Source organism: Saccharopolyspora sp. NPDC045839 (assembly GCF_056431645.1).
In genome coordinates this window covers 1-57,671 of record NZ_JBWKKH010000003.1, presented here as the reverse complement: position 1 = coordinate 57,671, position 57,671 = coordinate 1, and the positions used below count along the sequence as shown (strand labels likewise).

The 57,671-nt window shown below is 68.6% G+C and carries 40 protein-coding genes and 4 pseudogenes; 24 read left to right on the top strand and 20 right to left on the bottom strand.

Features of this window, described 5'->3' with window-relative positions:
- Positions 1–172 precede the first annotated feature (172 nt).
- Entirely contained in the window at positions 173–1,003 is an 831-nt protein-coding gene (locus AC07EQ_RS05905; RefSeq protein WP_478386793.1) for an IclR family transcriptional regulator, read from the bottom strand.
- A 197-nt stretch (positions 1,004–1,200) separates the two neighbouring features.
- Here AC07EQ_RS05905 and AC07EQ_RS05900 point away from each other — a divergent pair, with 197 nt between their 5' ends.
- A complete protein-coding gene (locus AC07EQ_RS05900; protein WP_478386792.1) occupies positions 1,201–2,130 on the top strand; it encodes a LysR family transcriptional regulator in 930 nt (309 codons plus the stop codon).
- On the opposite strand, the gene AC07EQ_RS05895 is transcribed toward AC07EQ_RS05900, so the two are convergent.
- From AC07EQ_RS05895 to AC07EQ_RS05880, 4 genes are all read right to left on the bottom strand, one after another.
- A complete protein-coding gene (locus AC07EQ_RS05895) occupies positions 2,119–3,231 on the bottom strand; it encodes an Mrp/NBP35 family ATP-binding protein (RefSeq protein ID WP_478386791.1) in 1,113 nt (370 codons plus the stop codon). The two genes, AC07EQ_RS05900 and AC07EQ_RS05895, sit on opposite strands and share 12 nt — an antisense overlap.
- A gap of 23 nt (positions 3,232–3,254) precedes the next feature.
- Positions 3,255–6,092, bottom strand: a complete 2,838-nt coding sequence (locus tag AC07EQ_RS05890) for a molybdopterin-dependent oxidoreductase (RefSeq protein WP_478386790.1) — start codon at positions 6,090–6,092, stop codon at positions 3,255–3,257.
- A 19-nt stretch (positions 6,093–6,111) separates the two neighbouring features.
- The gene (locus AC07EQ_RS05885; protein ID WP_478386789.1) at positions 6,112–7,656 is read right to left on the bottom strand and encodes a 4Fe-4S dicluster domain-containing protein; all 1,545 of its coding nucleotides are present in this window, start codon (positions 7,654–7,656) and stop codon (positions 6,112–6,114) included.
- Between the two features lie 158 nt (positions 7,657–7,814).
- Positions 7,815–9,170 (bottom strand): MFS transporter, encoded by a 1,356-nt coding sequence (locus AC07EQ_RS05880; RefSeq protein WP_478386788.1) that lies wholly within the window; start codon positions 9,168–9,170, stop codon positions 7,815–7,817.
- Positions 9,171–9,541: 371 nt separating this feature from the next.
- Here AC07EQ_RS05880 and sauS point away from each other — a divergent pair, with 371 nt between their 5' ends.
- Genes sauS through sucD form a run of 3 tightly spaced genes read left to right on the top strand, consistent with a single transcriptional unit; the run spans position 9,542 to position 13,011 of the window.
- Positions 9,542–10,951, top strand: a complete 1,410-nt coding sequence (gene sauS, locus AC07EQ_RS05875) for an acylating sulfoacetaldehyde dehydrogenase (protein ID WP_478386787.1) — start codon at positions 9,542–9,544, stop codon at positions 10,949–10,951.
- Positions 10,952–10,954: 3 nt separating this feature from the next.
- Complete coding sequence (locus AC07EQ_RS05870) at positions 10,955–12,106, top strand: ATP-grasp domain-containing protein (protein WP_478386786.1); 1,152 nt, start codon at positions 10,955–10,957, stop codon at positions 12,104–12,106.
- Positions 12,106–13,011 carry a succinate--CoA ligase subunit alpha gene (gene sucD / locus AC07EQ_RS05865; RefSeq protein ID WP_478386785.1) on the top strand — a complete coding sequence of 302 codons (906 nt, stop codon included), beginning with the start codon at positions 12,106–12,108 and terminating at the stop codon, positions 13,009–13,011. The genes AC07EQ_RS05870 and sucD overlap by 1 nt, the downstream gene beginning before the upstream one ends.
- Before the next feature lie 87 nt (positions 13,012–13,098).
- On the opposite strand, the gene AC07EQ_RS05860 is transcribed toward sucD, so the two are convergent.
- Complete coding sequence (locus AC07EQ_RS05860; RefSeq protein WP_478386784.1) at positions 13,099–14,718, bottom strand: amidohydrolase; 1,620 nt, start codon at positions 14,716–14,718, stop codon at positions 13,099–13,101.
- Positions 14,715–16,001: an MFS transporter gene (locus AC07EQ_RS05855; protein WP_478386783.1), complete on the bottom strand. Its 1,287-nt coding sequence runs from the start codon at positions 15,999–16,001 to the stop codon at positions 14,715–14,717. Before AC07EQ_RS05855 ends, AC07EQ_RS05860 begins: the two co-directional genes overlap by 4 nt.
- 413 nt (positions 16,002–16,414) lie before the next feature.
- On the opposite strand from AC07EQ_RS05855, the gene AC07EQ_RS05850 reads away from it, so the two are divergent.
- From AC07EQ_RS05850 to AC07EQ_RS05840, 3 genes are all read left to right on the top strand, one after another.
- Entirely contained in the window at positions 16,415–16,726 is a 312-nt protein-coding gene (locus AC07EQ_RS05850; protein WP_478386782.1) for a hypothetical protein, read from the top strand.
- A gap of 16 nt (positions 16,727–16,742) precedes the next feature.
- Positions 16,743–16,916 carry a DUF6406 domain-containing protein gene (locus AC07EQ_RS05845; RefSeq protein WP_478387071.1) on the top strand — a complete coding sequence of 58 codons (174 nt, stop codon included), beginning with the start codon at positions 16,743–16,745 and terminating at the stop codon, positions 16,914–16,916.
- Between the two features lie 122 nt (positions 16,917–17,038).
- Complete coding sequence (locus tag AC07EQ_RS05840; RefSeq protein WP_478386781.1) at positions 17,039–19,234, top strand: SUKH-4 family immunity protein; 2,196 nt, start codon at positions 17,039–17,041, stop codon at positions 19,232–19,234.
- 103 nt (positions 19,235–19,337) lie between these two features.
- Here AC07EQ_RS05840 and AC07EQ_RS05835 read toward each other — a convergent pair whose 3' ends face one another.
- Positions 19,338–21,194: a sulfatase-like hydrolase/transferase gene (locus tag AC07EQ_RS05835; protein ID WP_478386780.1), complete on the bottom strand. Its 1,857-nt coding sequence runs from the start codon at positions 21,192–21,194 to the stop codon at positions 19,338–19,340.
- A gap of 60 nt (positions 21,195–21,254) precedes the next feature.
- Complete coding sequence (locus AC07EQ_RS05830; protein WP_478386779.1) at positions 21,255–21,866, bottom strand: TetR/AcrR family transcriptional regulator; 612 nt, start codon at positions 21,864–21,866, stop codon at positions 21,255–21,257.
- Here AC07EQ_RS05830 and AC07EQ_RS05825 point away from each other — a divergent pair.
- The 4 genes and pseudogenes from AC07EQ_RS05825 to AC07EQ_RS05810 form a co-directional block, all read left to right on the top strand.
- Positions 21,840–23,288: an MFS transporter gene (locus AC07EQ_RS05825; RefSeq protein WP_478386778.1), complete on the top strand. Its 1,449-nt coding sequence runs from the start codon at positions 21,840–21,842 to the stop codon at positions 23,286–23,288. The two genes, AC07EQ_RS05830 and AC07EQ_RS05825, sit on opposite strands and share 27 nt — an antisense overlap.
- A gap of 100 nt (positions 23,289–23,388) precedes the next feature.
- The gene (locus AC07EQ_RS05820; RefSeq protein WP_478386777.1) at positions 23,389–25,692 is read left to right on the top strand and encodes a glycoside hydrolase family 3 C-terminal domain-containing protein; all 2,304 of its coding nucleotides are present in this window, start codon (positions 23,389–23,391) and stop codon (positions 25,690–25,692) included.
- A gap of 199 nt (positions 25,693–25,891) precedes the next feature.
- Positions 25,892–26,782, top strand: coding sequence for a formylglycine-generating enzyme family protein (locus tag AC07EQ_RS05815; RefSeq protein WP_478386776.1), 891 nt, complete (start codon positions 25,892–25,894; stop codon positions 26,780–26,782).
- A gap of 185 nt (positions 26,783–26,967) precedes the next feature.
- Positions 26,968–27,123: pseudogene (locus AC07EQ_RS05810) on the top strand (IS3 family transposase); the annotation flags it as partial.
- Positions 27,124–27,371: 248 nt separating this feature from the next.
- On the opposite strand, the gene AC07EQ_RS05805 reads toward AC07EQ_RS05810, so the two are convergent.
- On the bottom strand, positions 27,372–29,174 hold the full coding sequence (locus AC07EQ_RS05805) for an AMP-dependent synthetase/ligase (RefSeq protein WP_478386775.1): 1,803 nt from the start codon (positions 29,172–29,174) through the stop codon (positions 27,372–27,374).
- Between the two features lie 413 nt (positions 29,175–29,587).
- Here AC07EQ_RS05805 and AC07EQ_RS05800 point away from each other — a divergent pair, with 413 nt between their 5' ends.
- Positions 29,588–30,790, top strand: coding sequence for an IS110 family transposase (locus tag AC07EQ_RS05800; RefSeq protein ID WP_478387070.1), 1,203 nt, complete (start codon positions 29,588–29,590; stop codon positions 30,788–30,790).
- Between the two features lie 36 nt (positions 30,791–30,826).
- Here AC07EQ_RS05800 and AC07EQ_RS05795 read toward each other — a convergent pair whose 3' ends face one another.
- The 9 genes from AC07EQ_RS05795 to AC07EQ_RS05755 all read right to left on the bottom strand — a co-directional run bounded on the left by AC07EQ_RS05795 (position 30,827) and on the right by AC07EQ_RS05755 (position 39,953).
- A complete protein-coding gene (locus tag AC07EQ_RS05795) occupies positions 30,827–31,636 on the bottom strand; it encodes an enoyl-CoA hydratase/isomerase family protein (RefSeq protein ID WP_478386774.1) in 810 nt (269 codons plus the stop codon).
- A gap of 24 nt (positions 31,637–31,660) precedes the next feature.
- On the bottom strand, positions 31,661–32,962 hold the full coding sequence (locus AC07EQ_RS05790; protein WP_478386773.1) for an MFS transporter: 1,302 nt from the start codon (positions 32,960–32,962) through the stop codon (positions 31,661–31,663).
- A gap of 362 nt (positions 32,963–33,324) precedes the next feature.
- Entirely contained in the window at positions 33,325–34,560 is a 1,236-nt protein-coding gene (locus tag AC07EQ_RS05785; protein WP_478386772.1) for a TetR/AcrR family transcriptional regulator, read from the bottom strand.
- Positions 34,561–34,596: 36 nt separating this feature from the next.
- Positions 34,597–35,376, bottom strand: a complete 780-nt coding sequence (locus AC07EQ_RS05780; protein ID WP_478386771.1) for an SDR family NAD(P)-dependent oxidoreductase — start codon at positions 35,374–35,376, stop codon at positions 34,597–34,599.
- A gap of 28 nt (positions 35,377–35,404) precedes the next feature.
- On the bottom strand, positions 35,405–36,553 hold the full coding sequence (locus AC07EQ_RS05775) for a CaiB/BaiF CoA transferase family protein (protein WP_478387068.1): 1,149 nt from the start codon (positions 36,551–36,553) through the stop codon (positions 35,405–35,407).
- The gene (locus tag AC07EQ_RS05770; protein ID WP_478386770.1) at positions 36,541–37,347 is read right to left on the bottom strand and encodes an enoyl-CoA hydratase/isomerase family protein; all 807 of its coding nucleotides are present in this window, start codon (positions 37,345–37,347) and stop codon (positions 36,541–36,543) included. Before AC07EQ_RS05770 ends, AC07EQ_RS05775 begins: the two co-directional genes overlap by 13 nt.
- Positions 37,344–38,525 (bottom strand): NAD(P)/FAD-dependent oxidoreductase, encoded by a 1,182-nt coding sequence (locus AC07EQ_RS05765; protein ID WP_478386769.1) that lies wholly within the window; start codon positions 38,523–38,525, stop codon positions 37,344–37,346. Before AC07EQ_RS05765 ends, AC07EQ_RS05770 begins: the two co-directional genes overlap by 4 nt.
- Positions 38,522–38,719: a ferredoxin gene (locus tag AC07EQ_RS05760; protein WP_478386768.1), complete on the bottom strand. Its 198-nt coding sequence runs from the start codon at positions 38,717–38,719 to the stop codon at positions 38,522–38,524. The genes AC07EQ_RS05765 and AC07EQ_RS05760 overlap by 4 nt, the downstream gene beginning before the upstream one ends.
- A 16-nt stretch (positions 38,720–38,735) precedes the next feature.
- Positions 38,736–39,953 (bottom strand): cytochrome P450, encoded by a 1,218-nt coding sequence (locus AC07EQ_RS05755; RefSeq protein WP_478386767.1) that lies wholly within the window; start codon positions 39,951–39,953, stop codon positions 38,736–38,738.
- A gap of 183 nt (positions 39,954–40,136) precedes the next feature.
- On the opposite strand from AC07EQ_RS05755, the gene AC07EQ_RS05750 reads away from it, so the two are divergent.
- The 8 genes and pseudogenes from AC07EQ_RS05750 (at position 40,137) to AC07EQ_RS05715 (ending at position 46,731) form a co-directional block, all read left to right on the top strand.
- Positions 40,137–41,291: an acyl-CoA dehydrogenase family protein gene (locus AC07EQ_RS05750; protein ID WP_478386766.1), complete on the top strand. Its 1,155-nt coding sequence runs from the start codon at positions 40,137–40,139 to the stop codon at positions 41,289–41,291.
- A gap of 24 nt (positions 41,292–41,315) precedes the next feature.
- Positions 41,316–42,471 (top strand): annotated as a pseudogene (locus AC07EQ_RS05745) (thiolase family protein).
- A gap of 59 nt (positions 42,472–42,530) precedes the next feature.
- Positions 42,531–43,718 carry a lipid-transfer protein gene (locus tag AC07EQ_RS05740; protein WP_478386765.1) on the top strand — a complete coding sequence of 396 codons (1,188 nt, stop codon included), beginning with the start codon at positions 42,531–42,533 and terminating at the stop codon, positions 43,716–43,718.
- A 21-nt stretch (positions 43,719–43,739) separates the two neighbouring features.
- Positions 43,740–44,135 carry a MaoC family dehydratase N-terminal domain-containing protein gene (locus tag AC07EQ_RS05735; protein WP_478387067.1) on the top strand — a complete coding sequence of 132 codons (396 nt, stop codon included), beginning with the start codon at positions 43,740–43,742 and terminating at the stop codon, positions 44,133–44,135.
- Between the two features lie 37 nt (positions 44,136–44,172).
- Complete coding sequence (locus AC07EQ_RS05730) at positions 44,173–44,562, top strand: MaoC/PaaZ C-terminal domain-containing protein (protein ID WP_478386764.1); 390 nt, start codon at positions 44,173–44,175, stop codon at positions 44,560–44,562.
- A 26-nt stretch (positions 44,563–44,588) separates the two neighbouring features.
- A pseudogene (locus tag AC07EQ_RS05725) lies at positions 44,589–45,391 on the top strand (SDR family NAD(P)-dependent oxidoreductase).
- Positions 45,392–45,427: 36 nt separating this feature from the next.
- A complete protein-coding gene (locus AC07EQ_RS05720; RefSeq protein WP_478386763.1) occupies positions 45,428–46,585 on the top strand; it encodes an acyl-CoA dehydrogenase family protein in 1,158 nt (385 codons plus the stop codon).
- 14 nt (positions 46,586–46,599) lie between these two features.
- Positions 46,600–46,731 (top strand): SDR family NAD(P)-dependent oxidoreductase, encoded by a 132-nt coding sequence (locus tag AC07EQ_RS05715; protein ID WP_478386762.1) that lies wholly within the window; start codon positions 46,600–46,602, stop codon positions 46,729–46,731.
- Between the two features lie 915 nt (positions 46,732–47,646).
- On the opposite strand, the pseudogene AC07EQ_RS05710 reads toward AC07EQ_RS05715, so the two are convergent.
- Positions 47,647–48,049 (bottom strand): annotated as a pseudogene (locus AC07EQ_RS05710) (helix-turn-helix domain-containing protein); the annotation flags it as partial.
- Between the two features lie 126 nt (positions 48,050–48,175).
- Here AC07EQ_RS05710 and AC07EQ_RS05705 point away from each other — a divergent pair.
- The 4 genes from AC07EQ_RS05705 to AC07EQ_RS05690 all read left to right on the top strand — a co-directional run.
- On the top strand, positions 48,176–48,502 hold the full coding sequence (locus AC07EQ_RS05705) for a hypothetical protein (RefSeq protein WP_478387078.1): 327 nt from the start codon (positions 48,176–48,178) through the stop codon (positions 48,500–48,502).
- Between the two features lies 1 nt (position 48,503).
- Positions 48,504–49,709: a cytochrome P450 gene (locus tag AC07EQ_RS05700; RefSeq protein ID WP_478386761.1), complete on the top strand. Its 1,206-nt coding sequence runs from the start codon at positions 48,504–48,506 to the stop codon at positions 49,707–49,709.
- A gap of 57 nt (positions 49,710–49,766) precedes the next feature.
- Entirely contained in the window at positions 49,767–54,449 is a 4,683-nt protein-coding gene (locus AC07EQ_RS05695; RefSeq protein WP_478386760.1) for an amino acid adenylation domain-containing protein, read from the top strand.
- On the top strand, positions 54,428–57,671 hold a 3,244-nt coding region (locus AC07EQ_RS05690; protein ID WP_478386759.1), incomplete at its 3' end, for a non-ribosomal peptide synthetase. The genes AC07EQ_RS05695 and AC07EQ_RS05690, both read left to right, overlap by 22 nt.

Sequence of the window (57,671 nt, the reverse complement as noted above, 5' to 3'; positions counted from 1 at the left end):
TGGTGCGCGCCACAACCCCCGCGAAGGCAGCGTGGACCCACTCGGGAAACAACCGGAGCGGAGTGGAATCAGCGCGTCAGAAGGTAAGCGCCGCAACAGAAATCAGCAGTCGGTCACGAAGGGACGCTTGGTGCCGGCGATACCTTCTGCGGTGCAGGAGGTGATTGATCGATCAGGGAGCGGATGGGCGGCTCAATGAGTGGTGCACCGGAATGAGCCGACTGATCTTGCGCGTCGGCTCGGCGAGGTATCGGCCCAGTTCGTGCATGCGCGCACGAGGCATCCGGACTGTGGGAGCCTGCACCACCAGGGCTGCGTGCGCGTTGCCGGCGTCATCGAGCACAGGCGCGCCGACGCAGCGCACCCCGAGCACGTTCTCCTCGTCGTCGAGGCTGTAACCGCGTTGGCGGATCGACTTGAGATCTTTGATGAGCTTGTCGCGGTCCCGCAACGTCTTCGCCGTCACGGCCGGGAGTTCGGCAGGCAGCGAAGCCACGAAGTGGTCGGCGTCCTCGGCGTGCGCCAGCATGGCTTTGCCGGATGCCGTGGAATACAGCGGAAAACGGGCCCCGACGTGCTGCTCGAACCGCAGCGGCAAGGAGCACTGCACTCGCATGAACACCACGGATTCCCCAGCTTCCCGAACCGCGAGGTTGACCGATTCCTCGGTGGCGGCGTTGATCGCTTCGAGCACCGGCAGCGCCTTGTCGAGGCCGAGGGTCTGCTGCGCTGCCTGCCCGAGCAGCACCGCCCGGGAGCCGAGGTAGTAGCTGTCCGTCGTGGGGTTCTGGGCGACGTAGCCCTCGGCCGCCAGGGCGCGGAGGATGCGGTGGGCGGTACCGGTCGAGAGGTTCAGGTGCTCCGCCACCTGGTGCAACCGCACCTCGCCGTTCATGTCGATGAACAGCCGCAACACCGCCATCGCGCGCCCGATGGCTTGAGTCCCCATCGGCGCAGCACCGGCGCGCGCATCGACCTCGGAGCGCGTGGCGCGTGACGACATCCGAACCTCCTCGGCATCCACCCGGGGTGAGCCTACGACGTGGGCCACGGCACCAGCCCGAGCCGGGCCGGAGCTCGCTGGAAGCACGGTGGTGCATCGGCGCACCCGCAACGCCGCAACCAGCCGGCAGGGCACGATCGGTCGACTAACCCGATCAAGGGTCCCCAATACGACGTGCCGCTCGTAGGATTCGCGATGTGACACCGTTGTCGCCCCGGATGCCGGAGATCGGCGCGCTCGAAGTGCTGCTCAGCGTTGCGCGACTGGGGAGCTTGAACCGCGCGGCCAAGGAACACGGCATCTCGCAGCCCGCGGTGAGCTCCCGGATCCGCTACATGGAGCGGCTGGTCGGTGTGCCGCTTCTGGAGCGTTCCACCTCCGGTTCGCGGCTGACCCCGGCCGGCGCGCTCGTCGCGGACTGGGCCCGCGGCGTCGTGGAGTCAGCGGCGGTGCTGGACGCGGGTATCAGCGCGTTGCGGGAGACGCGCGCGCACGAACTGGGTGTCGCGGCGAGCATGACGGCGGCCGAGTACCTGGTGCCGGGCTGGCTGGTCGTACTGCACGAACGGGCACCGAGGCTGAAGGCGTCGTTGCGGCTGGCCAATTCGGCCGAGGTCGCCAGGTTGGTCCTCGGCGGCGAGGTGGAGCTCGGCTTCGTCGAGGGCCCGTCGGTGCCGGAGGGACTGGACTGCGAGGACGTGGCCGCCGACCGGCTGGAAGTGGTGGTGGCGCCGAGCCACCCGTGGAGTGGCAGACGCACCCCCGTGCCGGCGACGGAGCTGGTGGCGACCCCGCTGATCCAGCGGGAGCCGGGCTCCGGCACGCGGTACACGCTGGAACGGGTGCTCGCCTCCTTCGGGCCGCTTGCCCCGCCACTGCTGGAGGCGTCTTCGACGACCGCCGTCCGCTCGGCCGCCGCGGCGGGGGTGGCGCCTGCGGTGATCAGCTCGCTCGCGGTGGCCGGGGACCTCGTGGAGCGTCGGCTGGTCGCGGTCCCGGTCGAGGGGATCGACATGCGGCGGGTGATCCGCGCGGTGTGGCGGTCCGGCCACCCGCTGCTGGGACCGGTGCGGGACCTGATCGGGGTGGCGAGGCGATCTCGGCACGCCGAGCGCTCACACCACTGACAGCGGCAATGGCACCCCAGCGAGGCCGCGTCGCACCAACGGCAGTTCCGCGGCGAGCTTCGCCATCGCCGTCGCGGACGGTGCATCCGGATCGCGCGCCACCACGGGAATCCCGGCGTCGCCCGCCTCGCGCATCGCGATGTCCAGCGGCACCTGCGCGAGCAACGGCACGTCGAGCTGCTCCGCGAGTCGCTGACCGCCGCCGGAGCCGAACAGGGACGTGGCGGCACCGCACGTACCGCACACGAGCTCGGACATGTTCTCCACGACACCGGCGATCTGCATCCGCTGGTCGCGCGCCATCCGGCCGATGCGGGCGGCGACGGTTTGCGCGGCGGGTTGCGGTGTGGTGACCGCCAGCAGCGCGGCCTGCGGCACCAGCTCCAGCAGCGACAGCGCCACGTCACCGGTGCCCGGCGGCAGGTCGAGCAGCAGCACGTCGAGATCGTTCCAGTGCACGTCCACCAGGAACTGCTCCAAGGCCTTGTGCAGCATGGGGCCGCGCCACACCACCGGTTCGGCGTCGTCGACGAAGAATCCGACCGACATCAACCGCACGCCGTGCGCCTCCACCGGCAGCATCATCCCGTGCAACGCGATCGGATTGCGCCGCGCACCGAACAGATGCGGGATCGAATAACCCCACACATCCGCGTCGAGCACGCCGACGCGCTGTCCCGACCGAGCCAGCGCGACCGCGAGGTTCGCCGTCACGCTGGACTTGCCGACGCCGCCCTTGCCGCTGGCCACGGCGTAGACCCGGGTCTGCTCGGGGAGTCCGCGCGGCCGCCGGCCGCGGATGTCGCGGGCCAGGGCCATGCGTTCTCGCTCCGACATGGTGCTGAAATCGACCTCGACCGCGGTGGCACCGACCTCGACCGCGGCGGCGGTGATGGCTTCGCGGAGCGACTCGCGCAGCGGGCATGCCGAGGTCGTCAGGGCGATGCCGATGCGTGCCCGGCCCCGGCGGTCCACCTCGACGTCGCGGAGCATGCCCAGCTCGGCGAGTCCGCGGTGCAGTTCCGGGTCCTGCACGGCGCCGACCGCGGTCCGCACCGACCGGCTATCGATGTGGTGTTTCGTCTTGCGGTTCAACAACATCGGCGTACCTCCGTGAAGCGGGGTCAGACGCGGTAGGCGCGGCGAACCGGTGGTACCGGCCGCATCAGGAACTCCGGGCGGCGCTGGCCGTCGGGGCCGAGCGCGGCACGGGTCTTGGCCAGCCATTCCCGGTAGACCGCACGGGAGCGCCGGGTGTCGACGTAGACGTCGCCGTAGCGGTCTTCCGGATGGGCCGGGGTCAGGCTGATCTTCTGCAGCCAGCAGTGCATGCCCGACCACGGGTCCGGGTGCACCGCGAACGCGAGGTTCTGGTGCACGCCGGGGTCCTGCCAGTCGATGCGCGAGGAGTCCGGGTCATCGGAGTCGAACGGTGCGATTCCCGTCCTGTGCCGCAGCATGAAGGTGTGCTCACCGCCCGGATGGGACAGTTCGACCATGCCGGCGACCCACCGGCTGCCTTCGCCCGGGTGCAGTCGCCACCGTCCCATGTGGTGCGACAGCGCGCACACGCCCGGCCGGATCCCCTCGGTCACCCAGACCCGGCAGACGAAGTAGCCGATCTCCGTGCTGATGCGCACCAGATCGCCGGTGCCGACCCCGTGGCGCCCGGCGTCGGCCGAGTTCAACCACAGCGGGTGGGTGTTGCTGATCTCGTTGAGGTACTTGGCGTTGCCGGATCGGGTGTGGATCAGCGTCGGCAGCCGGAAGGTCGGCACCAGCACGAGCTCGCCGGCGGCGGTGTCGATCTCGCCGTGGGAGACGTGCGACCGGATGTATCCCGGGGTGGCGTGTTCGGGCCAGCCCCAGTCGCGCATCGTCGTCGAGTACACCTCGAGCTTGCGCGACGGGGTGAGCCAACCGGCGGTGACCGAACCGTCGTCGTGCCGCACGCCGACAGCCCCGGCCTCACCGACCACCGGAGGCGCGGACTCCAGCCCCACCGGCCGCCGGAAAACCCCGTCCGCGTCGGCTTCCGCGCCGTCCAGCTCGGCGTCGGTGAGTTCCCGCTCGTCCTGGCGGTAGACGTCGTGGTCGATCTCCACGACGCCGTAGCGCCGCATGTACTCCAGCGGCGTCATGCCCTGCTCGGCGGCCTTCTCCGGCAGGCCCGGCACCTGGTTCTCGAAGACCCAGCGGTAGTACTCGTCGACGGTGATCTTCTCGCCCGGGCGGTACGGCGACTCGAAGTGCTTGCGGATGCCCAGCGCATTGTCCGGATCGATGCGCCAGGACAGCTCGAACCAGAACTCGTTCTCCTCCCACACCTCGCCCGGGTTGGTGTCGCGGGTGTCGGTGTAGTCGAGGCCGAGCCGATCCATCGCGACCCGGCGCACCGGCTGGCGGAAGCCGAGCCAGCGGCCGGCGTGGGTCTCGTAGGAGTGCGTGTCGTGGCGTTCCGCCCCGTGGCCCATGGGCAGCACGTAGTCGGCGAACTCCGCGGTCTCCGACCAGGTCGGGGTCAGCGCGACGTGCAGGCCGACCTTGTCGGGGTCGGTGAGTTGCCGCATCCAGGTGAAGCCGTCGGGGTTGGTCCAGATCGGGTTGTAGACGCGGGAGAAGTAGACCTCCAGGCGGCCACGGCCCTCGGCGAGGAAGTGCGGCAGCAGGATGGACATCTCGTTGGTGGACAACGGATATTCGCGGGGCCAGGTCAGCTCGTTCCAGTGGTCGTGCGGCGCGGGCATCGCCGGCCCGTGCGGGATGAGCTTGTTCCAGCCGTTGGGGCTCGTTCCGCCCTTCGCTCCGATGCTGCCGGTCAGCGCGAGGACGAACCACAGCGCGCGGGCGACCTGCCAGCCGCCGAGGTTGCCGGCGCACGCCGAACGCCAGACGTGCGAAGCCAGCCGGCCGCCGCACGCGGCCACGGTCTCGGCCACCTCTGCGATCTTGGCGGCGGGCACGCGCGCCTCCTGGGCGGCGAAATCGAAGGTGTACCCGGCGTAGTCGGACTCCAGGCGGTCGAGGAACGTTCCGAAGTCCGACGGCGCGTCGGGGTGCAGTTCGCGCAGGTAGGTCTTCCAGTTGAACCAGCGTCGCAGGAAGGCCTCGTCGATCTGGCGGGTGCGCAGCAGGTGCGAGGCGATCGCCAGCAGGATGGCGGCTTCGCTGCCCGGCCACGGCGCCAGCCAGGTGTCGGCGTGCGAGGCGGTGTTGGACATCCGCGGATCGAGCACGATCAGCTTCGCGCCGCCCTGCTTGCCCTCCATGATCCGCTGGGCGTGCGGATTGAAGTAGTGCCCGGTTTCCAGGTGCGAGGACAGCAGCAGGATCACGTTGGCGTTGGCGTAATCCGGCGACGGGCGGTCGTATCCGGCCCACAACGTCATGCCGAACCGCGCGCCGGACGAGCAGATGTTGGTGTGGCTGTTGTGTCCGTCGACGCCCCAGGCGTTCAGGAACCGCTCGGCGAATCCGTCCTCGCCGGGGCGCCCGACGTGGTACATCACCTCTTCGTGGCGGTTCTCGACGATGGCCTGCCGGATCCGGGCGGCGATGTCGTCGAGCGCCTCGTCCCAACTGACCCGCTGCCACTGCCCGCCGCCGCGGTCGCCGGTGCGCCTGAGCGGGTGCAGGATCCGCTCCGGGTCGTTGAGCTGGTTGATCGTCGCCGGGCCCTTGGCGCAGTTGCGACCACGTGAGCCGGGATGCGCCGGATTGCCCTCCAGCTTCCTGATGGACAGATCGTCCTTGTCGACGTAGGCGAGCAGGCCGCAGGCGCTTTCGCAGTTGAAGCAGGTGGTGGGCACGAGCGCGTACGAGTGGGGCACCTTTCGCGGATGTGCCTTGGCGTCGTATTCGACGTGGTCATCCCATGTGGACACCGGAGGGAAGTTGCGCAGGTGCTCGTGGTTCCGCGCGCCTGGCAGCACCGGTTCGGGGAACGGTTGCTCGTTGTGCATGGGCGTTTCCTCTCCCGAGTCAGGACAGCGGAACGTCTTGGGCGGCGCGCACGAACACGCTCTCGTAGGCCAGCAATGCGCCCTGGACCACGACACCTGCCAGCACCGGAAGTACCACGAACGTGCCCTGCCATCCGGTTCCGGCTGCCACCGCGGCGACGGCGGCCGGTGCGACGCCACCACCCCAGAACAGGCGGGCGTAACGACCACGGGTGATCATGTGCGCGGCGATCTGGGAGTTGCGGGTCGGGTGCCGGCCCAGGTACTCCAGCAGCAGCATCACCACGTGCAGCAGGGTGCTGATCGCCAGGCTGCGGGCGACGAGCGCGACCGCGTCGCCGGACGGACCGGCGAATGCGGAGAGCAGCAGCAACGCACCGGCGCCGACCATCACGGCCTGCACGATGAGGTGCCAGAACAGCAGCGGGGACTGCCACAGGTCTCGGCCTTCGGCCTGCCCGAACAGGAATCCGGTGTAGCCGGCGGTCATCGCTGCCGCTGGTACCACAGCCCAGGCCAGCGGGGTCAGCACTGCGTCGGCGGTGTGCGCGCTGACCACCCCGGCGGCGGCCAGCACCCCGGTGCACAGCCACGCGGCGGCGATCGCGGCGAAGACGCCGAGCACCAGCGCACCCCACACCAGCCACGAGGTCGGATTCGGTTTCAGCAGCAGGTACAGGAACCGCTTGGGCTGCTTCAGGTCCCAGACCAGCAGCACCCCGGTGGCCGCCACGCCGACGACGCCGAGCGCAGGCGCGACGACCGCGCCCAGCAGGCCGAGGTCGACTCCGAGGAACCGCGCCAGCGCGGCGACCAGCAGCGCACCGGCACCGAACGCCTTGGTCCACAGATAGGTCGTCACCCGCCACCCCCACGGGCGCGGGTGCGCGGTGTTCAGCGTGGTGCGGGCGCGGCTGACCGGGTCGACGGGCAGGTCCTTCGACGCTTCGCGGCGGTGCTCATCGGGTTGCGCCCAGATGTAGGACTCGCCGGTCGGCGCCGCCAGCGGATCCAGGACGGCCCGGTCGGCGCCGAGGTAGAAGACGTTCGGTCCGGTGTTCTGCTCGGGTGCCCGCACCTGGACGGGATTCTCGTTGACCAGCTTGGCGATCCCGCTGCTGGGATCGTCGAGGTCACCCACCCAGATCGAGTGCGTCGGGCACACCACGACGCATGCCGGCTCCAGGCCCTCGTCGACCCGGTGGGCGCAGAAGTTGCACTTGGCGGCGGTGTGGGTGTCCTCGTCGATGTAGATGGCGTCGTACGGGCACGCCTGCATGCAGCCCTTGCAGCCGATGCACCGCTCCCGGTCGAAGTCGACGATGCCGTCGTCGCGTTTGAACAACGCCTTCGTCGGGCAGATCTGCACGCAGGGCGCATCGGTGCAGTGATTGCACCGCATCACGCCGAAATCTCTCGTGGTGGACGGGAAATCACCCGATTCGACGTACTTGACCCAGGTTCGGAACTGGCCGACCGGCACTTCGTGCTCGGTCTTGCACGCGACGGTGCAGGCGTGGCAGCCGATGCAGGTCCGCTGGTCGATGGCGAAGCCGTAACGCACGCCGGTCCTCCTCGCCAATAGCAGGGGTGGAAAGCAATCGCGGTCGGTCGAACGAGGACTGTCCGGCGCCCCAACACCTCCGGGCGTCGAGGACCTGTCCGAATCAGACCGTAGATCGGTTCGCGCACATCGGCATCAAAGGCCGTTGTTGAGGGGTATCAAGTGATCTTTGGGTCTCCGGTGCGCTGGTGGGGAACGGCGCCGGCTTCGCCCACCGTCGCGTTCACGTCGATCCGAAGCGTGGCCAGGCAGCCGATGGCCAGCAGGCCGGCGGACACGGCGAACGGCACCACCCAGCTGCCGGTCTGGTCGACCAGGAAGCCGAAGATCACCGGGGAGAGCACGCCGGCGAAGCCGAAACCGGTGTTCATCAGGCCGCCGGCGGTCCCCGCGTGGTGCGGTGCGATGTCCATCGGGATCGACCACAGGACCGGGTTGGTCAGCTCCAGGAAGAAGAACGCCAGGGCCAGGAAGCCGGTGACCAGGACGAGGTCGTTGACCAGCAGCGTCGGAACGATGCAGATGAACGAGCCGAGCAGGCCCACGAACAGGACTAACTTCCGCGCGATCCGCAGTTCACCGGTGCGCTTGAGCAGGGCGTCGGACAGCAACCCGCCGACGGTGTCGCCGACGACGCCTGCGATCAGCACCAGGGTGGTGAACAGGGCGAACTCCTTCAGCTCCAAGCCGAAGCTCCCGGAGAAGAACGACGGGATCCAGGTCAGGTAGACCCACAGCATCCAGCCGTAGCAGAAGTCCACGAAGGTCACCGGCAGGATCGCCCTGAGCAGTGCACGCCACGGCACCGGTGGCCGATCGTCCCGCCGTTGCTCGGGTGGGAGTTCGGTGAGCTCGGCCTCGGTGATCTTCGGGTGGTCGCCGGGTCGGTTCCGGTACATCAGCCACCAGACGACGACCCAGGCTCCGCTGACCGCACCGAGGATCCAGAACGACGCCCGCCAGTGCAGCACCGCGATGATCAGGGCGACGACGGTGGGCGCGATCGCGTTGCCGATGCGGGAGAACGCGTGCGTGATGCCCTGCCCGTACGCGCGGCGGTGGGGCGGCAACCATTTCGTCATCGCGTGCGTCGCGGAGGGGAACGAGGCTCCCTCGCCGAAACCCAGCGCCAGGCGCGCGGCGAACAGGCTGACCAGTCCGGTGGCGAAACCGGTGAGCACGGTGGACACCGCCCACACCAGACCGGCGACGCCGAGCACGGCGCGCGGTCCGAACCGGTCCGCCAGGTAGCCGCCGAAGGCCTGGAAGAACGCGTACGGCACAGCGAAGGCCGACAGCACGAACCCGAGCTGGGTGTGCGAAATGCCGAGGTCGTGCTGGATGAACGGGGCGGCCGTGGCGATGTTGACGCGGTCGATGTAGGTGAGGAAGTACATCGCGCACAGCAGCAGGAGGATTCGCCCGCGGACGCGGGTGCGGATCATGCCCACCGGACCGGGGTCGGTGGGCGTCGCGGGCACGGACTGCGGACGGGAGCGGGCTTTGGAGTCCATTGATCACACCGCCTCGGCTGGCGTGGGTACGACGGAACGGCCGACGTGGGGTCGGCAGGTCCGGCTCGGAAAACGCGCTGCGGCTCCGGCTGCACCGGATTTCAGGGGCCTGGAGCCGCGTGGGTGGATCGACGGGGCTCGAAAGCGCCGTCCTGTATTCCAATAATTGGAATCGAATCCCACATGAAGCTACCGACGAGCCAATGCTGTGTCAACGGTCACATCGCTGGGACGGTGGTGGCCCCGTTGACTCGGTTCCGTCCAGCTCGTACGTTCATTTGGCATCGGCTCTCATATTGTGAAATTCCGGCGCTGTCGTCGACCCGGCATGGCTGCGTTCGCTGACGCACGCAGCCGGAGAGGACACCGACATGTCCGAGAACTCGTCGTCCGTCCACGACACCGTCGCGGAACTGGTCGCGCGAGCCCGATCCGCGCAACGCACCTTCGAAACCTACGACCAGCGGCGGGTCGACGACGTCGTCGCCGCCGTGGCTTGGGCGATCTACCAGCCTGAACGGGCCAGGAAGTTGGCCGAACTCGCCGTCGCCGACACCGGGCTGGGGCGAGTCGAGGACAAGATTGCCAAGAACCAGCGCAAAACCATCGGAACGTTGCGGGACCTCACCGGCGCACCATCGGTCGGGGTGATCTCCGCCGACCCTGACCTTGGCATCACCGAATACGCCAAGCCGGTCGGCGTCGTCGCCGCGATCTGCCCGTCCACCAACCCGGCGGCCACCCCGGCGAACAAGACGATGATGGCGGTGAAGGGCCGCAACGCGGTCATCCTCTCCCCGTCGCCGAAAGGCGCGAGCACCTGCCGATTGCTGGTGGACTACATCCACGCCGAGTTCGACCGGATCGGTGCGCCGCGCGATCTGGTGCAGTTCATCGAAGTCCCGGACAAGGACAAGACCTACGAACTGATGCGCCAGGCGGATCTGGTGGTCGTCACCGGTTCGCAGCGGAACGTGCGGCAGGCGTACAGCAGCGGTACCCCGGCGATCGGGGTGGGCGCGGGCAACGCGCCGGTCCTGGTGCACTCCGATGCCGATGTCGCCGACGCGGCGCAGAAGATCAAGCGCAGCAAGACCTTCGACTACGCAACGAGTTGCTCGTCCGAGAACTCCGTGCACGTCCACGCCGCCGTCTACGACGAAGCGATCGCCGCACTGCGCGAACAGGGTGGCTACCTGCTGACGGAGGAGGAGAAGGCCGGGTTGCAGGCCGTGATGTGGCCCGGCGGCAAGCTCAGCCCCGCGATCATGGCACAGGCCCCGGAGAAGATCGCCGCGTTGGCCGGGCTGGACGCTCCAGAGGCACGGAATGCGGAGTTCTTCATGGTCGAAGAGGACGGTGTCGGGCCGGAATTCCCGTTCAGCGGCGAGAAGTTGTCCGTCGTCCTCACCGTGTACCGCTACGCGGACCTGCCGGCCGCGGTCGAGCGGATCCAGGGCCTGCTGGACCACCAGGGAGCCGGGCACTCCTGCGGCATCCACACCGCTGACGAGCAGAACGCGCGATACGTGGCCGAGCGGCTCCGGGTGGCGCGCGTGCTGGTCAACCAGGCCCATTGCTTCGGCACCGGCGGCGGGTTCGACAACGGTCTCGGGTTCACCCTCACGATGGGCGCCGGGACGTGGGCCGGTAACAGCATCTCCGAGAACCTCTCGTACCGGCACTTCCTCAACATCACCCGGCTGGCCACCACCATCCCGCCGCGCGACCCGGATGAAGACCAGCTGTGGGGCGAATACTTCCGAACTTACGGGCGGTGAACGATGGATCTGCTGGAACACGAAGGAAAGCAGCTGATCGGCGACGCGGGGGTAGTGGTGCCGCGGGCCACGGTGGTGTCCGATCCGGCCGCAGCGCAACGCGCCGCAGCGGCGATCGGGGGCAAGGTGGTGCTGAAAAGCCAAGTACCGTCCGGCAAGCGCGGCAAGCTCGGCGGAATCGAATTCGCCGCAGACGCAGCCGAAGCGGGAGAGGTCGCGCAGCGCCTGCTCGGCGCCGACATCGGCGGGCACGTCGTGCACGAGCTGCTCGTCGAGGAATGCGTCGGCATCCGGTCCGAACTGTACGCGGCCATCCTCAACGACCCGAACAGCAAGGGGCCGCTCGTGCTGTTCTCGGACCAGGGCGGGATGGACGTCGAGGAGGTCGAACTCGCCGCGATCCGGTCACTACCGGTGGACATCCGCAGCGGCCTGGACGCGGACGCCGTCCGCGGGCTCGTCGCAGCCCCCGGTCTGTCCGGCGAGGTCCTGGACCAGGTGGTGACGACGTTGCTGGCCGCCTACCGGATCTACCGGGACGTGGACGCGACGCTGGTCGAGATCAACCCGCTGGCGGTCTGCACCGACGGGCGCGTCATCGCGCTCGACAGCAAGATCTCGCTGGACCCGGCGGCGATCCCGCGGCACGCCGAACTGCTGTCGGGATTCGGGGTGACCGGGCGGGACTCGGGCACCGATCTGGAGCGAGCGGGCGAACAGCTCGGCCTGCAGTACATGGAGCTCGACGGCGATGTCGGAGTGCTGGCCAACGGGGCCGGCCTGACGATGACCACAGTGGACGCCGTCCGGCACTACGGCGGGCGGGCGGCGAACTTCCTGGAGATCGGCGGAGATGCCTACACCAAGGCGACTCCCGCGCTTCGGCTGGTCCTGTCCAACCCCCGCGTGCGCAGCCTCGTGGTCAACTTCTGCGGCGCGTTCGCGCGCACCGATGTGATGGCCGAAGGCGTCGTTGCGGCGTTGGAAGAGCTCAGACCTCGGATCCCGGTGTACTTCAGCATCCACGGTACCGGCGAGGACGAGGCGGTGGCGCTCGTCCGGGAACGCCTGGGGGAAGCCCCCTTCGACACGATGGACGACGCGGTCCGCGCGGCGGTCGTGGCGGCCGGTGAACAGCGCGAGGTGATGAACTGATGTTGATCCGCGAGCACGAAGGGGTGCTGGTCCAAGGCATCACCGGCAAGCAGGGCACGTTCTGGGCCGAGCGGATGGTCGAGTGCGGCACCCGGATCGTCGCCGGTGCCAGCCCCGGCAAAGGCGGCCGGAACGTCAACGGAATCCCGGTCTACGACACGGTTTCCGACGCGGTCGCCCAGCACGATGTGGCCGCCAGCGTGCTGTTCGTACCGCCGGCGGGGGCACGCTCGGCGGCGCTGGACGCGATCCACGCGGGAGTGCGCAAGCTCGTCATCCTCACCGAGCACATCCCGTACCAGGACGTGATGCGGGTGCTCGCCGAGGCCACCGAGCACGGCACCCAGGTGCTCGGCCCGAACACGGCGGGCCTCGTGCTGCCGGGAGAGACGGCTGTCGGCATCATGCCCGGCTTCGCCGCGAACATCTTCCAACCCGGCGACATCGGGGTGATCTCGCGCAGCGGAAGCCTCGGTACGCTGCTCGCGCTCAACCTCGTCTCGGCGGGATACGGCCAGTCGGCGTTCATCGGCATCGGCGGGGACCCGATCCTCGGCACCACCACGACCGACGCGCTGCGGACCCTGGAGGCCGACCCGCGCACCCGCGCGGTGGTGCTGGTCGGTGAGATCGGCGGGACGATGGAAGAGGAAGCCGCCGAGTACATCACCACCATGAGCAAGCCGGTGGTGGCCTTCATCGCCGGGCGAAGCGCGCCGCCCGGACGGCGGATGGGGCACGCCGGAGCGATCGTGACCGGTGGCAAGGGCAGCGGCGAGTCGAAGGCCAGGGCGCTCGCCGAGGCGGGCGCCACGGTGCTCGACCTCCCCAGTCAGGTGTCCGAGGCGCTGATCGGCCACGGCATTACCGCGACCAACCTGCGCACCACAACACCGATCACGTGATTCCTTCCTGCGTGGGCCGGGCAAGACACGGGAAGCTCCGGAGAACCGCTGGTTCTCCGGAGCTTCCCGACCTTCGTGCGCTCGTCGTCAAACGGCTTCGCCGTACACCTGACGTCCACCGAGGAAGGTCGCCCGAACCTCCAAACCGGCGATTTCCGCGGGTGGTACCTGAAGCGGATCGGCGGACAACACGACGAGGTCCGCATATTTGCCCGGTTCGAGGGAGCCGATCTGGTCGTCGCAGAACAGCTGCCAGGCTGGGTCGATGGTCTGCGCCCGGATCGCCTGATCCACGGTGAGCCGCTCCTCGGGCGCCATCAGCCGGCCGCTGCGCGATCGCCGTGTCGTCGCCACGGCGATGTTGCGCAAGGGTTCTTCCGGGGTGACTGGGGGATCGTTGTGCAGTGAGATGCGGAGTCCAGCCCGTACTGCGGATCCGGCCGCAGCCCATCGAGCGCCGTGCTCCGGACCGAAGAGCCCGTCGACGAGCACGTCCCCCCAGTAGTGCAGGTGATCGACGAACAAGCTGCACGTTGCGCCGATGCGGGCCGCCCGGGCGTACTGCTCGGCCGTCATCGTTCCGCAGTGCTCCAGGCGCAGGCGGTGGTCCGGCCGCGGATGGCGCTCCAGCAGCTCTTCCCACACGTCGAGCACCATGTCCACGCCTTCGTCGCCGTGGACGTGGCAGGCCAACTGCCAGCCGGCCGGGAAGTACGCCTCGCTGATCTCCCTCAGCTGCTCCGGCGTGTAGTTGGGGTGCCCGCGGTGATCGCAGCCGAGGCCCATCGCCGTCGTCTGCCGGGTGTTGAGGTACGGGAAGCTGGTGGCGATGTTGCCGACCCAGGGCGAGCCGTCGCACCAGATCTTGATGCCGATCTGCCTGACCAGGTCATCGCCGTTCTCCAGCGGAACCTCGCTGTGCAGAGCAGGCCCGGCCTTCTCGTACATCCGTACCCGGGCGGTCAGCACACCGTCGCGCGCGGCCTGGTCGAAGGCCCAGCGGTGGGAGGGGTCGAAGCCGATGTCGGAGATCGTCGTGACCCCGGCCGCGGAAAGCGCGGCGAACTCCGCGGCCAGCACCGGAACCAGTTCGTCTTGCCGGTGCGCCGTCAGCGCACGCAGGTGCCAGCCTGCGCTCTCGTACGCGACTCCGGTCAACTCGCCATCGCAGTCCCGCCCGAAGCTCCCGCCGGGTGGATCCTCGGTCGCGCTCGAGAGACCCGCCGCCCGTGCCGCCAAGCCGTTGAAGTACACCGCATGTCCGGAGTTGTGCGTGATGATGAACGGACGATCCGGAGCCATTTCGTCCATCCAAGACCTCGTGGGCGTGCCCAACCCTTCCTGCAGGAGACCGTCCCAGCCGAAGAAGTGGGCGACGCGATCCTCGCCTGAATCCAGCTCGCGTTTGATCCGGTCCAGGACTTCCGCCGCGGTGGGCAGCGTGACCGGCCGGATGTCGGTCAGGGCTCCGCTGCGCAATATTCCGTCCAGCACGGGGTGACCGTGCGCCTCGACGAAGCCGGGCATGAGGCAGGCGCCGTGGAGATCGATGACACGGGTTCTCGATCCCCTGCGAGCCAGCACCTCCTCCGCGCTACCAACTGCGAGGATCCGCTCCCCGGCGACAGCGACCGCTTCGGCCGTCGGCCGCTGCGGGTCCACGGTGAGCACTGTTCCGCCGAGGAAGACGATGTCGGCGCTCGTCATCGTGAGATCACACCTTCCGTGACGACCTCGGACCGCTGTCCTGGCGGTACCGGGCGGCTTTCCTTGACCAGCAGCGTGCATGCGGTGGAGATCAATCCGATGAGGATCAGGTAGGCGGCGACCGGCCACGACCGGCCGTGGCTGAACGCGAGCAGCGAGGTCGCGATGATCGGAGCGGTGCCGCCGCCGATCACGGTGGCGACTTGGACGCCGAGCGCCGCACCGGTGCAGCGGACGTCGGGATCGAAGAGCTCGGTGAAGAACGCGCCCTGGGTCTGGTACATCAGCACGTTCGCCAGCCCGATCAGGATGATGCCGAGCAGGACCAGCGGGAAGCTTCCGGTGTCGAACAGCCAGAACGTCGGGAACGCGGTGACCACCAAGCCGATCGTTCCGGCGAGGTACACCGGCCGTCGCCCGATGCGGTCGCCGAGTGCGGCCACCGGCATCGATACCACGATCATCAGCAGGAGGCCCGAGGCGAACTTCGCCAGCAGTACGGTGTTCGACTCCATTCCGATCTGCTGGGTTCCGTACGACAGCAGGAACACGCCCGTGAGGTAGGCGATCGTGGTGTTGGCCAGGTGCATGCCGATGACGAGAAGCACGGTCTTCCACTGTCGCTGCAAGACCGCAGCCAGCGGAAGTCGGCCGGTGCGACCTTCCCGCTGCATCTGCTGGAAGACCGGCGTTTCCTCCACCTTCAGCCGGATGAACATGCCGACGACGACGAGGATCGCGCTGAGCAGGAAGGGCGTTCGCCACCCCCAGGCGAGGAACGATTCCTTGTCCAGCAGGGTGGTCAGCAGGAGGACGGTGGCGGTGGACAAGACGCTGCCCGCGGTCGACCCGATCTGCACCCATCCGCCGTAGAAGCCGCGCCTGCGGTCATCGGCGTGCTCGGTCGCGAGTGCCGCAGCTCCCGCCCACTCGCCGCCGAGCGCGAATCCCTGCAGCAACCGCAGAACCGACAGCAGCACCGGGGCCAGGACGCCGATCGCGTTGTAAGTGGGCAGGATTCCGATCAGGAACGTCGAGACGCCCATCAGGCTCAGCGACGCGATCAGCGAAGCCTTCCGCCCCACCCGGTCCCCGAAGTAGCCGAATGCGATGCCACCAATCGGGCGGGCCAGGAATCCGGCGGCGAAGGTGGCGAAGGACGCGATGGTCCCGGTGGCCGGGTCGAGGCTGGTGAAGAACAGCTGGCTGAAGACGAGGGCGGCCACCGTGCCGTACAGGAAGAAGTCGTACCACTCGATGGTCGTGCCGACGAAGCTCGCCATCGCCACTCTCGACATGCGTCTGCGGCGCGAGGCATCGTCCGTACTTTTCTCGCTCACCATGCTCGGCGCTCCTTACGACGAGATGAGTGATGCAGCTAACAAACGTTGTTAGTTTTCGTGCGGGGTGGCGCTGCTGGCCAGATCCAGTTCGGACCCGTTCGATGGGGCCAGACATGCGTTGGGGCACTGCGACCTGGATCTGGTCCCGCTTGCGGTGGTCGCCGCGACGGACCGTTCGCTGGCCCTGCGCTTGCCGGTGGTGTCATCCATCGAGGTCAGGCTGCGCGTTGGTACTCTTTGCGGATGTCGCCCAGGCGTGCACGTCTTCGTATGTCCAGGCGGGCGATCTGAGGTGGATCGGCGATCGGCTCACGCCTGCCCACAGCCGCCCCTCCACTGATAGGAGAGAGTCCGTGTCGTACCCCGGCGCGCCGGAACCGGTACAGCCCATCCCCGCCACCGCCGAAGAGGCATTGGCTGCCGCTCGCGCCCGATTCGAAGTACTGGATCTGGAAGGAAAACCGGCGCCGTTGTACACGGTGGAGTTCGACATCGGCTTCCTCGTCCACGCCGTCATGCCCCCGCCGCCGCCCGGCACTCAGGCGCCGTTGGGTGGCAGTCACATGGTGATCTCCAAAAGCGATGGAGCCGTCACCTATGTCCCCAACTTTCCGCCGGACTCCGCGATCGAGCTGTACCGCAGCCTGCGCCGGCCCAATGGCTAGGGCGGCCGCCTGAGGGCTGGAAGGCTTTTGCCTAGTACAGCACGCCACCGGGGAGCGGAAGCACACCCTCCGAATTGGTGAGACCTTCCCCGTGGGCGACGAGACGTGGCAGCTCGCCGACTTGACGGGTTGGCCGAGCGAGGACGACTGGATCGTGATGCTGAGACGCGTCGCGACTGCCCCGGCCTGAGGCCGCCACCGCAGACTTCTGCCGGCCGCACCTCTGGTCCGGGTCATGCGACAGTATTAGCCCGGTGCCATTCGCATGCGGCCACGCGGAGGGTCGGGGGGCATCGCGCAACGAGGAGGACCATGTCCGAGCCAACCACCGATACCCCCGGAATCCCCGAGGAAGAGATCGCCGGTCGCGTCGGCGCATGGTGGCGTGAGGGTGAGCACGGTGGCCAAGTCGCCTTCCTCGTCTCTCCGGCCGGCAATGACGCCTCGGCCGTCATGCGGGAGGTGCACGAGCACCTGCCCGGGAGTGTTCTCGTCGACGCCACCGGCCTCACCGCCGAGCAGGTCATGCAGCAGGCCCTTGCGGCACTTGGCGTCGATCTGTCCGCGGACAAGCGGGACGACTGGCGTTTCGCGCTCGGCTCGTGGCCCGAGGAGCGGTTGCTGCTGGTCGTCAACGCCCACCGCGCCGGGCCGACACGGCGGTCGTACGAGGCCGAGCGGTTGGTGACCCCGACCCTTCCGTGGCTGGCGCGTGGCAAGTTGGCCGTGGTGGTCCATGTGGTTCCCGAGTTGCTGCCGGCCCACGTTGATCCCAGAGCGGTGTTTCGGCTGTCCGCGGCAGCCGTCGAGTATCCGCCGGCGGCAACGGAGTCCGTTGCCGTGCAGGCGTTGGCACTGGCCGAGCCCCGCTTCGTGCCCGTCCCTGTCTGGGCCCAACTCGTCACCGCGCTGACCGGTGAAGCGGCATCCGAAGACGAGCTCGCTGAATTCGCGAGGGAGGGGTCCGGAATTCTTCGGCTCGGACCTCTCGGGGTTTCCTTTGTCGACGAGGGCCTGGCCGAGACCTTGCGTCAGGAGGTCGAATCGGCCGAACTCCGCCGCGTCCATAGCCAGTTGGCTGGTTGGCTGATGCGCTCGGCTTCGGATTTTCGCCACCCCGAGGGGTGGGCCAAAGGCGGTGCCGTCGGCCTGTACGCGGCCACTGGGCTCGCCATGCACGCCGTACAGGCAGGAACGTACTACGAAGTTCTTCGGGACGGACGCGTCATCGCCAATCTGCCGCAAACGGCACTCATGGACGCGGCACGAAGCATCAGCTTCCTCATCCCCGGAAACACGGCTGCCGCCGACGCGATTCATCTGTGGGGGTGGGGAGTCACACCGCGGCATCAGACGGAGTGGGCTTCGTGGCTGCACCTCATGGCGCTTTCGCGCGACGATCTCGAATTCGCGTCCGCCGTCGCTGCGTCTGGTGTGGCACTGCCCTGGCAGGTCAAGTGGGCCCATTGGCGGCCACCGGGTGGCTATCACGCGCGCTATCTGCGGGCCGGGAGATTTGCCGCCCTGGCGGAGGTGCGCTGGCAGGGGCGACCCGCCATTGCCGGTTTGCAGCAGCGGACGGTGGACGGTGCACAGCAGCCGTATGTCTCGATCTGGGACGTGGAGACGGGAGAGCGTGTCGCCCACCCTTGGGAAAGCGACGAGATTCCGGCGGCGCATCGTGCAGAACTCACCTGGCCCGCGTCACCCGGGAGCGGCTCCGCCGCGCCTGCTCGTGTCCGAGAGCTGTTCGCCTCGTCGTCGCCCCGACGAAACAAGCGCGCTCTCATGCTGCCCTGCGTGCCGCTGGCCGTGGGGGAAGCCGTCGTCTTCGCGGGAGACTTGGGACTGATCGCCGTCAAGCCCGCGGACGGCGTGAACATCTCCGACTTCGGTGCCCGGCTGCAACCCCTGAGCTGGGATTACGCGGACGCGGGCCGGTGCAGTCCGATCGACTCGCCGGCGCCGAGTCACGAGGACCTCATCGCTCTGTTCGGCGAGGACGCGCTCTATCCCATCGAGGCCGAGGACCTTCCGGATCGGCTCACCCATGCGGCGACGCGCGAACTTCTCCTTGATTTCGGTCTGCCGTACATGAACGAAGGGGCCATGGGGCTTTTCCCGTTCGGCAACTGGGAGACCGAAATTCTCGACGAGCTGCCCTCCTGGCCCGAGGGAATCGAGCCCGTCCCGGAAAGCGGGCCCTTCTTCCAGATCGGCAAGTGGATGGGCGGCAAGCTCGTCATCGACGGGCCCACCGGACACGTCCTGCGCGTTCCCACGAAGCCGGGCGAGGATCACCTCGCCGGCCTTCCCGCCGCGCACAGCCTCGTAGATTTCCTCACCATGGTCGCTCTGTACGTCACCGGGCTGCGTATGCGGAGCATTCTGCCCCCGGCCAGTTCCGAGCGAGGGCAGATCACCTATTGGGTCCTGGGAGCACTGACCGAAATCGACGAGAGGGGCAGTGAGCAGCCCGCCTGGTCGTACGCACTCCACAACCTGTGACACAACAAGCGTCAATCCGTTCGTGACTGTTTTTCCTCCTGGTCGGTGACGGCATCCGCACCGCCACGCAGAACGAGGATGGAAAATCCTCAGTGGACGGACCTCAGCGTTGAACGGCGGCCAGGAATGCCATGGGGTCGAACACTGGTGCGTCCGGTGTGTACTCGCCGTCGAGCTGCAGCCGGAGGTAGCGCCCGGCGTTGCCGAGGTACTCGCCTCCCAACTCGGCCGCCGCGTCGATGACAGCGCGGTGCGGGCGCACCCGGTCGAGGTCCAGGTGGGTGAGAGCGTTGATCGCCTCGAGGCGCGCCCATGGTGCGCTTTCCAAAGCGGCGACGCGGGCGAGAGCGGTGTACGCGTCTTCGTCGCCGGCGATCCGAGCAAACGCTTCCGCGGCGGGGACGACGACGGACGGCTCGGAATCGGTGAGCGCGATGCGCAGTCCGGCTGCTGCGTCGACAGCGGCGGGCGCGAGCCAGAGGATGCCGATAGCGGCCCAGCGGCGAACGGTCGCGTCGTCGTCGGTCAGGGCGGTCAGGAAGTCTGGGAGCGCGGCCGGGTCGCGGTCCAGCCCTCGGTCGGCGAGGGACAGGATCCGTTCCAAGGGGTAGGCGCAGGGCTCGCGGGTCGCGTCCCAGCCCAGGAGGGGCGAGTCCTCCGGCAGGAAACCGTTGTCGTTGCCGGCGAGGATGCGTTCGCGCAGTGCTTCCCGCAGTTCGGCCTCGACCTCGGCGAATTCGGGACGTCCGGCCAGGTTCTCGACCTCGTCCGGGTCGGCATCCACGTCGTAGAGCTCGACCGGGTCGGCGGGCCGCCACCAGCGCTCCTGCTCGGGCGTCAGCCGCCCGGCGGCGTGCTCCTGCTCCCACGAGCGGAAGCCGGCCGCGTTCCAGGCGAAGGCCTGATGCTGGATCACCGGGCGGTGCGGCGTGTAATTGCGCAGGTAGCGGAAGCGGCGGCTGCGGACCGTGCGCACGAGGCTGAAGCGCTCGTCCATCCGGCCGCGTCCGCCGAACGCGAGCGCTGGGGCGGTCGGCGCCGTGAGCGCGGGCTCCCGCATCTGATCGGGGACCGGTAGGCCCGCGAGTTCGAGCAGGGTCGGGGGGATGGCCAGCGTCGAGACCGGGTCGGGGTGCCGGGATCCGGCGGCTGCCAGGCGCTCGGCCAAGTGCGGCGGTGCGGACACCAGGAGCGGCACGTGCAGGCCTTCGTCGTAGAGGTACCGCTTGCTCCTCGGGGTGACGCCGCCGTGGTCCGAGGTGAGGAGCACGACGGTGTTCTCGATGAGGTCGTCCTCGGCCAGCTGGTCGAGCAAGTTGGCGACGAACGCGTCCAGCCGGGCGACGAGGGAGTAGTAGCGGACGAAGTCCGCGCGCACCTCGGGGGTGTCCGGCAGGTAGCGCGGGACGCGGATCGCTTCGGGCGGCACGGTGGGACCCGGCGGCTCGGGGTCCGGCTTCTCGATGAGCTGCGCGATAGCCCGAGCGAGGCTGGAATTCTCGTCGAAGATCGACGACTCGTGCGTCGGGTCGTAGTTGAACACGGCGAAGAACGGCGACTCGGCGGGCCGGTCCCGCCAGTGCGCGGTGCGGGACGACTCGTCCCAGATCGCGGTCGCGTCCACCTCGAGGTTGTAGTCGGTCTTCGCATTGTTGGTGCAGTAGTACCCAGCGCTGCGGAGGAGCTCCGGGCAGGTTGCCATCCAGTCCGGGCGAGCCGCGGCGGCGCGCATCCGGTCGGCGGGGGAGTGGCTCTCGGGCGCGACACCGGTCAGCAGGGCGAAGCGCGATGGTGCGCACACCGGGGCGGGGGAGTAGGCGCGTTCGTAGAGCACACCGCGGGCGGCGAGGGCGTCGATGGCCGGGGTCGATGCCCTCGGATCGCCGTAGCAGCCGTACCAGGGCGGGCAGTCCTCCGCGACGATCCAGAGAACGTTCGGCCGTTCTGGGGCAGTGCGCACGCCACGCCTCCTATATCTACCGAGTGCTCGGTAGATATAGCAGAGCGGTGGCCGGTCGCGCTATGCCTGGGCTTGCAGCGGGGCGATGGCCTGCTCGAACACGTCGAGCAAATCCATCTCGGGCCGGAAGAGGAACTGGAGCTGGAGCCCGTCCATCAGCGCGATCAGCTTCGCGGCGGCGGCGTCCGGATCAACGTCCTCGGCGAGCAGGCCTTTCGCCGCGTCCGCCCGCAAGTGCTGCGCGAACCCGGCGTGCACGGTCTTGTAGCGATGGATGAAGTACTCGTGTGCGGGATGGTCGGGATCGGTTGCTTCTGCGGAGAGCGTGACGAAAAGCCGCATGAATCCAGGGTTTTCCAGGTTTCGCTGCAGTACTGACCGGCAGGCCGCGAGTCCGCCGTCCGTCAGCGCTTCTTCTTCGAGTGCGCGCTGCATGAGCGCGTTGCGGTGCTCCAGCGCCGCCAGGAGGAGCTCTTCCTTGGTGGGGAAGTAGTGCAGCAGGCCCTGGATGGTCAGGCCGACCTCGTCGGCGACGGTCTTGAGCGAACCCTGCCGGTAGCCCTGCTGGCCGAAGACGGCGGCGGCCGCCTCGATGATCTGGGCTCGGCGCTGTTCGGGTGAGGTGCGTCGCGCGCGTGGCCTCAGGTGAGCAGTGGGAGCGGCATCGGTCATACCTGGATCGTATCGCCGCTGACTATTGCGCTACCTACCGAGTGCTCGGTATATATGCGGTTGGTTCTCGTCCCCGCGAGGATGACGTTGGAGAAAGGCCACGCCGTCGTGGACCACCAAAGCTCCTCTCAGCCAGTGCAAGCGCCGCTTGACGAGCGTGCCCGGCCCGTCGGCGCCGCCGAGTCCGGGCAGCACCCGGACAAACCCGTGTCGGCCGGATTTCAGACGTCGCTGTTCTTGGCCTTCCTCGGCGCCTGGACCGCGCTGCTGCCGGCGACCGGCATCACGCTGGCCCTCAAGGTGAACCAGATCGATCCTGGCGGGAAGGCGACCAGCCTTTCTCTCGTGCTCGGGGTCGGCGCATTCGTGGCCCTCGTCGCGCAGAACGTGTTCGGTGCGCTCAGCGACCGCACCACCAGCCGGTTCGGGATGCGCAAGCCGTGGATCTTCGGCGGCATGATCGCCGGCGCGGCCAGCCTGCTGCTGCTCGCTGCGGCCGGCAACATCCTGCTGCTCGTGTTCGCCTGGGCGCTGACCCAGTTGACCTTCAACATCCTGCTCGCCGGGCTCAACCCGGTCGTCCCGGACCAGGTGCCGAGGCGGCAGCTCGGCAGCGTCTCCGGTCTGATCGGCATCACCCAGGTGCTCGCCGGCGTCGGCGGCGCCTTCCTGGCGCAACTGCTCCTGCCCGACCTGACGACCGCCATCCTCATCCCCGGGGTCTTCCTGCTGTTCTTCGGGACGGTGTTCCTGCTCGTCCTGAAAGACCGGCGTCTCAGACGCGAGGACGTGCCGACGTTCAGCCTGCTGACCTTCCTCAAGGCGTTCTGGACGAGCCCGCGCGAGGCCCCCGACTTCGCACTGGCCTGGGTCTCCCGCCTGCTGGTCCTCTTCGGCAACATGACGCTGGCGAACTACCAGCTGTACTTCCTGCTCGACCGGTTCGGCTACACACAGGCGAATGTCGGCCCGGCGGTGCTGCTGCTCACCCTGATCAACGCGATCACGGCCATTCCCGCCAGCATCCTGCTCGGTCGCGTCTCCGACCGGTTGGGCCGCCGCAAACTCTTCGTGCTCATTTCGGCGGTTATCATCTCGATCGCCCACATCGTCGCCGCCTACGCGCCGACCTTCAACGTGTTCGTCATCTCCGCCGTGGTCGCAGGACTCGCGATGGGCGTCTACTTGGCCGTCGACCAGGCCCTGATGGTGGAGGTGCTGCCCTCCCGCGACGACGTCGCCAAGGACATGGCCGTGCTCCACCTCGCGAACGTGCTCCCGCAGACGCTCGTGCCGGTCACCGCGCCGCTGTTCCTGATGATCGGCGGCGGGACGAGCAACTACGCCGCACTGTTCGTCGGCGGCGCCATCATCTCGATCATCGGCGCCATCGTGAACCAGTTCATCCGAACCGTCCGCTGAGCCCGGAAGCCCGTCCCCGAATTTCGACTGCGCAGCGGTGCCCGGCACCCGTCAGACATGTCATGACTCAGCGGAGACCACGGATACGGAGGAGGAAGTGATGGCAGACAGCACCGCACCCGCGACGGGGTTGCCCGACTCGGTCGCCGATCTCACGCTCGAGGAGAAGGCATCCCTGACCAGCGGCGCGGACTTTTGGCACACGCAGGCGGCCGAGCGGGTGGGTATCCCGTCGATCATGGTCACCGACGGCCCGCACGGTCTGCGCAAGCAGCCCGACGGGGGTGACCACCTCGGCATGGGTGAGAGCGTGCTGGCAACGTGCTTCCCGCCCGCTGTCGGGCTCGGCTCGTCGTGGGACGTTGAGCTCGTGCACCGCGTCGGCACGGCGCTCGGCACCGAGACCTCGATCGAGGACGTCGCGGTGCTGCTCGGTCCGGGCATCAACATCAAGCGATCGCCCCTGTGCGGCCGCAACTTCGAGTACCTGTCCGAGGATCCTGTCGTCGCCGGTGTGCTCGGCGCGGCGATGGTGCGCGGCATCCAGTCGAAGGGAGTGGGCGCCTCGCTCAAGCACTTCGCCGCGAACAACCAGGAACACGACCGCATGCGGTCCAGTTCGGACGTCGACGTGCGACCGCTGCGCGAGATCTACCTGCGGGGCTTCCAGCGCGTGGTAGAGGACGCCCAGCCGTGGACGGTCATGTGCTCGTACAACCGCATCAACGGCGTGTACACCTCGGAAGACCCGTGGCTGCTCACGCAGGTGCTGCGCAACGAGTGGGGCTTTGAGGGGCTGGTCGTTTCGGACTGGGGTGCGGTCAACGAACGTGTCCTGGGCTTGGCGGCCGGCATGGACCTCGAAATGCCGTCGTCGAACGGCGTCACCGACGCCCAGATCATGGCGGCGGTGAAGGACGGTTCGCTGGACGAGTCGGTGCTGGACACCGCGGCAGGCCGCGTGCTCGACCTCGTGCACAAGGCCCGGGCCGGGGCGGGTGCGGTCGCGGGCCCGCTCGACGTCGACGCGCACCACGCGCTCGCGCGCGAGGCCGCGGGCCGGTCGATCGTGCTGCTGAAGAACGACGGCGATCTGCTCCCACTCGCGAACGACGCGTCGCTCGCCGTCATCGGCGCATTCGCCGCCGAGCCGCGCTACCAGGGTGCCGGGTCGTCGTTGATCAATCCGACGCGTCTCGACAACGCGCTGGACGAGATCCGCGCGCTCGCGACGAGCGAAGTGACGTATGCGAAGGGCTTCAGCCTCGCTCGCGACGTATCGGCCGACGAAACCGCGGCGCTGCGCGAAGAGGCCGTCGCCACCGCGTCCGCTGCCGATACCGCGGTCGTGTTCCTGGGTCTGCCCGCACGTCTGGAGTCGGAGGGCTACGACCGCGAGGACATCGACCTGCCCGCCGAGCAGCTCGACCTGCTCGACGCGGTGCTCGCAGCCAACCCGCGCACGGTGGTCGTGCTCTCCAACGGAGGCGTCGTGGCGCTGCCGTTCGCCGAGAACGCTCCGGCGATCGTCGAAGGCTGGCTGTTGGGCCAGGCCGGTGGCGGTGCGACGGCCGATGTGCTGTTCGGCGAGGTCAACCCGTCGGCGAAGCTCACCGAGACCATCCCGCTGCGCCTGGCGGACACCCCCGCATACCTCGACTTCCCCGGCGACTTCTCGCACGTCCGGTACGGGGAGGGCCTGTTCGTCGGTTACCGCTGGTACGACGCGCGCAGCATGGACGTGGCGTTCCCGTTCGGCCACGGGCTGTCGTACACGACGTTCGAGTACGGCGACGTCTCGGCCGCGGTGCGCGCTGACGGTGACATCGACGTGACCGTCACGGTGTCCAACACCGGTGACCGCGCGGGACGCGAGGTCGTGCAGGTCTACACGTCACTCCCGGGCGCGAAGGTGCAGCGGCCGGTGCGCGAGCTCAAGTCCTTCGCCTCCGTCGCGCTGGAGGCGGGGGAGTCGCGCGAGGTATCGCTGGTCGTGCGGCGAAAGGACCTGGCTTACTGGGACATCCGTGTCGACCGCTGGATCGTCGAAGGCGGCGAGTACACAGTGGACGTCGCTGCTTCGAGCCGGGACATTCGCTCGTCGGCGTCTGTTGAGATCAGCGGCGATGAGGTGGTCCTGCCTCTCTCGAACGCCTCGTCGCTCGGTGATCTCCTCGCACATCCTGTCGCCGGCCCGATCGCGCTATCGGCGATGGGCGAGATGGCCGGCAGGGCAGGCGACATCGTCTCGGTCTTGCCCGAGGGCGTGGACGTGTTCAAGATGCTGGAGTCGTTCCCCGTCGGACGCCTCGGCATGCTCGGAGCACTCGCAGGCGGTGAATACGCCAATATCACCGAGCTGATCAAGGGGATCATCGAGAGCGCCAATTCCAAGAACGAGTAGTGCGGTCCCGGGGGTGCCGTGGCTTGGGCATGGCACCCCCGGAACAATGAGGGTTTTCCATCCTCGTCTTGCGTGGCGGTGCGGGGCAAGCTGCGTGGGTGGGTTTGAAAGCGCCTGCCGGCGCTTGGCTGGCGGTTCGGTGCCGGAGGTGGCGGGTGCCCCGGCGGCGGCCACCGGCGAGGAACGGAGGGGGGCAGCGGTGGCTGGATGTTGTCCGCCGTCGGATGCCGAACAGCAGCCCGACGCGGCGGCGGAGGTGGCTTTCCGGGGTGAAGTCGATCTTTCCGGTCTGGTCGTACTGCCTGGCGGGACGTTCCGGATGGGCACCGGTGACCGCGACGGGTTTCCTTCCGACGGCGAAGGGCCGGTGCGGGAGGTGGCAGTCGCGCCATTCGTGATAGACCCGTACTGCGTGTCGAACGAGCGGTTCGCCGAGTTCGCCGACGCGACCGGGTACCGCACGGACGCGGAACGGTTCGGCTGGAGCTACGTGTTCGCCAAGTTCATCCCGGCGCAGCTGCGCAAGATCTCCCCGCGTCCGGAGCAGACACCGTGGTGGTGCGGGGTGTCCGGTGCGACCTGGCGCCACCCGGAAGGTCCGGGCAGCGGGTTGGAGGGCCGCGAGGACCATCCCGTCGTGCACGTCTCGTGGCGCGACGCGGCCGCGTTCTGCCAGTGGTCCGGGCTCCGCCTGCCGACCGAGGCCGAGTGGGAGTACGCCGCGCGGGGCGGTCTGGATCAGGCCCGGTACCCCTGGGGCGACGAACTCACCCCGGATGGTGTGCACCGGTGCAACATCTGGCAGGGCCGGTTCCCGGTCAAGGACCTCGCCGAGGACGGCTACTCCGGTACTGCCCCGGTGGACTCCTTCGAACCCAACGGGCACGGGCTGCACAACGTGGCGGGCAACGTGTGGGAGTGGTGCGCCGACTGGTTCGACGACACCGCTCAGGCGCGGCCCATGCGCGGCGGTTCCTACCTGTGCCACACCTCGTACTGCAACCGCTACCGAGTCGCCGCCCGCACGGCCAACAGCCCCGACAGCTCCAGCGGGAACACGGGCTTCCGCGTCGCCGCCGGCGTCCCCTGATCTGGTGCCGCGCCTGCGGTTCTCGACGGGGTGGACGCGATTTCGATGGAAATTGGACATCCAACTTTCATTGAGGTTCTTCCAACCTCGTCTTGCGTGACGGTGCGGGTGGTGGAACCTGGGACGCCGCTGGTTGAACCGTCCTGGGGCGGTGGAGGCTCTGTTCTGTGAGGAAGGATGGAGTCGTGGCACGACCTTCGAAGCACCCGGTGGAGGTGCGGCAGTGCGCGGTGCGGCTGGTGGCCGAGCATCGTGGTGAGTACGACTTGGAGTGGGCGGCGATCTGCTCGATCGCGGCCAAGTTCGGGGTGACATCGGAGACGCTGCGCAGGCGCGTCAGGATGACTTGGTCGGGGGCGCACCACTCGAGGACCTGCACCGTTCCCTCGGGGGGCGACCTTTCTTTGAGCCGCAGCTGGGAAATGCAGGCCACATTGCCCTTGACACCCGTCGTGCGGTTCTTGGTCTTGGTGTCGACGGTCTGGCAGTCATCGAGGGTGTTGACTGACCGCATGATTCCGATCGTCCTGCTCGCGCCGCAGGATTGATCCACCGGCACGTGCCGACTAGTGGCACCCAAGCAGTGAGGTCATTTCGCTTTCAGCTGGTCGAGGTTGGCATAGAGCGATTCGATTTCCCTCCGGTACTTCTCGGACACAACCTTTCGGCGGACCTTCATCGTCGCGGTCAACTCGTCGCCGTTGGCTTCCCAGAACACGGGCAGGATAGTGAAGTTGCGAACCTGTTCCACCCGAGCGAGGCGGGCGTTGCCTTTGGCCACGCCTTCGGACACGGCTGTCCGGATATCGGGGTTGCCGGACAGCGAGACGGGGTCTTTCCCGTCAAGCCCGTGGGAATTGGCGAACGCGGAGGCGACTTCGGCGTCGAGCGTGATCAGTGCGGTCACATGCGGGCGGCCGTCGCCGATCGCGACGATCGAGCCGATCAGCGAGCATTCCAGTTTGAGCGCGTTCTCGATGTTGGCCGGGGACATGTTCTTCCCGGACGAATTGATGATCATGTCTTTCTTGCGGTCCACAATGGTCACGTAGCCGTCCGCGTCGACGGTCGCGATGTCGCCGGTGTGCAACCATCCATCCGCGTCGAGAGCCTCCGCGGTCTTCTCGGGGTCGTTGCGGTAGCCGCGCATCACGCCCGGGCTGCGGAAGAGCAGCTCGCCGTCGTCCGCCAGCCGGATCTCGATCCCTGGCCGCGGCTGGCCGACGGTCCCCGGCCGTCGCCGGCCGGGCTGGTTGCCGACGCCGGAGGCCGACGCCTCCGTCATGCCCCACACCTCGCACAGCGGGACGCCGAGCGACATGTAGAACTGCAGCGCCTCGGGGGAGATCGGCGCGCCGCCGGAGGTGGTCAAGCCGAGCCGGTCGAGCCCGAACCGGCGGCGCAGCGGCTTGAGGAACACGCGGTCGGCGAGCGGGTGCAGGAGCCGGACGTGCGGCGCCGCGGTCGTGCCGGCGACCTCGGCGCGGACCTGAAGGGCACCGAGCGCCAGGGCGAGCCGCGTCAAGGATCGGAGCCATGCGGGGCGGCGCGCGATCTCCTCCTCGACGGCCGACTTGAGCTTGTACCAGATCATCGGCACGCCGGTGAACATCGTTGGGCGCACCTGGGCCAGGACGTCGAGCACGGTCCGGCCGTTGCGCACCGTGGTGACCGTGGCCGCGCTCGCCATGGGCACGTAGTGCCCGGCCCAGCGGTTGGCGAGATTGGCGTCGGGGAGGTAGGACAGCACGCTGCCGCGGTGGCCCGCGCCGAAGATCTCCCGCTGGGTGCCGAGGTTGACCCCGACGGAGAACAGGACGTTGCCGTGGGTAAGCTCGACGCCCTTGGGCGCGCCGGTCGTGCCCGAGGTGAAGATGATCGTGAGCAGGTCCGTGCGCTCGACGGCCCGCCACGTCGCATCGAAGTCGAAACCGGGCTCCCGGCGGGATTCCAGCTCCCGCAGGCTGAGCACGTCGTCGGCTTCGGCGTCGAGACAGACGATCGTTTTCACCTCGGTTTGGGCCCCGGCCGCCCGGACCTTGCCGAGGAATTGCTCCTCGCACACGACGATCCGGTTCTGCGCGCTCGAGAACAGAAAGGCGATCTGGTCCGGCGGATACGTGTTGTAGACCGAGAACGACACCGCGCCGAGGTGCATGATCGCGGCGTCGACGAGATTGAACTCCGGCCGGTTGGTCAGCATGAGCGCGACTGTGCTGCCCCGGCGTACGCCGAGTGACGCCAGTCCCTCCGCGATGCGGCGGACCCGTTCGGCGTACTGGCGCCAGGTGATGGCGATGGCGTCGTCCGAAGAGCGCAGTGCGATTTCGTCGGACCGCGCGGCGGCGGTGGCTTGGAAGATCGCACACAGGCTCGATGCGTTTTCGGTCACTGTCAACCCTAATCGTGTAGTTGGGTTGGTTTGGTCTTCCAGCCGTTGTTGACGCCCGTGTTAGTCCAGACGTTCGACGTCTAGAGAAAGAGCGGCGCGACTGTGGCTGGTCGTGGTTGGTCCACCGGCGTGACGCCCGGCTTCCTCTTGACGTGCGACGTCTTACGAAAGAACGGCGCACTGCCGGTGGATTGGCTGATCGTCGTGGTGGGATGTTCGTTGCTTGAGCCCGCCGCAGGAGGTGACCTCCCGATGTGTTCCCGAGCCGTGAGCTCTTCGACAGCGCGAGGTTCCTGCCGTGCGCTGGAGTCACGGACGGCTAGTGAGATGACGGACCCACGAGTCCCGCGATTAGGGCGCTGCGTGACCCCACCCAGGCGTTTTCCCTGCGATGACAAGGGAGTTGTGACTTGGTGAATCTGTTCTGCGGCATCGACTGGGGTGAACGCACCCACGGTGTCGCGGTCGTCGACGAGACCGGCACGGTCGTGACCAAGGGCCGCGTCACCGACGATTCCACCGGTTTCGCGCGGTTGCTGGAGTTGCTGGCCGAGGCCGACGACACCCCGGAAAACCCCATCCCGGTCGGCATCGAAACCGACCACGGCCTCCTGATCGCCGCGCTGCGCTGCACGGACCGCATGATCTATCCGATCAACCCGCTGTCGGCGTCGCGTTACCGCTCCCGGCACCAGGTTTCCGGCGCGAAGTCCGACCCGGCGGATGCGGTGCTTTTGGCCAACATCGTGCGCACCGACGCCGCCGCCCACCGCCCGCTGCCCGCCGACAGCGACCTGGCCCAAGCCATTCGGGTGCTGGCCCGCGCCCAGCAGGACGCGGTCTGGGCACGTCAACAACTCGGCAACCAGATTCGCTCGCTGCTCAAGGAATTCTTCCCCGCCGCGATCGAAGCCTTCGCCAAACTCCCCGACGGCGGCCTGGCCCGCGTCGATGCCCGCACCGTCCTGACCGCCGCCCCCAGCCCCGCCACCGCGGCCAAGCTGACCCGAACACAACTGCGCCGCCTGCTGGTCAAGGCCGGCCGCCGCCGCAACGTCGAGTCCGATGTGGAACGGCTCCACAGCATCTTCCGCACTGAACAGCTGCGCCAGCCGGGCACCGTCGAAGAGGCGATGGGGATACAGCTCACCGCGTTGCTGGCCCAGTTCACTGCCGCTTGCAACTCCGCCGAAGAACTCGCGGAGGCCGCACGAGCCCATTTTGAACAGCACCCGGACGCCACAACCATCACCAGCTTCCCCGGCCTCGGGCTGCTTGCCGGCGCCCGGGTGCTCGCCGAGATCGGAGACGACCGCACCCGCTTCCCCGACCCACGGGGCCTGAAGGCCTACGGTCGAAAAACGGTAGTCATGCACCGGCACATCAAAAACCGGCGTCTGGCTGCCGTCGGCAGCATCTGGGCACTGGCCTCGCTCAAAGCCAGCCCCGGAGCACGCCGTCACTTCGACGCCCGCCGCGCCACCGGCGACTGGAACCACCAAGCCCAACGGCACCTGTTCAACAAGTTCCTCGGCCAGCTCCACCACTGCCTCCACACCGGTCAACTCTTCGACGAACACCGCGCGTTTCCACCCCCTCTCACCGCCGCGGCTTGACTTCCAACCACCGTGAGATGTCCTTCTCCGCGGAAGTCACGCGCGTGCTCCGGTGGGGGCCTTCTTCTCCCGCGCGGCGAGGAACGCTTCGACGGCGCGTGCGTGATCGCCCGAGGCGAAGCACTCCTTCTCAGTGGCGAGCGCCGCGTCCAGCACCAGGTTGGCCGTGTCGCGCAAGATCCGGTTGAGCGCTGCCTTCGTGCCCTGTACCGCCCGCCACGGACTGTCGGCGAGCCGGACGGCCAGTGCGTGGGCTTCGGCAGCCAGCTGCTCGGGTTCCACCACGCGGTTGACCAGCCCGATCCGCGCGGCTTCCGCGGCGGACAGTTTGTCGCCGGTCAGCAGGAATTCCTTGGCCCGGGACATGCCGACCAGCCACGGCCACGCGATCAGGCCGCCGTCCCCGGCGACGACGCCCACCGTGACGTGCGGGTCGGAGATGATCGCCGTGCTCGCCATCATCGTGACGTCGCAGAGCAGCGCGATGGTCGCGCCGAGGCCGACGGCGGGGCCGTTGATCGCCGCGATGATCGGCTGCGGCAGTTCGAGCAGGTCCGTGATCAGCTTGCGCGCGTCGGCGAAGAAGGCGTCGAGCTCCGGCCCCGCGCCCTTGCGGTCGCCCTTCAGGTTTCCGCCGGCGGAGAACGCCTTGCCGTGCCCGGTCAGCACGACTGCGCGCACAGTGTCATCGTGGCGGATTTCCGCGAAGACCCGCGCGAGTTCCTGGTGCATCGGGATGGTGATGGCGTTGTAGGCCTCGGGCCGGTTGAACTCCATGGTGAGGACTTGGCCGTCTCGGTGGAAGTTCAGGAATTCGTACGCCGCATAGTGTTCGGTCACGTTCATCAGTCCTTCGTGGAGTGTGGATGGTCAGTTGGCCGTGGAAAGGGCCGCGACGGTGCGTTCGGGGTTGATCAGCTTGGCGCCGACGAGCCCGCCGGCCAGCAAGACGATGCCTAGCACCAGGTAGCCCAGCTGGTAGCCGGCCAGCGCAGTGGCGGCGCTGTTCACGAGGTTGCCGAGGACAAGCGGCGCGATGACGCCGCCCATGCTGTAGCAGGTGACGATGAACCCGATCGAAGCCGCACGCTGCTTGGCCGGGACAACGTCGGACACGAGACACCAGGCCACACCCTGGGCACCGACGCACAGCGACGAACCCAGTGTCAGCAAGGTGATCTGGAGCGGACCACTGTCGACGGCGGGCCACAGCGCAGTGCATAGGCCCCCGAGCGCGACCAGCGCGCAGGACAGCAGCCCGCGGGCCGCGCGGTTCGTGACGCCTTTCTTGGTCAGTGCTCGCGAGACGGCGCCGAAGGCGATCATCATGATCGCGCCGCACAGATGCGGGACGGTGACCAGCCAGCCGGTCGTGGTCGCGTCGTAACCCAGCCCTTGGCGCAGGACGAGGGGGAGCCAGCTGACGTTGGTGGCGACCAGGCAATAGGTGGCGAAGAACAGAACGACGACGCCGAGCACGGTGCCGGACGTCAGCAGCCGCCGGTACGGGATGCGTTCGGGCAGCGTCTCGGACTCCGTCGGCCGCGCGACGTTCTCGGGTCCTTCCCGGCCGACGAGCAGCCAGAGCACGACCCAGACGAATCCGGCGATCGCGGTGACTGCGAACGCGGCGCGCCAGCTGGCGTGGATGATCACCGCGGTGATGACGGGCGCCGCGAGCAGTGGGCCGAAGGAGGCGCCGGCGGTGACGAGGGACGTGGGCAGTGCGCGCCGCTCGGCCGGGAACCAGCTGTGGGTGATGCCGAAGGCGAGCGCCGCCGTCGGCCCCTCCGCGAAACCGAGCAGCATGCGGGTGCCCAGCAGCACAGCGAAGCTGCTGCTCCACACCATCGGGAGCAGGCTGAGCGACCACAGGAACGCGACGCCGGCGAGGAGCCAACGGGCTCGCACCGCCCGGGCCAGGAGCCCGGTCAGGATGGCGCCTGCGGCGTAGAGCCAGAAGAACCCGCTCTGCACGATGCCGAACCGGCCGGCGTCTAGGTTCAGATCGTGCAGCAGGTTGACTCCGGCAAGGCCGACGAGGGCCTTGTCGGCGAAGCTCAGGACCATGAACGCGAAAAGCACGGCCACCATCGCCCACGCGCGGCGCCGGACGAGCGGCGGCTGCGGGCCGGATGAGAGGGCGACCGGAGTCGTGCGGTCGACAGTCATTGGCGACCTTCCTCGGAAGATGGGGTGACCGGGGCGGGAAAGCCCCTCGGAAGTCGCGGCGACAGCCCCGCGGGAAAGGTCCCGCCGGAGGCTCGGCCACTGCCTGAACTGAAGCACGCCAGGCCGACCCTGGCAATACTTCTGTCTATTCTCTGTTAACTTGTTGCCTTCAGTACTGACGTTTTCCGTTCAGGCGTATTGAATTGCCGATCACTTTTGGTGTTGTGGACGGCAGGGGGCGGCGGCACTCAGCGGGCCGGGCGGCCCGTCAGAGCGTGGGCGACGGCAACCGCCGCACCGACCAGGACCGAAACGGTGCGGGTGGCGCGGTTGACAGACGGGTCCCGTACGGCGGGGAGGCGTCAGTTCGCCGGGCGGGAAGCGTCCGGCAGGCCCAGTACGAGCCGCCCGAACGACGCCAGCTCGTCCCGGGAAGCCGGCCGAAGCCACATTTCCCGGTTGTGCCGCAACGAATTCACCACGCTGTGGGCCGCGTGGACGAACAGCTCCGCCTCGGCAGGCTCCAGGTGCGGCGCGTGGCCGGTGAGCAGCGCGGTCCACTCGGTCACGTAGTCGTGCTGCATCCGGCGCACCTGCTGGCGCTGGTCTTCGGGAACGCTGACGATGTCGTTGAGCAGCGAGCTCATCGCGGCCCCGTGCTCGAGGTTGATCCGGATGAACGACTGCAGTGCCGTGTCGAGCGCTTCGCCCGGCTCGTCCGCCAGTTCGAGCGCCGCGGACAGGTCGAACAGCATCGCTTCCAGACAGCGCGTCAACGCGGCGACGAGGATCGCGGCCTTGTTGTCGAAGTGGTAGTAGAGGCTCGGTCCGGTCATTCCGGACGCGGCCGCGCCGATGTCCTCCATGCCGACCGCGTCGTAGCCGCGCTCGGCGAAGAGCCGGGTGGCGACCGCGAGCACGGCTTCCCGCCGGGACGCAGGCAGCAACCGTCCACGCGGGGCCCGCGGGCTGCGCGGCTCGGGCTCGTCCGCCGGATGCACCGGCGAATCGCACACCCGCAGCCCGAGGTCGGTCATCAGGACGCGGACCCGCTCGGGTTCCAGCTTGCCCGCGTGGTGGCTCATGGACGCGAACACGGTGAGCGTCACCCGCAGAAGCAGTTCCACTGCCACGGCGGGAAGTTCCGGGCGACGCCGGGCGATCGCGTCGCGGAGCGGCTCGATCGTCTCGACGTAGCGAGTGCGCAACTCCAGCCGCTGCTCGGGAGGCAGGTGCGAGAGTTCTCGTTCCCACAGCACGCCGGCGTGGCGTTCGTGGAGCATGGCTTCGGCAACGGCGGACAGCATCTCGCGCAGGGTCTCGTAGTTGCCGCGGAACGTGTCCGCGTCCTGGTCGATCGCTCGGACCAGGGAAGCGTGCAGAAGATCCTGTTTGGACCCGAAGTGCCGGTACATCGCGGGGCCGGAGATGCCGACTGCCTCGGCGATGTCGGCCATGCCGACGTTGTGGTAGCCGGACGCGCGGAACAGCGCCGAAGCCGCCGACAGGATCTGCTGCTTCCGGTCGCGCGGACGCGTGGTCTTCGGCGGGACGCTCGTCATCGGGTGCAGGTCCTCCCCGGCTCGTTCCCTGCGCACGGCTCGATGTTAACAGCCATTCGAACGAGGCCGGGTTCATCGGTGCAGGTGGACGATCTGCCCGGACATGGACCGAGAACCTGCCGACACGAGGTACCGGACGGTCCGGGCCACCTCCTCCGGGGTGCCGAGACCGTCCTTGAGTTCGCGTGCCCGCTCCGCGTCGCTGGCCGCGATCTCCTGGATGCGGAGCCGGGCGCGGCCGGTGGCGATCGGGCCGGGCGCCACGCAGTTGACCCGGATCCCGCGCGCCGCTAGGTCTTTCGCCAGGTACCGCGTGTAGTGCATGACCGCGGCTTTGGCGATCCCATAGTGGGCGTAGGCGCCTTCGTCGCCGGACCGGACGCCGGTCACCGATCCCATCGTGACGATGGCGGGTTCTGCGGCGCGGGCCAGAGCCGGCAGCGCCGCTGTTACGGTCACGATGGTGCCGTGCAGGTTCCTGCGCAGCACGTCATCGAGCTGTTCCAGGTCGATCGCGGACGCCAGGTTGCCGTCGAGCGGTCCGGATCCGCCGCCCGCGTTGCAGACGAGGGCGTCGAGCCGGCCCCAGCGGTCGGTGATCTGCCCGGCCAGCGTCGTCAGGGCCGCGGCGTCGGTGGTCGGCGCCTGGGCCGAGAGGACGTCGGCTCCCGCGGCCTGGAGTTCGGCGGTGACGGGCTGGGCCTGGTCGTCGCCGAACTCGCGGTAGCCGTCGAAGTCGAGGTCGACGACGGCCACGTCGTAGCCGTCGTGCGCGAGTTCCAGTGCGATCGCCCGGCCGATGCCGCGGGCGGCTCCGGTGACGAGGGCCGTTTTGCGGCTCGATTCCTGCATTGTGATCCGTCCTTTGCGGGAGGCGGGGTCAGCCGACGCCGCCGCCGGCGCGCAGCTCGGCGATCGCTTCAGGGCTGAACCCGGCGTGGGTCAGTACTTCGTCGGTGTGGGCGCCGACGAGCGGTGCGGCCTGCGGCGCGGGCAGGGGAGTGCCGGAGAACCGGGGCGCAGGCGCTGGTTCGACGGAGCCGTGCGCGCCCGTGCGGTACGTGCCCCGTGCAACGTTGTGCGGATGGCGGGGTGCTTCGGCCAGCGAGAGGACGGGGGTCACGCAGGCTTCCCGGTCCTCGAACACCACCGCCCACTCGTCGCGTGCGCGGGCGGTGAACGCCTCGGTCAGCTTCTTGCGCATGGCCGGCCACGCGGCCCGGTCGTACTGGTCGGCGAAATCCGGGTCGCCGCCGAGTTCGAGTGTCTCGAGCAGGCCTGTGTAACTTCGCGGTTCTCCGGCTCCGACGGCCACGTGCCTGCCGTCGGCGCAGCGGTAGACGCCGTACCACGGGCAGCCACCGTCGATGAGGTTCGCCGCCCGTTCGTCCTGCCAACGGCCTTTGGCCAGGAAGCCGTAGACCATCGCGAGCAGGGCGGCCGAGCTGTCCGTCATGGCGGCGTCGACGACCTGACCCCGGCCGGTCGCGCGCGCGGACACCACGGCGCCGAGCAGGCCCAGCGCCAGCAGCATGCCGCCGGCCATGTCGCCGGCGAGGTTGAGCGGGACGACGGGTTCGTCGGCGTATCCGGTGGCGTGCAGCGCGCCGGTCAGCGCGATGAAGTTGATGTCGTGCCCCGGTTCGGCGGCCAGCGGACCGTCCTGGCCCCAGCCGGTCATCCGGCCGTAGGCCAGCCGCGGATTGCGGGCCAGCATCGCCTCCGGTCCCAGGCCCAGCCGTTCGGCCACCCCGGGACGGAAGCCCTCGATCAGCGCGTCCGCGTTCGAGGCGAGAGCCGACGCGACGCGGACGCCGTCCGGATGCTTCAGGTCGACGGCGACGGAACGGCGATTGCGGTGCAGGATCGGCTCGCTGCCTGCTTGTCCGGCGTCGCGCGGCCGATCGATGCGGACGACGTCCGCGCCGAGATCGCCGAGCAGCATTCCCGCGAACGGACCGGGCCCGATGCCGCCGAGCTCGAGGACGCGCACGCCCGCGAGCGGGCCCGGCGGGTTCACGGCTGCGATCCGGCGGAGGTCCGGAAGCGCGGAGCTCGCTTCTCGAGGAAGGCCTGCCGCGCTTCCTCCGTATCGGGCGAGGCTGCGCACACCACGAGCTGGTCCGCCTCCAGTGGCAGGTAATCCCCGAGGGAAAGAGTCTGTGCCGCTTGGAGATTCCGTCGGGCCGAAGCGATCGCGGTCGGCGAAGACCGGGCCAGCCGGGTGGCCGTCGCGGTGACCGTCGCGGACAGCTCTTCCGGGGGCACGACCCCGTTGACCAGCCCGGCCTCCAGGAGCTGAACGCCGCGCAGTTTCGGGGAGAGCAGCAGCAACTCCTTGGCCCGGGCAGGCCCGACGAGCCGGGTCAGATGCCAGGCCGCGCCGAGATCACCGGCGAAGGCGACCTTGACGAACGCCGTGCTCAGGACGGCATCGGTTGCGGCGTAACGGAAGTCGCAGCCCAGTGCGAGCGACAGGCCGGCCCCGGCGCAGCCGCCGCGGATCTCCGCGATGGTGGGGGTGTTCATCTCGTACATGAACGTGACCATCCGGGTGAAGCGCATCAGCCTGGGGCGCAAGGCGAGGTGATCGCCCGGCGGGTACGGCGGCGGGGCAGCGTCGCCGTTGTCGCGGCCGACGGAGAAGTTCCCGCCGGCTCCGGTCAGGACGACGGCCCCGACGTCGGCGGAGTTCTCCGCGCGTTCCAGGGCGTCGAGCAACCCGTCGGCCATCTCGACGCTGAACGAGTTCCGGCGTTCGGGGCGGTTCATCGCGATGGTCGCGACGCCGTCGGAAGCCCGGTAGAGGACGGTGTCGGTCATGCTTCGGTCCCTTCGTTCGATGCGGCCCGCGGCGGGGCCAGCCGTGCGCGCAGTGCCCGTGCCTCGCGCGGCAGGTTCCAGGCCAACGCGGCGGTGGTGCGGCCGTCCCGGCGGTACACCCCGGCGAAGCGGCCGCGGTCCGGATCACCGGTCACCACGGTGAATTCGCCTGACGGCAAGCCGTACGCCTGGATCTTGACGTCGTATTGGTCGGTCCAGAAGTACGGCACCGGGGCGAACGGCATCCATTGCCCGAGCAGCGTCTGTGCCGCCGCCATGCCCTGCTCGGTGGCGTTCATCCGGTGCTCGATGCGGATCCGCCCGTGGTCTGGGTGCACCCAGGACGCGACGTCGCCCGCGGCGACGATGCCTGGTGCGGCTTGGCAGTACTCGTCGCACAGCACGCCGTCCCCGAGTGGCAGCCCACTGTCGCGCAGCCACTCCGTGGCGGGTGCCGAGCCGATTGCGACGAGCACGACATCGGCGGGGATCGTGCGGCCGTCGTCCAGGCGAACGCTGGCGACGCGGCCGTGCTGCTCGGTGAATCCGACCACGGTGGTGTGGCAGTGCACGTCGACGCCGTGTTCCCGGTGGAGATCAGCGAGCCGGGTCGCGATCGCGGGGCCCAGCTGGCGCACCATCGGCGCGTCGAGCGGATCGACGAGCGAGACGGTGCATCCGAGACCCCTGGCGACGGCGGCGACCTCGGCGCCGAGGAAGCCCGCGCCGACGACCACGACCGACGCGCCTGCGTGCAGGGAATCGCGCAGGGCGATCGCGTCGTCCCACCCGCGCAGCACGCGAACCCCGGCGAGGTCGTGTCCGAACGGGAGGCGGCGCGGGCGGACCCCGGTGGCGATGACGAGGCCGTCGAACGGCACGCGCGTGCCATTGGCCAGCTCGACCGCCCGTCCGGCGACGTCCAGGCCGGCGGCCGCCTGCCCGAGCAGCCATTCCGCGTCCAGCGCGTCGAACACGCCGGCTGACCGCAGCGTGATCTGCTCGACGCCCCATTCGCCGCGCAAGGCCTGTTTGGACAGTGGCGGCCGGTCGTAGGGCGGGTGGGGTTCTGCGCCGATCACTGTCAGTTGTCCGGAAAATCCTTCGCGGCGCAGCGTTTCGGCCGCGGTGAAGCCGGCCGCGGACGCGCCGACGACGACCACCCGCGACAGCGTCACGGCTCATCCACTTCGATCGCCAAGGCAGGGCACAGCAGCGCGGCCTGCCGGACAGCCTCGTGTTGAGCGGGCGCGATCTCCTGCGTGAGCAGCACGGCGATGCCGTCTTCGTCGCGCTGGTCGAATACCTCGGGGGCGGCGAGCACGCACTGCCCGGCGCCGACGCATTTCGCTTCGTCGATGCTGATTTTCACGGTTCTTCCTCCTGATTCACCAAGTCACCGGCAGTGCGTGCACGCCGTACACGCTCATGTCGCCCTTGAAGGCGAGCGCGTCGATCGGCTCGGCCAGCGACAGAGCGGGGATGCGGCGGAACAACGTGCCGAACACGACCTGCAGCTCCACGCGGGCGAGCTGCTGCCCAAGGCACTGGTGGATGCCGTAGCCGAAGGCGAGGTGATGACTCGCGGACCGGCCGATGTCGAGCTGGTCGGCGGGCGCGTCCGGGAACGCGGCGGCGTCGCGGTTGCCGGAGTCCACGGCCAGGATGAGGCCCTCGCCCTTGCGGATGGTCTGACCGCCGAGCTCGAAGTCCTCCGCCGCGACGCGCCGCACTCCGCGGTGTGCGACGGTCAGGTAGCGCAGTAGTTCGTCGACGGTCTTGGCGATGACGACGGGGTCGTCGCTCGCCCGCAGGCGGGACAGCTGGTCCGGGTGGGACAGCAGCGCCGCGGTGCCGAGGGCGATCATGTTCGCGGACGTCTCGTGGCCGGCGGTGAGCAGCACGACGCCCACCCGAGCCACCTCTTCGCGGGTCATCAGGCCCGGGCGCAGCTGCTCGACGACCAGCCTGCTGATCAGGTCGTCGCCCGGGTCCTCGCCCTTCCGGTCGACCAGGCCGCCGAGGAACCCGAGCAGCTCCTCCGCCGCGGCCAGGGTCTGCTCCGGGGTCGAGGCGTTCGCGACGAACACCTTGCTGAGCCGGTGGAACAACGCGCGGTCTTCGTAGGGCACGCCGAGCAGTTCGCAGATCATCAGCGACGGAACCGGCAGCGCGAGCGTCTCCACGAGGTCGACCGGCTTGGGGCCGGCCAGCAGGTCGTCGATCAGGCCGTCGACGACCTGCTGGATGTGCGTGCGCAACGCCTGCATCCGCTTGGCGGTGAATTCCTTCGCGAGCACGCGGCGCGGTTCGTCGTGGGCCGGGCCGTCGCTGGTGAAGAACGTCTTCGCGCGGTTGCGCCGGGCCTTGACCGCGGCGGAGCCGTGGGGATAGCCGGGGGTTTCGCTGTCCGCGCTGACCGACGGATGGGCCAGCACGGTGCGGATGTCGTCGTACCGGGTGATCAGCCACGGCTCGGTGCCGTCCCAGATCCGGGCCCTGGCGATCGGTGCCTTTGCCCGCCGCGCGCCCAGCTCAAGCGGCGGATCGAACGGGCACTTGCCGCGTTGCATCGGGTACGCGGGGACTTCTTCGGTGTCGGTCACAAGGCCCTCCCAGCTGGTTCGCGGACGGACTGCCCGGCCCGTCTTTTCATTTAATGATAGTTAACTTCGCCCGGCTTATCTGTCAAGAACTGCGACGTCTGATGAACCTTGCCTGGACATCAACGTCTATTCGCTGTTAACTTCGAGGCATCCGGTCCGCTCGTCAGAAAGGGTGTCGACGGCATGCGGCGCAGCATCTTCACCGAGGATCACGAGGACTTCCGGGCCGTCGTCCGGGCCTTCCTCGACCGGGAAGTCGTCCCGCACCACGCGGAATGGGAGCGGCAGGGACAGGTCCCCCGCGACCTTTACCGCAGGCTCGGCGAACTCGGCGTGTTCGGCATCCAGGTGCCCGTCGCGTACGGCGGATCCGGGGTCACCGACTTCCGGTACCAGGCAGTGCTGCGGGAAGAGGTGGCCCGGGCCGGTGTCACGTTCGGCGCCGACGTCGTGCACACCTGTCTCGTCCTGCCCTACCTGCTGGAGTTCGGCACGGAGGAACAGAAGCGCCGCTGGCTGCCGGGATTCCAGTCCGGCGACCTGATGACGGCCATCGCGATGACCGAGCCGGGCACCGGGTCCGACCTCGCCGGGATCCGGACGACGGCGAAGCTCGCCGACGACGGCAGTCACTACGTGCTGAACGGCGCCAAGACGTTCATCACCGGTGGTGCGCAGGCGGATCTGATCCTCGTCGTCTGCCGCACGTCGGCTGGCGCCGAGGACCGGCGGGCGGGGTTGTCGATCCTGTGCGTGGACACCTCGGCGGACGGTTTCGCCGTCGGCCGCAAGCTGGACAAGATCGGCCTGCGCGCGCAGGACACCGCGGAGCTGTCGTTCACCGACGTGCGCGTGCCGGCGGAAAACCTGCTCGGTGAAGAAGGCAAGGCCTTCTCGTACCTGACGCACAACCTCGTCGTGGAACGGCTCGGCGCCGCGATCAACGGGCACGCCACCGCGGCCGCCGCGATCGGCTTCGCCAAGGACTACGTGCTGGAGCGGCAGATCTTCGGGAAGCCGGTGGCTGCCTTCCAGAACACGAAGTTCGTCCTCGCCGAATGCGCGGCGGAGGTCGAGGCAGGCCAGGCGCTGGTGGACCGGGCGATCGAGCTGCACGCGGCAGGCGAGCTGACGCCCGCCGAAGCGGCCAAGGCGAAGCTGTTCTGCACCGAACTCGCCGGGCGCGTCATCGACAACTGCCTCCAGCTGCACGGCGGCTACGGATACATCCGCGAATACCCGATCGCCCGGTTGTACGCGGACACCCGCGTCACCCGCATCTACGCAGGCACCAGCGAAGTCATGAAGACCTTGATCGCCAAGGACCTCGGTCTCTGACGACCAACGAATCAGGAGTTCCCCATGTCCGACGCTGTGATCGTCGACGCCGTGCGCACCGCGGTCGGCAAGCGCAACGGCGCATTGTCCGGCCAGCACTCGGTTGCCCTTTCTGCCCACGTATTGCGTGCGCTGGCCGAGCGCACCGGGCTGGACCCGGCTCTCGTCGACGACGTGCTCTGGGGCTGCACCGGGACGGTCGGCATGCAGGCAGGCAACATCGGCCGGATGGCGGTGCTCGCCGCGGGATGGCCGGAAGCCGTGCCCGGTGTGACCCTCGACCGGCAATGCGGGTCTTCCCAGCAAGCAGTGCATTTCGCCGCGCAGGGCGTGATTTCCGGTGCATATGACGTCGCGGTGGCGGGAGGGGTGGAGATCATGAGCAAGATCCCGCTCGGTGCCACGCGCGGCGACGGAACCTTCGGCGAAGCGCACGGCCCAGAGGTGTGGGCACGCTATGGGGGAATGCGCTTCAACCAGGGCATGGGTGCGCAGCTGATTGCCGACGAGTACGGCATCACGCGCGCCGAAATGGACCAGCATGGGCTGGACTCGCACGAGCGTGCCGCCCGCGCCATCGATGAGGGGCGCTTCACCGCGCAGATCACGCCGGTGTCCCTCTCCGGCGGACGTACGTTCGACACCGACGAAGGCGTGCGCCGAGGGTCCACTATGGATGCTCTGGCTCGGCTTGAGCCGGCGTTCCGCGAGGACGGTTCGATCACTGCCGGAAACGCCAGCCAGATCTCGGGACGGCGCGGCCGCGTTGCTCATCACCAGCAGCGAATTCGCCCGGTCGCAGGGCTGGACACCGCTCGCGCGCATCCACACCGCCGTCGTCGCCGGCACCGACCCGGTCACTATGCTCAAGGGCCCGATTCCCGCCACGGTCAAGGCGTTGAGGAAGGCAGGACTATCCATTGGGGACATCGGAGCCTTCGAGATCAACGAAGCCTTCGCTTCGGTCACGCTGGCCTGGCTTCGGGAAACCGGGGTCGACTACCGGCTGATGAACCCGTTGGGCGGCGCGATCGCGCTGGGCCACCCGGTCGGCGGTTCCGGAGCCCGGCTGATGACCACGCTGGTCCATCACCTGCGGGACGAGCGCATCCGCTATGGCCTGCAATCCATGTGCGAGGGCGGCGGGATGGCCAACGCCACGATTCTCGAGCGGCTGTAGGCGGAGCTGCTCCGCCGAGAAGGCATCAACTGTCCGGTTTGGAGATTCAGGGAGTGTCGATGGGACGCAAAGTGCTGGTCGCGGGAGTGGGTATGGTGCCCTTCTCCAAGCCGAGCGCCGGCAAGACGTACGACGAAATGGCCGCGGGCGCGGTCAAGGCCGTGCTGGCCGATGCCGGCACGGCCTACGAGAAGATCGAGCGTGTGTTCGCCGGCTACGTGTACGGCGATTCGACGTGCGGGCAGCGCGTTGTCTACCGGTTCGGCAAGACCGGGGCGCCGGTGCTGAACGTGAACAACAACTGTGCCTCCGGCTCTTCGGCGCTGTGGCTGGCGTGCCAGTCGGTTGAGTCCGGCGCAGCGGAATGCGCGCTCGCGGTCGGGTTCGAGCAGATGCCGCCGGGCGCGTTGTCGGCGAAGTGGCAGGACCGGCCGATGCCGCTCGCCGATTTCATCACCGCGCTGGACGAGATCCACCCGGTCGATCCGAACCTGCCGATGACGCCGCAGTACTTCGCCGCGGCCGGCGTCGAATACCGGGACAAGTACGGGATGCGGCCGGACACCTTCGCACGGGTGTCGGTGAAAGCTCGCGCCCACGCGGCCGGCAATCCGTACGCAGTGTTCCGGGAGCCGATCACGCTGGAGGACGTCCTGGGCTCGCCGCAGGTGGCTGGCTCGCTGACTCGTCTGCAGTGCTGTCCGCCCACCTGCGGAGCCGCTGCAGCGATCGTCTGCTCGCCGGAGTTCGCCCGGGCCAACGGCCTGTCCCCGAAGGTGGCGATCGCAGCACAGACACTGCAGTCCGACGCCGAGGATCCGTTCGCGAAACGGAGCGCGATGGCCCTGATCGGCTCCGACGTCACCCGCGCGGCGGCGGCAGAGATCTACGAGAAAGCCGGCGTCGACCCACGCGACATCCGCGTCGTCGAACTGCACGACTGCTTCACCGTCAACGAGGTGCTGACCTACGAGGCCCTCGGCCTGTGCGATGAGGGCGGCGCGGAGAAGTTCATCCTCGACGGTGACAACACCTACGGCGGACGCGTCGTCACGAACCCGTCCGGTGGGCTCCTCTCCAAGGGGCATCCGCTGGGCGCGACCGGCCTTGCGCAGACCGCCGAAATCACCTGGCAGCTGCGTGGCGACGCCGGCCCGCGTCAGGTCGAGGGCGCGACGGTCGGCCTGCAGCACAACCTCGGGCTCGGCACCGCCGGCATCATCACCCTGTTCGAAAAGGTGTCCTGACCATGCCGATCAACCGCTGTCATCGGCACCCGCACCGCCGAGTTCACCACTGAGGCCGAACCCGGCCGGCTGAGCTTCTTCGCCGCCGCGACCGGCCAGACCAACCCGGTCTACACCGATCTGGAGGTGGCGAAGGCGGCCGGCCACCGCGATCTGCCACTCCCGCCGACGTTCCTGTTCTGCCTGGAAGTGGACGACCCCTACCGGTCGAAGTTGCTCACTGACCTGGGCATCGACTCGCGCACGATCCTGCACGGCGGCCAGAAGTTCGCTTACCACGCGCAGGCCTGCGCCGGTGACCGGCTGCCCTTCCGGTCCGAGGTCACCGACGTCTACGCCAAGAAGGGCGGCGCGCTGGAGTTTCTCGTCCGCGCTACCCGCGTCACCCGGGACGGCGTCCCGATCGCCACGTTGTGACCAGCACCATCGTGGTGCGTGACCCGAAGGCGGCGAAATGACGACCCTGCGCGCCGGCGACTCGCACACCCTCGAATGCCCCGAGATCACCCGTACCACGCTGGCGCTGTACGCGGGCGCGTCCGGCGACCACAACCCGGTGCACATCGACGTCGACGCCTGCCGGGCGGTCGGCATCCCGGATGTGTTCGCGCACGGGATGCTCTCCATGGCGTACCTGGCCAGGCTGCTCACCGACTGGCTGTCGCAAGACCGCCTCCAGTCCTACGAAGTCCGTTTCTCCGCGATCACGCCCGTGCACGCGACCCCCGTCTGCACCGGCACCGTGACTCGCGTCGAGGACGGCGTGGCCCACCTCGACCTGATGGTGGCGCTGCCCGACGGCACCGTCACCCTGGCGGGCTCCGCCATCGCAACTGCCGAATAGCCCTTACCTTGCAAGGAGAACCGCTCATGGGAACACTGGACGGCAAGGTTGCCCTTGTCTCCGGCTCGGGTCGCGGCATCGGCCGCGCGGTCGCGCGCAAGCTCGCGTCGGAGGGTGCCGCGGTCGTGATCAACGACCTGGACAAGGAACCGGCCGACGAGGTCGTCGGCGAGATCACCGCCGACGGCGGCCGCGCCGTGGCGTGCATCGGGTCCGTCACCGATGACGACTTCGCCGAGCGCTTCGTCCGCGCGGCGCTCGACTCGTTCGGCGGGCTGGACGTCATCGTCAACAACGCCGGCTACACCTGGGACACCGTGATCCAGAAGATGACCGACGAGCAGTGGGACGCCATTCTGGACGTCCACCTCAAGGCGCCGTTCCGGATTCTGCGCGCCGCCCAGCCGTTCATCAAGGCCAACCCGACCGAGCACCATCGGAAGGTCGTCAACGTCTCGTCCGTGTCGGGCGTCTTCGGCAACCCGGGCCAGGCGAACTACTCCTCGGCCAAAGCGGGTGTCATCGGCCTGACCAAGACCATGGCCAAGGAGTGGGCCGCTACAAGGTCAACGTCAACGCCGTCGCCTTCGGTTTCATCCTGACCCGCATGACGGAGGCCACCGCCGCCGACGACGCGTTCGTCGAGATCGGCGGCCGGCGGATCAAGGTCGGCGTGAGCCAGGCGGTGATGGAGGCCGTCAAGCGCACCAATCCACTCGGCCGTCCGGGCACGCCCGAAGAAGCGGCAGGCGCGATCTACCTGCTGTGCACGCAGGATTCGAACTACGTCAGCGGCCAGGTGCTGAACGTTGACGCCGGCAGCCGCTGATCCGCATCCATCCGTCACGAAGCGCAGGGAACTGTCATGAAACGCAACCTCTACGACGACGAGCACGAAGCCTTCCGGCTGATGATCAGGGACTTCATCGGGAAGGAGGTCCTCCCGCACTTCGCGCAATGGGAGCACGACAACGTCGTCGACCGCGACCTGTTCCGCAAACTCGGGGCCCTCGGGCTCACCGGCTTCGGCATCCCCGAGGAATACGGGGGCCCGGGAGAAGTCAGCTACAAGTACCAGGCCGTGATGGCGGAGGAATCCGCCCGAGGGACGGTCGGGTTCGGCCACTACAACGTGTCCACCGGCATCGTCCTGCCGTATCTGCTGCATCTGGCCGACGAGGAACAGCGGAAGCGGTGGCTGCCCGGCGTCGCCTCCGGCGACCTCGTGCTGTGCATCGCCATGACCGAGCCGGGCACCGGCTCCGATCTCGCCGGGATCCGCACCACTGCGGTGTTGTCGGACGACGGCAGCCACTACGTGCTGAACGGTGCCAAGACCTTCATCACCGGAGCGCGGAACTCCGAGCTGTGCGTCGTCGTGGCCCGCACCTCCGAGCCGAAACCGGACGATCGGCGGCACGGCCTCAGCCTGCTCGTCGTGCCCACCGACAGCGAAGGCTTCGAGTACGGCCGCAACCTGGACAAGATCGGCCTGAAGTCGTCGGACACGTCGGAGCTGTCGTTCACCGACGTCCGGGTCCCGGCCGAGAACCTGCTCGGCGAGCAGGACCGGGGATTTTCCTACCTCGGCCGGAATTTGCCGCGGGAGCGTCTGTCGATCGGGGTCCGGGCGGTCGCGTCCGCCGCGGCCGCGATCGGTTTCGCCCGCGACTACGCCCTCGAACGGAAGGTGTTCGGCGCGTCGCTCGCCTCCTTCCAGAACACGAAGTTCGTGCTGGCCGAGTGCGAAGCCGAGGTGGCGGCGGCGCAGGCGTTGGCGGACAGGGGAATCGAGCTGGACGACGCGGGGGAGCTGACCGCCGCGGACGCGGCGAAGATCAAGCTGTTCGCCACGGAGGTCGCCGGCCGCGTCGTGGACAAATGCCTGCAGGTGCACGGCGGCTACGGCTACATGCTCGAGTACCCGATCGCCCTTCTGTACGCCGACATCCGGGTGTCTCGCATCTTCGGCGGCACCAGCGAGGTGCTCAAGACCATCATCGCCAAGGACCTCGGCCTGTGACGGGCACGGGAACCATGGACGGCAAGGTCGCGCTGGTCTCCGGCTCCGGCCGTGGCATCGGCCGGGAGATCGCGCTGAAGCTTGCCGGCGAAGGAGCCCGCGTCGTGGTCAACGATCTCGCAACCCTTCGTCGTCATCGGGCCTGAGCTCCAACCGCGGGGTACGGAGCACGAGGTGTCGAAGGGGCCATGGATCTATCCATTCAGCCAGCTCGGTCATGGGATTGCTCCTAACAGCGGGAGGCACGGCTGCAGGCCCTCTACCTCCAAGGCCCAGTCTGGGCGGTGGAGGCACGGCTGCAGGCCCTCTACCTCCAAGGCCCAGTCTGGGCGGTGCTTTGCGAAATTCTCGCTCGTGAGCAGCAGGCGGACCGCGGAGGCAGGTTCCCCACGGCGCTCGCCTGTATCAGTGCCGTCGCGGTGATAGCCGAGCTTGGCGCTGACCCGCAGCGAGGCAGTGTTGTCCCACCACGCCGACGTGCGCGCCTGGACCGCGCCAAGCTGATCAAACGCGACGGCAGCACGGCGGCCCGAGCCTCAGTGCCAAACCCTCGTCCCTGGTACGCCAGACCCAGCCAGGAACCGTCCCGACCTCGAGCTTGGTGGCGAACTGGCGGTGTCGGTGCGCACGTATCGGCGCTACGTCGCGGAAATCGTGGAGTTGTTGGGGGCCAACTCGCGTTTCCGAGCCGGGGTGCGGGCCGCCGAGGTCGGATTGCTGCCCGCATCGCCGTTATCGGACGGCTCCCCATGGCGTTTCCGGTGGCCTGCGAATGGTCGCTGTCCAGGCGAATGGCAGTTGTTTGCCAACGAGGTCGTCCGGTGGCACGCGAGTGACCGCGCATGGCAGCTTGTGGCCGCAGGTCTTGTTGTTCGAATGGGTCGGCAATAGCGTCTGAAGCCTGTCCCATAATGATCAAATATTGTTGGCGTGCATGGGAAAGCGCGACTTGCGGCGTGGCGGGTGGTGTTCAGCGGGCCATGGTGAGGTTGCGCATGAGGGCTACGCCGCGTGCGGCGTGCCAGACGCCGTCGCGTTTGCGTCGGCAGTTGCGGAGGAGTGCCGGGCAGCGGCTTTCGGACTGCGACCGTCAGGCGGATGTTGGCGTCGATGATCACCGCAGGTTGGTCGAGTACCGGTAGTTCTTCGACGACGCACTCACGCTTCGGGCATGGGTGGGTACCAGGGTGCCGTCCACGATCAGCACCGTGTCCGGGCTGTGCTTGCGCTTGGTCGGCGACAACGCGAGATAGGGGCCGAGGTGGTCGACGACCCGCCCGGCTGCGGACTTGGAGACATCGAAGAGCAACGCGACCTGTCGCTGGTCAGGTTGGTGCGGTAGTACACCGCGACCGGCCGCACCCGGTCGTCCAGCGGCAGCCCCCATCGGCGACCGGCGCCGGTCTGCTCGGCGCCACGACCTCGCACGATGCCCACCAGCTTGCTGAACTGTCGCACCGACAGCCCCGTGAACGCTGTCGAGCGGTGCCGGCCGCCTCGGGTGCGGTGTTGCGGGGCGTCGGCAGGGCAGTCAATTCCACCGCGCGAAAAGCTTCTCCCATCCAGTGACTCGATCAGAGAGGTGAGCCGATGTCCGGTCAGCAGTCTCGAGCTGATCAGCATCTGTTCGCCGAGCCCGGCCTTCGCACGCGCTTGTTCGCCCAAGGGGTGGTTGCCTGGCTGTTCGCCAGGGGAGGCGATCCGTTCGCCCGCTTGCCGCACTCCCCGTGGCGAGGCAACCCGTACCCGCCCTACGCGGGCATGCGCGCGCAGGGGCCGCTGGTCCGCAGCAAGCTCGGGTTGCTGATTTGCACGCCCCACGACTTGTGCGAACCCGCGGTAGCGCCGCGGCGGCGCGTGGTGCGGTTCGGTGAGCCGGCTCGCGCCAGCGCGACGAAAACTCGGGAAGGAGCCTGAATTGTCCGACACCATCGGTGTTCCCGTCGGCATTCCGACCGAACGCGACCGGATCTTCGAACTGCCCGTGGAACTGGAGTCGCTGCGGGATCGGAAGCCCATCGGACGGATGGTCTACGGGGACGGCCACCTGGGTTGGTTGGTGACGAGCTACTCGTTGGCCCGCGCGGTACTCGCCGACAGCCGCTTCAGCAGCCGCGCCGATCTCGCCCGCATCCCCGTCGAGCTGCCCGCCGAAGCAGAGCAGGCGCGCAAGGACATCCCGCCGGGCGTGTTCCACCGCATGGACCCGCCGGAGCACACCAGGTACCGCCGCCTGCTAGCCGGTCATTTCGCGGTGCGCCGGATGGATTCGCTGACCGAGACGATCCAGCGGATCGTCGACGAACGCCTGCACGCGATGGACCGCGGGGGCCCACCCGCCGATCTGGTGCGGGACTTCGCGAAACTCGTGCCGCTGAACGTGGTCTCCGAGATCCTGGGCGTCCCCGAGGACGAGCGCGACCGCTTCGTGCGGCGCGTCTCAGTCCTGTTCGACCAGCACGCCGAGGCCGCCGACGTCGGGGCAGCGACCCAGGCGATCCACACCCAGTTCCAGGAGTTCGTCGACGCGAAGAAGCGGGCCGGGACCAGCGGTGACGTCCTCGGGCACCTGGCGGCTTCGGGCGAGTTGCCCGACGAGGAGATCGCCACCGTCGGAATGGTGCTGCTGACCGCGGGGTACGAATCAACGGCGAACATGCTGGCCCTCGGAACGCTCGCGTTGCTGGAACACCCGGACCAGCGGGCTCGGGCGCTTTCCAACTCGGCCCAGCTCGACAAGGCCGTCGACGAACTGCTGCGCTACCTCAGCGTCACCCACATCGGACCTATCCGCACCGCGCTGCGGGACGTCGAGCTCGGCGGCGAAACCATCAAGGCCGGTGACTCGGTGTCCATAGCCCTGCCGGCGGCCAACCGCGACCCCGAGCACGTCGAGTGCCCGGCCGCACTGGACATCGACAACTCGTCGGCCGGGCACCTCGCGTTCGGCTACGGCGTGCACCAATGCCTTGGCCAACACCTCGCTCGGAACATCCTGCGCACGAGCTATGCCGGGATCTTCCGGGAGTTCCCCGCCCTGCGGCTCGCCGTTCCGGCGGACGAACTCGAAATCTGCACCGAGATGCCCGTGTACGGGGTGTCCCGGCTCCCGGTCGAGTGGTGAGCGGGGACCGCGGTCGCCGTGTCCTGAGGCGCAAGCGACGTGTCGATGGGTGGGATCATGGACCAACTGGCTGCCGACTCCGCTTTCCCGTTGTCGGACGCCCAACGGGAGATCTGGCTGGCGCAGCGGTTCAACCCGGATAGCCTGCACTTCCGCGTGGGCCAGTACGTCGAGATCGACGGGGCGATCGACGGCGCCGAGTTCGAAGCCGCGGTCCGCAAGACCGTCGCCGAGGTGGATGTGCTGCACTGCCGCGTCCACGAGGTGGACGGCGTTGCGCACCAGACCGTGAACCCCGTCCACGACTGGGACTTCCCCGTGCTCGACTTCAGCACCGAACCCGATCCGGGTGCGGCGGCTGAGCGCTGGATGTACGAAGACCTCGCCGTCCCGATGGACCTGACCCGCGACCGGCTGTTCTCGTACGCCCTGCTCAAGCTGGCGCCGGACCGCTTCTACTGGTACCAGGGCTACCACCACCTGGTCACCGACGGTGCGGGCAGCATCCTGATCTCGCAACGCGCAGCGCATCTTTACACGACGAGCGTGCAAGGTCTGCCCGCGGAGCCCGCGCCGTTCTCGTCACTGCGGGAACTGGTGGCGGAAGACGCCGAGTACCGGAACTCCGGGGATTTCGAACGGGATCGGAAGTACTGGCTGGAGAGGTTCGCCGACCGGCCCAACGTGGCACGGATTTCCGCCATGACGGAGGATCTGCCGCGGAGCTTCCTCCGGCACACCAGCCATGTTCCGGCCGCAGCCGCGGACCGGATCAAGGCGGCCGCCCGAACCGCCCGCACGCACTGGTCGGTCATGCTGCTCGCGGCGACCGCGGTGTACCTCCACCGGCTCACCGGGGAGGAGGACATCGCGGTCGGTTTCGCAGTGGCTGCCCGCAAGAACGCAACGCTGCGCCGCAACCCGGGCACGCTGGCGAACGTGGTTCCGCTGCGGGTGAAGGTCGATGGTGGGACCACGGTGCAGGAGCTCCTCCGGCAGGCCTCGCGGGAGGTTCGCGGGGCCTTGGCGCACCAGCGTTATCGCGCGGAGCAGCTGGCTCGCGATCTCAACCTGACGACCGGCATGCGCCACCTCATGGGCCCCGAGGTGAACGTGATGCCGTTCGACTTCGACCTGAGCTTCGGGCAGTGCGCCGCGCGGCTGCACAACTTGTCCAACGGGCTGGTCGACGATCTGTCCATCATGGCCTACGACCGCCCCGACGGTGGTGCTGTCCGGGTCGACTTCAACGGGAACGCGGACCGCTACACCAGCGATGCCCTGGGTACCCATCAGGATCGATTCCTCGCCCTGCTGGACGTGCTGGCCGGCGACCTGGACGCCGAAGTCGGTGAATTGGACGTGCTGACCGCCGCGGAGCGGAACAAGCTGCTGGGGGAGTGGAACGGCGCAGCAGCCGAGCTGACTTCCTCGGTGGTGCCGGAGCTGCTGGACGACCAAGTGGCGCGCAGTCCGGACGAGGTCGCGTTGGTGTGCGGTGGGAAGAGCCTCACCTACGCGGAGCTGCACGCGCGGGCGAATCAGCTCGCTCGCCACCTGGTCGAGCTGGGCGTTGGGCCCGAGCGAGTGGTCGGATTGTTGCTGCCGCGCACGGCGGACATGGTCATCGCGATGCTTGCGGTGCTGAAGGCCGGCGGTGCATACCTGCCGGTCGACCCCACCTATCCCGCCCATCGCGTCGAATTCATGCTCGCCGACGCGAACCCCGTCCTGCTGCTGGCCACAACGGACACCGCAGGGCGCGTCGCGCAACCGCCCGTCGACATCGTGGTGCTGGACGACCGGCACGTGCGCCGGGCGCTCGCCGAGCAGCCGAGCTCCGAGCTCGGCGACGACGACCGCCGGTCGCCGCTGCGAGGTTCGCATCCCGCCTACGTCATCTACACCTCGGGTTCGACCGGCGTCCCGAAGGGCGTGGTGGTGTCCCAGACCAGTGCGGTGAACCTGGTGTCCTGGGCGGTTCGCGCCCTGGGGGAGCGGCTCGGCCGGGTGCTCGCGTCCACGTCGTTGAGCTTCGACGTATCGGCGTTCGAACTGTTCGCCCCCTTGGCCTGCGGGGGCTGCGTCGAAGTGGTGCGGGACGGCTCGGCGCTGGCGGAGCGGTTGTCCGCGGGGCCGGCTCCGAGCGCGATCAGCGGCGTTCCGTCGGTGCTGGGCCAGGTGGCCGCAGCGGTGCGGGATTCCGGGTTCTCGGGTGTCGTCGTGTGCGCGGGGGAAGCGCTGCCGACGGGGGTGGTGGCCGCGCTGGAGGCGGCCTTCCCGGGATGCCGGGTGATGAACGCCTACGGGCCGACCGAGGCGACCGTGTACGCAACGGCGGGCTGGTGCGGGTCGGACGCGGACGGCGGTGGAATCGGTGGTCCGGTCGCCAACACCCAGGTCTACGTGCTGGACGACAGGCTGGCATTGGTTCCCCCCGGCGTGGTCGGGGAGTTGTACGTCGGCGGACTCGGGGTGGCGCGCGGCTATTGGCGCCGGGCGGGGCTGACGGCGGAACGCTTCGTGGCCAATCCCTTCGGCCCGGCCGAGAACCCGGTGGCGGGGAGCGTGTCGGCGGGTGCCGGCGGTCGGTTGTACCGCACCGGAGACCTGGTGCGGTGGAACGACCGTGGCCGGCTGGAGTACGTCGGCCGGGTCGACGACCAGGTCAAGGTGCGAGGTTTCCGGATCGAGCCTGGCGAAATCGAGAACGTCCTGACCGAGCATCCGGGCATCGCCCGCGCCGCGGTCGCCGCCCGCGAGGATCGGCCGGGGGACAAACGCCTCGTCGGGTACGTGGTTCCCGCGCCGTCCGCGGAGCTGGACGTTCGCGAGGTGCGCGAGTTCCTGGGCGGCCGCGTGCCGGATCACCTGGTGCCGGCGGCGATCGTGCCCATGGACGCACTGCCGCTGACGGCGAACGGCAAACTGGACCGCCGGGCCTTGCCTGCGCCGGAGTTCACGCGTGCCGTGTCTTCTCGCCCGCCGCGAACCCAGGTCCAGGAAGCGTTGTGCGAGTTCTTCGACCAGCTGCTCGGTGTCCCGGATGTGGGGATCGACGACAGCTTCTTCGACCTCGGCGGGGACAGCATCTCCGCCATCCAGCTGGTCAGCCGGGCACAGGCCGCCGGCATCACCTTCACCCCGCAAGACGTGCTGGTGCACCGGACCGTGGCCGGCATCGCGTCCGCAGCCGGCGTGCACGCGGATCCCGATGCCGAGCCGGTCGAGGACGACGGCGTGGGCGCCCTCGGCTCGACGCCGATCGTGGATTGGTTCCGGGGTTCGGGCGGGCAGTTCGACGGGCTGTGCCAGGCGATGGTGGTGGCCTTGCCGACGGGGATTGACCGCCCGAACTTGGTGGCCGCCTTGGAAGCGCTGGTGGAGCGGCACGGCGCGTTGCGCTTGTGCGTAGACGACGGTGCCGAGCAGGGCTTGCGAGTAGCGCCCGTCGGGTCGTCGCCCGTGGCGGACCGCGTGACGCAGGTGGACGTGCGCGGTCTTTCCGACGACCAGTTGAACGCGGCCGCGGACGAGTACTTCGCCGCTGCGCGGGCTCGTCTGGACCCGAGGTCCGAAACGGTGTGGCAAGCCGTGTTCTTCGATGCCGGAGCCGGAGGGGCGGGCCGATTGCTGCTGGTGATCCACCACCTGGCCGTCGACGGGGTGTCCTGGCGGATCTTGCTGGCGGATCTGGCCACCGCGTGGCAGGCGATAGCGGCTGGGCGACCCCCGTCGCTGCCGCCGCGCGGCACGTCGCTGCGCCGCTGGACGCGAATTCTTGCCGCAGAAGCGCGAAGTCCGGAGCGAATCGCCGAGCTGGACCACTGGAAGCGGACGCTGGCAGACGCCGTGCCCGAGCGCGGGGGAGCAGCCGGGCATCAGGAGTCCGGCGAGCTGACGCTGCGGTTGCCGGTGGCGGACACCGAGCCGCTGTTGAGGCGGGTGCCCGCCGTCTACCACGCGGACACCCACGAGGTGCTGCTCGCCGCGCTGGGAGCCGCCGTTGCGCAGTGGCGACGGCGGCTGGGGTCGTCGGGCCGGGCAGTGGTGGTCGATGTCGAAGGCCACGGGCGGCACCAAGAACTCGCCGATGGCGTGGACCTGTCGGGCACGGTCGGCTGGTTCACCACGCTGCACCCGGTGCGCCTCACCCCTCGCCCCCTGGAACGCGAGGACGTTCGGCGTGGCGGGCCGGAACTCCGGCGCACCATCCAGCACCTGAAGGAAGAGATCCGTGCGGTGCCCGACCACGGCCTGGGCTACGGGCTGCTGCGCTACCTCAACCCGGAGACGGCCGAGGAACTCGCGGGTCTGCCCAGCCCCGAGATCGGGTTCAACTACCTGGGCCGGTTCTCCGCCGCAGATGACGCCGACGGGGACACCGCGTGGGCACCGCTCGCGGACGGTACGGGCCAACCCCTGAGGGTCGCTACTGCCGCCGGGCCGGGAATGCCCCCGGTCCACCTGCTGGACCTCAACGCGGCGGTGCTGTCCACCGCCGGGCGGCCGCAGCTGGTCGCGACCTGGTCCTGGCAGCCGCCACTCGACCGGGACCAGCTCACGGCGCTCGCGGAGATCTGGTTCGACGTGCTTCGCGGCGTCACGACAGCAACCGACCAACCCGGCGCGGGTGGCCACACGCCGTCCGATTTCGGGCTGGTCAACCTCACCCAGCAGCAGATCGACCAGCTCGAGTCAGCGTGGAGGAGATCACGATGGAGCAGCCCGGATTCGTAGACGTGTTGCCGCTGTCACCGCTCCAGGAAGGTCTGCTGTTCCACGCCCTGCACCAGGGGAGCGGCCCGGACGAGTACGTCGTCCAGGTCGTCCTGGAGCTCGATGGACCGCTGCGCGCCGCCGAGCTGCGCGGCGCCGCGGAGGCGATCTTGCGACGCCACCCGAACCTGAGTGCCGCCTTCTGGTTCGAGGGGGTGGACAGCCCGGTCCAGGTCATCCCCCGCTCGGTGACCTTGCCGTGGGCGGAGTTCGACCTCCGCGGCCGCACCGTGGACGAGCAGCGCGCCGAGCGCGAGCGCCTGCTGCTCGAGCAGCGGGAGGCCGGCTTCGACCTGTTCGACCCCCCGCTGCTCCGGTTCGCGCTGATCCGGCTCGAACCGCAGCGGCACCTGCTGGTGCTGACCAACCACCACATCCTGCTGGACGGCTGGTCGTATCCGGTCTTGTTTCGCGAGCTGTTCCAGCTCTACCAGCGCGGTGGTGACGACAGCGAGCTGCCGCGGGTCACGCCGTACCGGGAGTACCTGGCCTGGCTCGCTGGGCAGGACCGGCAGGCCGCGGAGGACGCGTGGGGGCGCGCCCTGGCCGGGCTGCCCGAGCCGACCTTGCTCGCGCCGACAGCGGGCCCGGCCGGACCGGGCCGGCGCGCACAGGCGACCCTCGAACTGCCCGCGGAACTGACCGCGGACCTGCGCGTTCTCGGCCGCAGCCGGGAGCTGACCACCGCCACCCTGGTCCAGGGCGCCTGGGCGATCCTGCTCCGGTCGTTGACCGGCCGCTCCGACGTCGTGTTCGGCACCACCGTGGCCGGGCGGCCGCCTCAACTGCCCGGCGTGGAATCGATGGTGGGGTTGTTCATCAACACGGTGCCCGTCCGGGTCCGGCTCGATCCGCACGAACCCCTGGCCGACGCGTTTCGGCGCTTCCGCGACGAGCAGGCCGCCTTGGTCGACCACCAGCACCTCAGCCTCACGGACGCGGGCCGGTTGAGCGGGCACGGAAAGCTCTTCGACTCCCTGGTCGTCTTCGAGAACTACCCGCTGGACACGGCGGGCATCACGCCGGCCGGAAGCGAGCTGCGGGCCACCGGCATCGCCGGTCACGATGGTTCGCACTACCCACTCAGCCTGATCGTCTTCCCCGGCGAGAAGATCGTCCTCCGGCTGGATTACCGCTCGGACGTGTTCGGATCGTCCACTGTGGAGCAGTTGCTCGGGCGATTGGGCCGCCTCCTGGAGGCGTTGTGCGCGAATCCGGACTGCCCCGTGGGCAACGTCGACCTGGTCGGCGACGTCGAGCGGGAACGCCTCCTGGGCTTGAACGACCCGGCGGTGGTGACCCCGTCGGCGGTCGTGCCGGAGTTGTTCGGCCGGCAGGTGGCTCTCCGGCCCGAGGCGATCGCGGTCGTGTCCGGCGAGGCGGAACTGACCTACGCGGAACTCGACGCCCGGTCGAACCGGCTCGCACGCCACCTGGTGGCGTCGGGGGTCGGCCCGGAACGGGTGGTGGGCCTGGCGCTACCCCGCTCGGTCGAAGCGGTGGTCGCCGTCCTGGCCGTGCTGAAGGCCGGTGGGACGTACCTGCCGATCGATCCGGGCAATCCCGCCGAACGGGTCCGGTCGATACTGCGCGATGCCGCGCCTGTGCTGACGCTGACGACCGCGGCCACCCGGCCTGGCGTCGAGGACGGCGGCACGCCGACCGTCGTGCTCGACTCGCCGGAGGTGCAGCAGCGGCTCGCCGCGCAGCCGACGGCCGAGCTCACCGATGCGGAGCGCGGCGGCGCACTGCACCCCGGGCAAGCGGCTTACGTCATCTACACCTCCGGTTCCTCGGGAATCCCCAAAGGCGTTGCGGCGACGCACGAGGACGTGGTCGAGCTGACCGGGGACCGCGCGTTCGACAGCTATGCGGACGCGCGGGTGCTGGTGCACTCGCCGCTGGCCTTCGACGCGTCGACCTACGAGATCTGGGTTCCGCTGCTCCGTGGCGCGCGGCTCGTGCTGGCCCCCGGGGAAGCGGTCGATCTCGACGCGTGGCATTCGACCATCACGCGGAACCGGGTGACGCACGCTTTCTTGACCACGGCTCTCTTCAACCACCTCGTCGGCGAGCGCATCGAACTGGTTTCGGCACTGCGTGAGGTGTGGACGGGCGGGGAAGTGGTGTCGACGCAGGCATTCCGGCGTGCCGTCGAAACCTGCCCCAACACCAGGTTCGTGCACGTCTACGGGCCCACGGAAACAACCACGTTCTGCACCTACCACGAGGTAAGGACTGCCGATTCGATCGGGAACACGGTTCCGATCGGCCGGGCAATGCGCAATATGCGGGTGTATGTGTTGGATGGTTTTTTGGGTTTGGTTCCGGTGGGTGTGGTGGGGGAGTTGTATGTGGGGGGTGTGGGTTTGGCGCGGGGGTATTGGGGTGGTGGGGGTTTGTCGGGGGAGCGGTTTGTGGCGGATCCGTTTGGTTCGGCTGGGTCTCGGATGTATCGGACTGGGGATTTGGTGCGGTGGAATTGTGATGGTGTTTTGGAGTTTGTGGGGCGTGTTGATGATCAGGTGAAGGTTCGGGGTTTTCGGGTTGAGTTGGGTGAGGTGGAGGGTGTGTTGGCGGGGTGTCCTGGGGTGGGGCAGGCGGCGGTGGTGGTGCGTGAGGATGTTTTGGGGGATCGGCGTTTGGTTGGGTATGTGGTGGGTTCGGGTGTGGAGGGGGTGGGGGTTCGGGAGTTTGTTCGTGGTCGGTTGCCGGAGTTTATGGTGCCGGCTGTGGTGGTGGTGTTGGATGAGTTGCCGGTGACGGTGAATGGGAAGTTGGATCGGGGGGCTCTTCCGGTTCCTGAGTTTGGTGGGCGGGTTGTGTCGCGGGCGCCGCGGAATTTTGTTGAGGAAGTTTTGTGTGGTGTGTTCGCTGAGGTTTTGGGTGTTGATCGTGTTGGTGTGGATGATGGTTTTTTTGATTTGGGTGGTCATTCGTTGTTGGCGACGCGGTTGGTGTCGCGGGTTCGTGGGGTGTTGGGTGTTGAGTTGGGTGTGAGTGATGTGTTCGATGCTCCGTCGGTGGCGTTGTTGTCGCGGCGGGTGTCGGGTGCGGGGCGGGCGCGTGGTGGTGTTGTGCGGGTGGGGTGTCGTCCTGATCGTGTGCCGTTGTCGTTTGCGCAGCGGCGTTTGTGGTTTTTGCATCGTTTGGAGGGGCCGTCGGCGACGTACAACATTCCGT

Excerpts from the sequence above, each read along its gene's own strand:
- AC07EQ_RS05830 (WP_478386779.1), bottom strand. The coding sequence starts at position 21,866 with ATGACCGATGCCGCTCCCACTGCTCACCTGAGGCCACGCGCGCGACGC.
- AC07EQ_RS05820 (WP_478386777.1), top strand. The coding sequence starts at position 23,389 with ATGGCAGACAGCACCGCACCCGCGACGGGGTTGCCCGACTCGGTCGCC.
- AC07EQ_RS05905 (WP_478386793.1), bottom strand. The coding sequence starts at position 1,003 with ATGTCGTCACGCGCCACGCGCTCCGAGGTCGATGCGCGCGCCGGTGCT.
- AC07EQ_RS05720 (WP_478386763.1), top strand. The coding sequence starts at position 45,428 with ATGAAACGCAACCTCTACGACGACGAGCACGAAGCCTTCCGGCTGATG.
- AC07EQ_RS05795 (WP_478386774.1), bottom strand. The coding sequence starts at position 31,636 with ATGAACGTGACCGAACACTATGCGGCGTACGAATTCCTGAACTTCCAC.
- AC07EQ_RS05895 (WP_478386791.1), bottom strand. The coding sequence starts at position 3,231 with ATGTTGTTGAACCGCAAGACGAAACACCACATCGATAGCCGGTCGGTG.
- AC07EQ_RS05790 (WP_478386773.1), bottom strand. The coding sequence starts at position 32,962 with ATGACTGTCGACCGCACGACTCCGGTCGCCCTCTCATCCGGCCCGCAG.
- AC07EQ_RS05860 (WP_478386784.1), bottom strand. The coding sequence starts at position 14,718 with ATGACGAGCGCCGACATCGTCTTCCTCGGCGGAACAGTGCTCACCGTG.
- AC07EQ_RS05870 (WP_478386786.1), top strand. The coding sequence starts at position 10,955 with ATGGATCTGCTGGAACACGAAGGAAAGCAGCTGATCGGCGACGCGGGG.
- AC07EQ_RS05880 (WP_478386788.1), bottom strand. The coding sequence starts at position 9,170 with ATGGACTCCAAAGCCCGCTCCCGTCCGCAGTCCGTGCCCGCGACGCCC.
- AC07EQ_RS05695 (WP_478386760.1), top strand. The coding sequence starts at position 49,767 with ATGGACCAACTGGCTGCCGACTCCGCTTTCCCGTTGTCGGACGCCCAA.
- AC07EQ_RS05770 (WP_478386770.1), bottom strand. The coding sequence starts at position 37,347 with ATGACCGACACCGTCCTCTACCGGGCTTCCGACGGCGTCGCGACCATC.
- AC07EQ_RS05855 (WP_478386783.1), bottom strand. The coding sequence starts at position 16,001 with ATGGCGAGCTTCGTCGGCACGACCATCGAGTGGTACGACTTCTTCCTG.
- AC07EQ_RS05840 (WP_478386781.1), top strand. The coding sequence starts at position 17,039 with ATGTCCGAGCCAACCACCGATACCCCCGGAATCCCCGAGGAAGAGATC.
- AC07EQ_RS05750 (WP_478386766.1), top strand. The coding sequence starts at position 40,137 with ATGCGGCGCAGCATCTTCACCGAGGATCACGAGGACTTCCGGGCCGTC.
- sucD (WP_478386785.1), top strand. The coding sequence starts at position 12,106 with ATGTTGATCCGCGAGCACGAAGGGGTGCTGGTCCAAGGCATCACCGGC.
- AC07EQ_RS05705 (WP_478387078.1), top strand. The coding sequence starts at position 48,176 with ATGTCCGGTCAGCAGTCTCGAGCTGATCAGCATCTGTTCGCCGAGCCC.
- AC07EQ_RS05890 (WP_478386790.1), bottom strand. The coding sequence starts at position 6,092 with ATGCACAACGAGCAACCGTTCCCCGAACCGGTGCTGCCAGGCGCGCGG.
- AC07EQ_RS05780 (WP_478386771.1), bottom strand. The coding sequence starts at position 35,376 with ATGCAGGAATCGAGCCGCAAAACGGCCCTCGTCACCGGAGCCGCCCGC.
- AC07EQ_RS05730 (WP_478386764.1), top strand. The coding sequence starts at position 44,173 with ATGACGACCCTGCGCGCCGGCGACTCGCACACCCTCGAATGCCCCGAG.
- sauS (WP_478386787.1), top strand. The coding sequence starts at position 9,542 with ATGTCCGAGAACTCGTCGTCCGTCCACGACACCGTCGCGGAACTGGTC.
- AC07EQ_RS05740 (WP_478386765.1), top strand. The coding sequence starts at position 42,531 with ATGGGACGCAAAGTGCTGGTCGCGGGAGTGGGTATGGTGCCCTTCTCC.
- AC07EQ_RS05715 (WP_478386762.1), top strand. The coding sequence starts at position 46,600 with ATGGACGGCAAGGTCGCGCTGGTCTCCGGCTCCGGCCGTGGCATCGGC.